The sequence below is a fragment of the Paenibacillus zeirhizosphaerae genome (assembly GCF_030705605.1).
Classification (GTDB): domain Bacteria; phylum Bacillota; class Bacilli; order Paenibacillales; family Paenibacillaceae; genus Paenibacillus; species Paenibacillus zeirhizosphaerae.
In genome coordinates, this window is the sequence record NZ_JAPCKK010000014.1 from 403,701 (window position 1) to 461,371 (window position 57,671).

Here is a 57,671-nt window from a genome sequence, read left to right on the forward strand (position 1 = left end):
AGATGCCGAACATCGGATATTCGCCAAGCAGCTCGGCAATGGTGTTCACCGCATGAGGAACGTCTTTCGGGTCCCCGGGACCGTTGGAAAGCTGGATGCCATCCGGATTCAGCCTGCGGATTTCGTCTGCCGTAATATCATGCGGCACAATCACCACGTCGCAATCCCGTTTGTTCAGTTCACGCAGAATGCCGCTCTTGGCACCGTAGTCGATCAGCACGATCCGCTCTTTATTGCCCGGGCTGCTGTATACATGACGTGTAGACGTCATTGGCACCTGGTTGCGCAGCTCGGCAATTGTCGTATCGTTCATCATTTCCATCAATTCTTCAACCTGCTTGGAGGAAGTTGTCAAAATGCCTTTCATCGTACCATGATGGCGGATAATCCGGGTGAGCATGCGAGTATCGATATCGCTGATGCCGACAATACCGTATTCCTTCAACAGATCATCTACGCTGTACTGCGCACGCCAATTGCTTGGAACAGGCTCGTAGCGTCGCACCGCAAAACCATGCACGTAAGGACGCACGGATTCAAAGTCGTCACGCGTAATTCCATAGTTACCAATCAGCGGGTACGTCATCGTGACAATCTGACCGCAGTACGATGGATCTGTCAGCACCTCTTGGTAGCCTGTAATCCCTGTATTAAATACGACTTCTCCTGTCTTCTCACCTTCAGCGCCGAACGCCGTGCCGGTGAACAGCGTACCGTCTTGAAGCAATAATCTTGCCTGCATCCCGTTCTCACTCCTCAAAATTATGTCTTTATATAGTCGTTTTAATATAGTCGTTTTATTGTACGTTAGCGGTCCATACTAACCGGCCGTCCACCCAGGTCTTTACGGGCCAGCCTTTCAGCTTCCAGCCTGTGAAAGGAGTGTTGCGGCCTTTGGAAGCAAAGGTTTGCGGATCAACCGCCTGCTCGCTTTCCAGATCGATCATCGTCAGATCGGCAGGCGCCCCTTCTTCCAGACGCCCGGTATTCAGACGAAATACTTTGGCAGGGTCTGCGGTCATGCGCTTCACCAGAAAATCCAACGTCCATACTCCAGTTGCCACGAACCGGGTATACAGCAGCGGAAAAGCCGTTTCAAAGCCGACAATGCCGAACGGCGCCAACTGCATGCCTTTCGCCTTTTCTTCCTCGCTGTGTGGAGCATGGTCCGTAACAATGATGTCAATCGTTCCGTCCTGCAGTGCCTCAATGCAAGCCTGCACATCTCGGGGCGAACGCAGGGGAGGATTCATTTTCCAGTTGGCGTCCAGCCCCGGAATATCTTCCTCGGACAGCAGAAGATGATGAGGGCATACCTCCGCGGTTACATTGATTCCGATCTCTTTCGCCTGACGGATCAGTCGAATCGATTGTTCCGTGCTGACGTGGCATACATGGTAATGCACGCCTGTCGCTTCGGCCAGCAGGATGTCCCTGCCGACATGAATCGCTTCCGATTCGTTCGGAATGCCCTTCAAGCCGTGGCGTCTGGCAAATTCCCCTTCCGCCACCGGAGCTCCTTCCACCAAGGTGTTATCCTCACAGTGTGCAATCACCGGCATATCAAGCGCCGCCGCCTTGTACATGGCATCCTTCATCATCTGCGCACTCTGCACGCCAACACCGTCGTCTGTGAACCCGATGGCTCCTGCCTCTTTTAGCGCTTCAAAGTCCGTCAATTCCCGTCCCAGCTCGCCTTTGGTAATGGCAGCATACGGAAGCACCTTGGCCAGTCCCGCCTCCGCAGCTTTATTCAGCACCAGCTTTACGGTTTCCGGATTGTCCGTAACCGGACGTGTATTCGGCATGCAGGCAATCGTAGTGAATCCGCCTTTGACAGCCGATCTACTGCCGGTTTCAATCGTTTCTTTGTATTCAAAGCCCGGCTCCCTAAGGTGAACGTGCATGTCGATCAACCCGGGAATCACCAGCTTGCCTTGAGCGTCAACCTTTTCAATACGTTGTTCTTCAACCGGTGTACTGGAATCGAACAAAAGACTCACTCCAGCGTTTGCATCCACGATTTTTTCGATTTTACCATCTATGATCAGAATGGATTTACTCTCCAGCTTCCCCTGTTCATTTAATACACTTGCATTTGTAATCAACTGGCCCATATCTCTTATCTCCTCCGCTTCAGGTTGTATGCTTCCTCATCCGGCCATCCTGCTTACAGCTTCATCGCCCGTTCCATAACCGCCATGCGGATGGGAACACCATTAGCCATCTGCGGGAAGATACGTGACTGCTCACTCTCCACAACCGCATCGTCGATCTCTACATTCCGGTTCACCGGCGCCGGGTGCATGATGATCGTGCCTGGAGAAAGTCTATCCGCTCTCTCCTCCGTAAGCCCGTATTGCTCCCGGTAATACTCGGCTGATTTCAGCATTCCTTCCGCGTGCCGCTCAAGCTGTACCCGCAGCATCATTACGACGTCCGCCTTCAGAGCTTCTTCCATCGTTACATAAGGAGCATGCTCTGCCAGCTCAGGAGCCTGCATATTTGAGGGTGCACAGAAGCTCACCTGCGCTCCGAACTTTTGTAGGGCCCACAGGTTGGAACGCGCCACCCGGCTGTGAAGCACATCACCGATGATGGAAACGCGCAGCCCTTTCAGCTCTCCGAACGTTTTGCGCATGGTGAACAAATCCAGCAGGGCCTGGGTCGGATGCTCATTGTTGCCGTCACCCGCATTCACCAAAGGCACGTTCACTTTTTCCGCAAGCTGCTCCAGCACCCCTGACGGCTTAAGCCGGATGACCCCGGCATCAATGCCCATCGATTCAAGCGTCCTTACTGTGTCATAGATGGACTCTCCTTTTTCTACGCTGGATGCCGCTGCGGCGAAGTTAAGCACCTGCGCTCCCAGACGCTTCTGCGCCATTTCGAAGGAGAAGCGTGTGCGTGTGCTGTTCTCGAAAAACATGTTGGCTGCGAAACGGGACTGCAGGACAGGTACGAGCTTTTGCGGCTCAGACTCCCAGTAAGCTGCACGATCAAGGATCGATTCGATTTCATTGCGGCTCAAGTCTTTCAGGCCGAGCAGACTGCGGTCCTTTAATTTGCTGGCTATTGCTGTCGTCATACCTGATCCCCCCGGTTCTGAATGATCTTCACTTCATCCTTGCCGTCTGTTTCTTTCAACGCGACAACGATTTCTTCCGATTTCGAAGTGGGGATATTTTTACCTATATAGTCAGGGCGGATCGGCAGCTCCCGGTGTCCACGGTCAGCCAGGACCGCAAGCTGGATCATCTGCGGCCGACCGCAATCCATCAATGCGTCCATAGCCGCACGGATCGTCCGTCCTGTATAAAGAACATCATCGAACAAAATGACCTTTCTGTCATGCACCGATACACCCTGGTTATTCATGATAAGCTGCTTGCTGCAGTCCGTCTCGACGAAGCCGCTCCGGTCATCACGGTACGGGGTTACATCCAGCTCGCCCCAAGGAATTGGAGCTCCTTCGATCTCTTCAATTTTGGCCGCCAGTCGCTTGGCAAGAAACACGCCGCGTGTGCGGATACCTACCAGTACACAGCCCTGGATGCCTTTGTTCTTCTCCAAAATCTCATGTGCAATCCGGGTCAAAGCACGGCGGATTGCCGGCTCATCCATCAATACATTGCTGTTCATGCTTCCAGCCTCCTCGGGTAATGGTCCCTCCAGATCTGGTCCCGTGACGGATACAAAAAAGACTCCTCACCTGAGTCGGCAAGGAGTCCTGATCGACAGCCTTCTGCTGTCGTCCTGATCTCATTCGAACACACTGAGGGCATACCGCCGCAGCGGAAGCACTTCAGTGATCCATTCACGTTACCTTGCCAGCCTCACGGGACTGATTTAAAGGTGCTATTCAGATTTCCTTTATCACAATTTCGTATGATAAATTTCATCGTATCTACACGAATTATGACAGAAAGAAATTTCACTGTCAACACCTTTGCCTACCGGGGACCGGAAGCTTTTAAATAATTATACGATATATCTGTATATTTATCCATATTTATTTTTATTAGATATTGAGAAACGCAAAAAAACCGCCTTTCCAGGCGGTCTGATTCATTTCTTACATCAAAATAACATAAATATAGACTGCATATTACCGGCTGCGTAGTGAAGCCAGCACATCCTCCATATCCTGCGGAAGCGGCGCGTTAAATTCCAGATCATCACCTGTTACTGGATGAACAAAGCCCAAAACTGCAGCATGAAGCGCCTGGCCGTCCATGCGTATACCTTTGCTGCGGCCATACAGCGGATCGCCAACCAGCGGATGTCCGATAAATTTCATGTGGACCCGAATCTGGTGCGTTCGTCCGGTTTCCAGCTTCAGCTCAAGCAACGTATAGTCCCCGAATCGCTCCAGCACAAGAAAATGGGTAACAGCATGCTTGCTGTTCCGGTCGGTGACCGTAAACATTTTACGGTCACCGGCGTCACGACCGATCGGCGCATCCACCGTACCCTGGTCATGGCTCAAATTACCGTGCACAAGCGCAACATATCGGCGGTTAACGCTATGCTCCTTCAACTGTGCAGCCAGCGAAGCGTGAGATTTGTCATTTTTCGCGGCCATCAACAGCCCCGACGTGTCTTTATCAATGCGGTGCACAATTCCCGGACGAAGCTCTCCGTTGATGCCTGACAGGTCGCGGCAGTGATACATCAGCGCATTCACCAGTGTACCGGAAGCATGTCCGGGAGCAGGATGTACGACAAGACCACGCGGTTTATTGACCACGATGACGTCCGAATCCTCATAAACGACATCCAGTGGTATATTTTCAGGGGCAATATCTACGCTCTCCGGCTCTGGCACGCTTAACTCAATACGGTCGTTTTCCAGCACCTTGTAATTGGCCTTCACCGCTGCTCCATTCACCAGCACGCGCCCGTCTCCGATCCATAGCTGAATCTGGGATCTGGATACATCGGTCATTCTGTCCGCTATGTACTTGTCAATACGGTTCTTGGCCGCAGCGGGGTCCACTGTCCATTCCAGCAGTTCCCCACCTTCCTGCTCTTCCGTATCCTCGGAAATGTTACTTTTGTACTCTTCACTCATGCGTGTCCGTTCCTTCCATGCTGCCGTTACGCTTTTGTCGTCTTGTATCCAGCAGAGTATCTAATATGATGATTGCCACCCCGACCACGATTGCAGAGTCAGCTATGTTAAAAATCGGGAAGGTGTAGCTTCCAAAGTTGAAGCGCGCAAAATCAACGACCTCCCCGGCAATAGCCCGATCCAGGAAATTGCCGATAGCTCCGCCCAGCACCAGACTTAAACCAAAAGGAAGCAGCTTCTGCCCGTTGCGGATCGTTTTTCTCAAATACCAGATGATAGCGATCACTACAACCACTGTAATGACAATAAAAAGCTCGCGCTGCCCCTGCAAAATGCCAAATGCGGCGCCCCGGTTTCTGTGCGAAGTAATCTGAAAGAAGCTGCCGATAACCGGAATCGTCTCACCCAACTCCAGCCTTGTTGCAATCAGATACTTGGTCCCCTGATCCAGCAAAAATACAATAAATGCCACTACATAGTAAACCACCATTGTCACTCCGATCCCATGATTCCGTTACTGAACTTCATTTAGACCCATTTATTGTAGCATACGGGCCAGAACATCGTCCACGAGAGGCATTCCGCACCAGCCCTGATATAAATTCCCTCCGCTAAAAAGGAAGCCCGCAGCATACCCTATGAACAGCCGCCACCCATGGTCCAAATTCTGAAAGGAGATACCCCCATGTCCCCACTTACCGAGCAGCAGTTGAATACGCTGCGCAGCGAGCTGTTAAAGCGCAAGCAGGATATTGAACACCGTCTGCATGAAGGCGACGGACATCGTGGCCTGGCAGACAGTCAGCGTGCACAGACTGGTGAGTTGTCACCGATCGACAATCATCCGGGAGATCTCGGCACAGAGACCTTCGAACGTGCCAAGGATTTGGCGCTTGTCGAGCATGATGAATTTATGCTTGAACGCATAGATTCAGCTCTGAAAGCCATGGAAGACGGCACCTATGGCATCTGTGCCGCCAGCGGAAAGCCGATCCCTTATGAACGTCTTCTGGCTGTTCCTTATACTAAATATCTCGCCGAGTACAACCCGGAGCAGCAGGTGAGCAATAATCGACCTGTGGAGGAGGAGTTCCTTCATCCCCCGTTCGGCCGCTCCAGTCTGGATGAGGACGAATACAACGGTTTTGACGGAGAGGATGCATGGCAGATCGTTTCAAGCTGGGGCAATTCCAATACGCCCGCCCTATCTGAAAACCGTGAAGTTCATAATTATAATGAAATGGAAATTGAAGACGGCGACGATAACCAGGGTTTTGTAGAATCCTACGAAAGCTTCATCGCAACAGATATTCATGGTGAGCATGTCACTGTCGTGCGCGGACCGATGTACCGTAAATATATAAGCCAGGGTGAGGGTGAAGCACTGCTAGAGCCGGATGATACCACCGAAAAGTAACTTATCCCGCTAATACGTCGTCAGCTCAAGCTGGCGCTGTACAATCCGCACAATATCGGCAATGTAATCCCCGATAATGGGAAGATTTAATTTGCCAAGTATTTGCAGTACGTAAATAATAGTGGCCGCAAAAAAAGTGAAGCCGATCGCGATTCCAACCCCTCTGGACGTTCCTGCCAGCAAATTAAGCCAAATCAGCCGCCAGGGCCTGTTCAGCAGCATGGCATATTCGGCAACCCGGGACAGCTCCATCTTGTCGGCGAGCCAATGTGGGCTTCCGAAGCGTCTTCCCGCATGCTCCCGCATGAAGGCCGTTCCGGGCCTGCCCTTACCACGGATATGATGTGGCTCTCCTGCACGACTCCTTCCACTGACTCGCCCGCGTTGACGTCTCCCCTCAGCCATCTCCAACACACACCTTCCTAATTTAAAGTAACTGCCGGGAACGCATAAACGAGCCGTGCGGAGAGCGAATATCGTATTCGTCCTCCGAGCACAGGCTCGTTTTGCCAAAGTTCATTCTATTCTATTATGCGCCGCAAGCTGCAGCCTTATTCCGCGATATAGACTCCAATTGTTTTACCGCCAGCTTCAACCCGCTCCATAGATTCGATGCTGCCAAAGGCAAGCTCTGTCACGAGCACGTTGTCACGGAGCACATTCTCAAACCGTTCGATAGCCGCTTTAAGCTCCGAATCTACGTCCAGTGTAAGAGCAACCCGTTTCTCAATGGGGAGATCCAGCTTCTTACGGTAATCCTGAACGACACGCACCACTTCCCGTACCCAGCCTTCCTGCTCCAACTCGGGTGTCACATCAGTGTTGAGGGCAACCGTCAGACCGTATCCGGATGCGGAAGCAAAACCTTCCTTCGCCTTTTTCTCCACCAGCAGCTCTTCAGCTGTCACCTGCAGCTCCTCTCCTTCCGGAGAAACAACGCCGAACACGCCTTTTTCCACCACGGTGCGCGTTTCGTCCGCAGACATGCTTTTGAACAGGTTTTGCAGGAAGCCGACATTTTTACCGTATTTTTTACCTGCTACCTTTAAATTCAGCTTCAACGAGAAGTCTACAAAGCCGCTGTCATCGGTCTCTGTATGAATATGCTTGACATTGATCTCGTCTTTGATAATTTCCTCATAGTCCGACAAATCAAAATCACGGTCCATGGAAACAATCAATTCCGAAAGCGGCTGTCTCGTCTTAATGGCGGTTTCGTTGCGCACGTTACGCGCAAGCTCCACCACCCGGCGTGCAGTTTCCATGTCCTGTTCCAGCTTGGCATCAATCAAGGACTCGTCGGCAACCGGGTAGTCATCGAGATGTACGCTTTCGCCGCCACTCAGATTCAGGTAGATATCCTCAGCCACCATAGGTGTGAACGGAGCCAGCAGCTTGGAGGTGGTCAGCAGAACATGGGTCAGCGTCCGGTATGCGTCCAGCTTGTCTTCAGTCAGCCCGCTGCCCCAGAAACGGTCACGTGAGCGGCGGATATACCAGTTGCTCAGTTCATCCACGAAGGCTTCAATCGCCTTGGACGCGTTCAGGAAGTCGTTCACAGCCAAGCCTTTATCGACAACCTTGATCAGGCTGTTCAGGCGGGACAGAATCCAGCGATCCAGCTTGTGGCTTGAAGGCTTGAAAGAATGCTCCGCCGGATCAAAACCGTCAATCGTCGCATATAGCGTCAGGAACGCATGGGTATTGACCAGAGTGTCCACCAGTTTGGACTTCGCCTCCCCGACAATCCCCTTCGAAAAGCGTTTACTGTTCCACGGTGCACTGTCCGACAACAGCGCCCAACGGAAGGCGTCCGTGCCATATTCGTCAATAACCTCCCATGGGTCGATCACATTGCCCTTGGATTTGGACATTTTCTGCCCCTGCTCATCCAGCACATGGCCTGTGGCCATAACCGCCTTGTATGGCGCATTGCCGGTCAGCAGCGTCGACACGGCGAGCAAACTGTAGAACCAGCCTCGTGTCTGGTCGATACCTTCACAGATCATATCAGCCGGGAACTGCTGGGCAAATGTGTCCTGATTTTCAAACGGGTAATGATACTGCGCAAACGGCATCGATCCGCTGTCAAACCAAACATCGATCACTTCCGGGGTACGGGTCATTTCATACTTGCCACAGGAGCTGCGGACCTTAATTTGATCCACATACGGTTTATGCAGCTCAATGTCTTCAGGAACTTCGCCGATAGCGCGTTCACGAAGCTCTGCGATGCTATGCGGGGCAAATTGTTCTCCGGTTTCAGCACATGTCCAGATGTTCAGCGGTGTGCCCCAATAGCGGTCACGGCTGATGTTCCAATCGACTAGATCCTCCAGGAACTTGCCGAAGCGGCCCTCACGTACATGCCCCGGATACCAGTTCACTTCGTTATTGTTGGCAATCAACTGGTCCTTGATCGCTGTCGTTTTGATAAACCAACTGTCCATTGCATAATAGAGCAGAGGTGTATCACAGCGCCAGCAGAACGGATAGCTATGCTCGTATTTTTCTTTGCTGTAGAGCAAGCCTTTGTCAGACAACAATTTCACAATATCTACGTCGCATTCTTTCACAAAGCGGCCTGCCAAATCCTCGACCTGATCCGTGTAACGCCCCTGCAGATTCACTACATTGATAAAACCGACGCCGTTCTCACGGCACACTCTATAGTCGTCCTCACCATGGGCAGGCGCCATATGCACAATGCCTGTACCGCTGGTATCCGTTACAAAACCCGCACCGAGAATCGTATTGCCTTTCTCAACCTGAACATAGTTAAACGGTGGTGCATAGGTTTTGCCGACCAGCTCCGAACCGAGAAGCGTGCCGATGATTTCGTAATCCCCGTTCATTACTTTCTCCACGAGGTTCTTGGCGACGATATATACTCCGTCCTCCTGCTTGACTCTCGCATACTCCATGTCCGGATTAACCGCCAGCGACGTATGTCCTGGCAGCGTCCATGGTGTGGTGGTCCATGCCAGTACAAAGTCGCCGCTGTCATGCAGCTTGAATTTGGCAGTGGCGCTCAGATCCTTGACGTCCTTATACCCCTGAGCTACCTCATGGGAGCTAAGAGTCGTCTGACAGCTAGGACAGTAAGGACTCACACGGTGGCCACGGTAGAGCAGGCCCTTGTCATGAACCGTCGCAAGAATGTTCCATACGCTCTCGATATAGCTGTTCTCCAGGGTGACGTATGGATGATCAAGATCGGTCCAATAACCGATCGCCTCGGTCAAATCCCTCCACTGCTGCTCATATTCGAATACGCTCGCTTTGCACTTCTTGATAAACTCTTCAACGCCGTACTCTTCGATTTCGTGTTTGTGCGAAATGCCGAGCTGCTTCTGCACACCAAGCTCAACCGGCAGGCCATGCGTATCCCATCCGGCTTTACGGATGACACGGTAGCCCTTCATCGTCTGGTAACGGCCGACGAAATCCTTGATGACACGGCCAAGCACGTGACCAATATGCGGTTTGCCATTTGCTGTAGGAGGTCCCTCGTAAAAAACGTAATTCGGTCTGTCCTCGCGATTCGTCATCGATTTGCGGAACGTGTCATTTTCCTTCCACTTATCCAGGATCCGCAGCTCGCGGGCCCGCGCCTTTTCTTTAACATCCACTCTTTGCATGTAAAATCATCCTTTCGTCTCTATGATCACTTTGTGCTGAAGACCGACAAAAAAAGCCCCGTCCCTGTAGAAGGGACGAGGCTCTGCTCGCGTTACCACCCTGATTCCGTCTCCTGTGAATCCCTTCGCGGGAGCACACAAGGCTAACGGCGCTCATATCCCCGCCCGAATGCTGCGGGGAGCCGATATAACGTTCGGCATACGGTGATCGCTTACGCACGCCGGGGCGCTTCAGCTCACTTCTCCGGGAAGATATTCAGTCATGTTCTGCACATTGGCTTGCACCTGAATGCCAACTCTCTGGGGAACAAATTCATGACTTACTGGGTCCCATCACGGAATTTTTCATGTAAACGTGACAATACGTCCTGCTATAGTGAAAAAATATAGCTTACTTATTGTCAAAAGTCAATGGCCGCAAGACGATACCATCAGTAAATTTCTTTCATTTCCCGCTCACGTTCCAAAACCTCACGTTCACGGTTCTCCAGCGCTTCCCATCCGTCCTGGCTAAGGAGATCCAACTGAGCTTCAACCAGCGTGCGGAAACGGGCACGGTAGATGGAGGCCTGCTTCTTAAGCTCTTCCACTTCCAACGCAATCTTGCGGGATTTCGACAGAGCCTCGTTCACGATGCGGTCAGCGTTCTTCTCCGCTTCCTTCACGATTAGCTGCGCCTCTTTCTTGGCGTTATTCTTCACCTCATCAGCAGCTTCCTGGGCTACAATGATGGTTTTGCTCAGCGTCTCTTCAATGTTGGAGAAGTGATCAAGCTTCTCCTGAATCGTCATCAGCTCGTTGCCGAGCTCCTTGTTCTCGCGGATTACAGCCTCATAATCCTTGATCACCTGGTCTAGGAATTCGTTCACCTGGTCTTCGTCATAACCGCGAAGCCGGCGTGCAAACTCCTTATTATGTATATCCAATGGGGATAATGGCATGATGTGCACCTCCTAAAAGATTGGTCTTCTCCGCAGTTCTTCATATTCTGTCATCGGCCAAAAAACGAGGGGTTGTTGTTAGCATAACCAATTCGACAAAAAGAAATAGATTCCTGCCTTATCTTTATACAAATTTGCCGATCATTACACGTTGTCTTCCTTTTTTCGTCAAACCACCGGTTTCCAATATCTTAAATCGCCCAAAACCCTGAAAAGAAATAACGTCCCCTTCTTGAAGAGAAGTCGCAGGGTTTTCTTCCGCCTTCCAGTTCACACGACAGCGGCCCGCCCTGATCGGAGCAAGCACCTTGCTGCGGCTGAGCCTGTACACGTCACTGACGATCGCATCCAGCCGGAGGGACGCTACTGTGAATTCCATTGTTTCCAACGATCCCGCTTTCGCCTGTAGCTGATCCGGCGGCAGCAGGTCACTGTGCACATGCACCCGATGGACCTGCTGAAGATGCATCGTTAAAAAAGGACCGATATCCGCTGCCGTAACGATATGGCATCCATCATCAAGGACATGAATATCTCCTATTTTGCCCCGTTTGATCCCAAGAGCCAGAACTGCTCCCATATAATCGCCGTGCTCCAGCTCCCCAATTTTCTTGTCATCAGAGGATATGGCCAATACCTGCATGTCCATCTCCTCATCCTCCAGGTAACTGTAATCCGGCGCCACAAGGGCACGCTTGCGTTCCGCCGCTTCATATCCGCCGTCGAAGCGAATCTGTACGTCATTGCGGCGGGCAGCCAGCGTGCCCAATATGTAAGCCTGACGAGGGTCCAGAAAATCGGTCAGCTTATGTTCGTGAAATTGCCCCGCTCGCTCTACCCACTCCCAAGCCCGGTCGACAAATTCCTTCTCGTCCGGGTGGAAATGGGCATAAATTTCGGTTCGCATGTAAACCTCCTAGACGATATAGCCGATCAGCGATACCAGACCATAAGAAGCCATATTCAATACAATCAAGGCTACGATCGGCGAGATGTCGATCATCCCGAAGATTGGCGGTATAAACCGGCGAAACGGCGCCAAATAGGGTTCCACCAGCTTGCCCAGTATTTCCCCTATAAAGCTTTCCCGCGCGTTGGGAAGCCAGGAGAGAAGGACGTACACGATAATCATGTACTGATAAATTCGCGCCAGTAAGTATATAATTTGCTCAACAGGCAAAATAGGTTCACCTCATTCTATCAAGTTCTGTTTCTGTCTCAGCCAATATTTCCGTTATGGAACCCTGAATCTCCACCGTATCCGGTGTGCAGAGAAAAATATTATGGCCGACTTTTGAAATGCCCCCATTTACGGCATACACCGTACCACTCAGAAAATCAATAATGCGGAGAGCCTGATCCTTGCGAATACGCTGCAGGTTCACAACAACCGAACGATGGGAACGGACATGGTCGGCAATCTCCTGTGCCTCGTCGTATGAGCGAGGTTCATACAGGACGACCTTCACATTTTTCTGGGAATGGATGCTGACCACATTGTTAACCACATTGCTGCCCCTAGGGTTTTTACGTTTGTCAAAGCTGGGGGTTTCAATTTCTTCATCCTCTTCGGGCAATCTTTCCCGCTCTACGACTTCTTCCTCCTCCTGCAGACCGAGGAAGTTCATAAATTTATTCATTACGCCCATACTTCATCCTCCTCTTTTCCCACCAGAATGGAACCGAGCCGCAACCAGGTTGCGCCTTCCTCCACAGCCACTTCAAAATCATTAGACATGCCCATGGACAATTCCTTAAGCGGTTCTGGAGTAAGGGCTTGTCCGTTCAGCTCATCCCGCAGCTCACGCAGACCCCTAAATACCGGGCGCGTCAGCTCAGGATCGTCAACATGGGGAGCCATCGTCATCAGTCCGACCACCTGCACATGCTTCAGACCGGATATGTCCTTCAAAAATGCCGCGGCTTGGCCTGGCTGCAGGCCGTGCTTACTCTCTTCCCCCGAAATGTTGATCTGCAGAAAGGTCTTAACCGTCAAATTCATATCTGCCGCCTTCTTCTCCAGTTCCTTGGCAAGAGAGAGGCGGTCAAGCGAATGTATATATTGAAATTTGCCGATAATGTCCTTGACTTTATTCGTCTGCAGGTTTCCGATGAAGTGCCATATTCCACGGTCTCCAAGCTGCTTCCACTTCTCTTCAGCCTGCTGCCAGCGATTCTCCCCGACATGCAGGAGGCCGCTGTCCAACACAGAAGACATCGCTCTCCCGGATACATATTTGGTAACAGCGATTATATTTACTTCTTTACGAGCCCTTCCACTGCGCAGACAGGCAGCTTCCACACGCTCATTCACCTTCTGAATCCGATCTCCCAGCGACACGGGAAGATTCACCTCTTTTCCAGTCCGATCCAACTTGCCATTCTTCCCGTCAAGCCCTTTTCCTTACGGTGCGAAAAAAACAAATCGTTATTGCAGCTTGTGCATAACGTTGTACATTCGATATGGGTCGGCAATATTCCTGCTTTCATCATAATCTGTCGGTTGCATTGTTTCAAGTCAAGCATCCATTTTCCCTCGCCAAGCTCGGTATATACATTACCTTCCCACACTTCATTACCCGGAATATCAGCCTCCAAAGCCATGATTCTGTCCATCACGACTTCATCTACCTCGTAGCAACAGAGCCCGATTGAAGGGCCGATAGCTGCCCGTAAATCCTCTCTCTTTGAGCCGTATTCTTCCACCATCGTCTCCACCATATGCACAGCTATTTCCGAGACTGTCCCCTTCCAGCCCGCGTGAGCGAGTCCAACCACACGCCGGACCGGATCGATGAAAAAAAGAGGGACACAATCCGCATAAAAGGAGGTCAGCAGGATTCCCGGTACGTCCGTCACCAACCCATCTGCATCCTGAAAGGCCGATTCCCGGTTCAGAAACCCTCTGCCGCGGTCTTCTTCCTTCACGGCAACGACCCTGTTGCCATGCACCTGTTCTCCGCATGTCCATGCTTCCGGTTCGAAGCCCAGCCTCCTTGCAATCAGCTCACGGTTGGTGATTACCGTATCCGGATGTTCCCCCACATGCAAAGCGCAGTTCAGACTGCTGTAGGGCTCCTTGCCAACGCCGCCGCGACGGCTCGTAAAACCGGCCGTCAATCCCAGAAATTGCTCCCGCCATACATCTATAAACAGCAGCTCAGGCACGTACCCTTCTCCGCCTTGCGGACCCCCCGCAGCCATCGCTTCCAAGACAAATGGTTCTATCATGTTCTCACCTCTACAAGCCAGTGTACCAAAATCAGCGCACCGTGTCTCTATCTGCCCAGATTCCCCTGACTCCCCCGCCTGTTTTGTACACATGCTCCTCCACCTGCCATTCTTCTATGTACTCATGCCTTACCAAAATGACATCCGGCCCGATCTTGACGATATTATGCCAGGGGATGACCAGTTCTTTTCGCGCCCGGAACAATCCAAAGAATCCGCCTGGAACGGGCATGACAATCGCTTCTATTCGGCCTAGTCTTGGATCAATCTCCAAATCGCAGATCTGTCCCAACCTGCGACCATCCATAATATTAATGACATCCTTGCTTTGGAAATCCGATATTTTTATGCTGTACAGCCCCTCATCCGGCACATTCATATGATCACATCCTTTACTTACAGCATATGATTCATAAAGCCGAACTTTCCCCCTACGCCTCGTGCAGTACAAAATAAAAACGACCCTGAGCGGGTCGTTATACAAAGGGATCAGTCCTGCGCCTGCGGTGCTAAGACTTTACATGCTTCTGCATTTGCTGAATAGCCGATTTTTCCAGCCTGGACACTTGTGCCTGTGAAATACCAATTTCATCGGCGACTTCCATCTGGGTTTTTCCTTCGAAAAACCGCATGGACAAAATCATTTTCTCACGTTGCCCAAGCCGCTGCATCGCTTCACGCAATGCAATTTCCTCGATCCAGGATACGTCCTTGTTTTTGTCATCACTGATCTGGTCCATGACGTAGATCGGGTCACCGCCGTCATGATAAATGGGTTCAAAGAGAGAGACCGGATCCTGAATGGCGTCAAGCGCAAATACCACATCCTCTTTGGGTACATTGAGCGCTTCGGAAATTTCAAAAATCGTAGGCTCCCGCGAATTGACGGTGGTCAGATTATCTCTGACCTGAAGGGCCTTATACGCGATATCCCGCAAGGAGCGCGACACCCGTATCGGATTGTTATCCCGCAAATACCTGCGGATTTCACCGATGATCATCGGAACCGCATAAGTGGAAAATTTAACATTTTGGGACAAGTCGAAATTGTCTATGGCTTTCATCAATCCGATGCAGCCGACTTGAAACAGATCGTCAACATATTCCCCCCGATTATTGAAACGTTGGATCACGCTCAGTACCAGCCGCAGGTTGCCGTTCACCAGTTTTTCTCTGGCTGAACGTTCATTGTTTTGCTGCAGAGATGTGAATAATTCACGCATCTCCACGTTGGTCAAAACCGGCAGTTTGGCGGTATCCACACCGCAAATTTCGACTTTGTTACGGGTCATCGTGTCATAACCTCCCAAGGAGCAACATTAATGTTCATTATCTCCTGGGCCGGACATTTTATTCCTTTTCCCGATCCTCAAAGGCAGAAGTAAATCCGGCTGTCAGACCATCTTATTGAATTCCTTCCGCAGACGTTTAATAATTCTTTTTTCAAGACGTGATATGTAGGATTGGGAGATTCCAAGCAGATCAGCCACATCTTTCTGCGTTTTTTCCTCACCATCCTGCAGCCCGAAGCGCAGCTCCATAATAAGGCGTTCGCGGTCCGTCAGTTTATCCAGAGCCTTGTGAAGCAGCTTACGGTCCACCTGCTCTTCTATATTGCGGTAGATCGTATCGTTCTCTGTTCCAAGCACATCAGAAAGCAGCAGTTCATTCCCGTCCCAATCGATGTTTAGTGGTTCATCGAAGGATACCTCTGTTCTTGTTTTGTTATTACGCCGCAAATACATGAGAATTTCATTTTCGATACAGCGGGACGCATACGTAGCCAGCTTGATTTTTTTCTCGGGATCGAAGGTATTTACCGCTTTGATCAGACCAATCGCTCCAATGGAGACCAAATCTTCGATGTTGATGCCGGTATTCTCGAACTTTCTGGCGATGTAAACAACCAGCCGCAGGTTGCGTTCGATCAACATAGCCCGGATAGCGGCATCTCCGGAAGACAGCTTCTGCAGCAGATATTCCTCTTCTTCCCTTGTCAGAGGGGGCGGCAGGGCTTCACTACCTCCTATATAATAAATTTCTTCAGCTTTAAGGCCCAGCAAAAAAAGAAGTCGGTAATACTGTAGCTGCAAAGCAAATTTCCATTTTATGCGCATGGTAGTCCTCCTATAAAATATCGTTGTCAGGCAGTCTCGTCAGGCCGACACGTCGGTCGTCTCTGATGCCGTCAGCTCTGGATGAATTACGGCCTGATAACGCCCTTCAGAGGATAATTTTCCTCCGTCCAGGCCGATCAGCACACGATGGTGCGTGAACGTCTGATCCTTCATCGTAACCTTGACCTCATCCGGCTTGACCGCCAGCATAAAGGCCATGCTCCTGTTGATCCCCCTGTAAGGAACCAGACGTAAACGATCCCGCCATACGTACGTTTCTTCTAGATTCATGACCAGGTTGTCTGCTTCGCCGTTCGTCAAAAATCTGGACCAGTCCTGGGGTAAGTAGTCACTCCACAGAGAAGCCTCCATCACCATGACAGGCAAACGTGTCATCGGGTCATTTAACTGATTGCCCGTATCCAGCAGGCCTGTACACTTAACGCACACCCCATCAATACAGACCTCAACTTCACCTATAAAAGTTGAAATTTGTTCAGTCCGCCGCCTGGTTGCCTGCACGGAATAAAAAATAAGCATCACAACGCCAAATACACAGAAGATGAACCAAAAGGCCATTCTCGTTTCAAATGACATCACGCCTGTAGCCGTAAACCATATGCCATTGAATAGCTCCCCCCGGCTTTGCAGCAGGTAGTGAACTCCTAATATACCGCCAGCCGCTACAAAATTGACCACATAAAAGGCACCGGTCGTGCGCAGAAAGTTCTGCAAGCCGCCAAATCCGAAGGCGGTCAGCAGCATACATACGGACAATCCGAATTTGATCAAAAAAGTAAACATAAAGGACAGCTGCGGTATGAACATCATGACAACGTACATTGCGCCAAGGGCCGCGGACAGCAGCAATTTCCACCATGCAGGGCGCAGTTTCCTCATCCAGGCTGTAACGAGCAGCAGTACCGCATCAATAAGCAGGTTCGTCAGGAAAATCAAATCGATATAGACAACCATCTCTCTTCACCCCGCCTAAGCTCCTGGAGGATATGACCAGTATAAAAGCGGAATGGAACAAAGTCTGTCTAACGCTGGAAGGCGCAGCCGGACTTTTTTTGTCGATTACTTGTGGAAGAATGGCTTATGCTCTGTAATGAATAACAAAAAAACCGTATTCTCCATCATGGAAAATACGGTTTATCGTGTAGAAGACAATTAATCGTTATTATTGCGGGAACGATTGCGTAAAAATGTCGGGATATCGAGCTGGTCACCGCTTGTCTGATTACTGAAAGGGCGCAGGTTCGGTGAACGATTATCAGAAGGTTCCGAATTGTTGACAACCGGTTTGCGGACCGGTGCAGGCGCTGCCGCTTTGCCTTCAAAGCCGGTGGCAATAACGGTTACTTTGATCTCTTCCTTCATCTCCTCATCGATAATGGCACCAAAAATCATGTTGACTTCCGGATCAGAGGCTGAGGTTACGATTTCGGCCGCTTCGTTGACTTCATAGAGGGAAAGATTCGAACCGCCGGTAATGTTCATAATTACACCGCGGGCTCCTTCGATGGATGTCTCAAGCAGCGGGCTCATAATAGCCTTGCGTGCCGCTTCTGCCGCACGATTCTCACCTGTTGCGTAACCAATACCCATCAGGGCAGAGCCGCGTTCGGTCATGATCGTCTTCACATCCGCAAAGTCAAGGTTAATCAACCCTGGTACGGCGATCAAGTCGGAAATACCCTGGACGGCCTGACGCAGAACGTTGTCTGCTTCACGGAACGCCTCAAGCATCGGTGTTTTCTTATCCACGATTTCAAGCAGGCGGTCGTTCGGGATGACGATAAGCGTGTCCACTTTCTCTTTCAGTCCCTCAATCCCCTGCTCCGCGTGGCTCGAGCGCTTACGCCCTTCGAATGTAAATGGACGCGTAACCACACCTACTGTGAGGGCACCGCATTCCTTGGCAATTTCGGCGATTACGGGAGCGGCCCCTGTACCTGTACCCCCACCCATGCCGGCGGTTACAAACACCATGTCCGCCCCTTTAAGGGTGTTCATAATCAAATCACGAGATTCCTCGGCAGCTTTCTTCCCCACGTCAGGGTTTGCGCCCGCGCCAAGGCCCCTTGTCAATTTGTCGCCAATTTGGAGCTTATGCTCCGATTTGGCAAGATGCAGAGCTTGGGCGTCCGTGTTCACCGTAATAAATTCGACACCTTGAACGCCATTTTCAATCATTCGGTTAACAGCGTTGCTTCCGCCTCCACCTACTCCAATTACTTTTATTTGAGCCAAGCTCTCCATTTCAAAATCAAATTCCAACATACTATTCCAACTCCCCCTCAATGTGCATGGATGGCCCGTCCATGATAGGCATTAATTAGCTTTCAACCGTTATATAAACTCGCTGAACATGTTTTTCAAGCGTTCGATCAATCCCGGTTTCTGCTCACTTTCCGGAGCGGGGCTGCTGCTTTTTGCGCGATTGGCAGGCTTTTTAACATTACTGCTGCTTCCGCCGGCGGTACGTAACCGATAATTACGGATCGCGTTATGCAAAATGCCAACACCGCTGGTATAGCCTGGATCCCTTACGCCAATAAAATCCGGCACGGCAATCCGGACCGATGCAGCAAGCTCGTGCTGAGCCACCTCAAGAACTCCAGGCATTGCCACGGTACCTCCGGTAAGTATATAACCCCCGGGTAGACCTGTGTAACCAAGACGCTTAACCTCAGCCTGAACGAGTTGGAAAATTTCCTGCACTCTCGGCTCGATAATGGCAGCCAAATCCTGCTGGTTAAATTCCTTGTCCACATTGCTGCCGATGCGGGTTACCTTAAACACAACATCAGGTGCCGCATCATTATACCATGCGCATCCATATTTAAGCTTGACTTTTTCCGCTTGATCTGTCAACGTTCTCAAGCCGTAAGCAATGTCGTTGGTTACATATTCTCCACCGATTGGCAGTGTCGAAGTAGCGGCAATGCTGCCTTCCTCAAAGACCGCTATCGTCGTTGAACCCGCACCGATATCCACAAGCACCGAGCCCATCGTTTTCTCATCCTTGGATAAAGAAAGCTGTCCGGCACCGAGGGGAAGAAGCACCAGGTCCTTAATCCGCAGACCGCTTTTTTCTACACACCGGAGCAGGTTATGTATTGGCGTTTTGGCTCCGGTAATAATGGTTGCTTCCACCTCAAGCCGGACTCCGATCATTCCGCGCGGATCCTGAATTCCTTCCAATCCATCGACCACATATTGCTTGGCCACCACATCAATAATTTCCCTTTCAGGAGGTACAGCGATGACCTCGGCTGCCTTCAGCACCCGTTCGATATCCTCCTCACCAATCTCACGATCCTCATTCGATACGGCCACAACCCCATGGCTCGTCTGCAGGCCGATATGATTACCGGCAATCCCAACGTATACTTCGGATATTTGAATACCAACCATACGCTCAGCATGATCCACGGCGTTCCGGATCGATTGGACGGTCTGATCGATATCGACAATTGCACCTTTTCGAATTCCCTCCGAGTCGGCAGTTCCAACTCCAATAATATTAAAGGTTCCATTGTTCATTTCCCCAATAATGGCACGAACTTTGGACGTACCGATGTCCAAACTAACTATGATGTCATTGCCGCTCAATTCTGTGGCACCTCCTAACTTCATCATAATTTCTTCGTTCATAGACACGCACTTCCTAACTTAATTCAACATATTAACGTTTATCCCTCTTTTTTCTACAAATTTTTTAAGTTCCAACTTCTGGATAACCAATAAAAATTTGAAGAAAAAAGAAGGAGCAAGCTGCAGAGTACATAAAATTTATTCTAGCATTTTTCATGATCACTGAGTAGTGTCATTTTCCACTGCTCCGCCCTCTTCTTCCGGTTGGAAAGGAACATAGGTGTCCGCTTCAAACATACTGACCAGGCCTGGCTCCTCTGTCTCCAGCACCTGATTCAGGTAGCTGATTTTTTCCGCCAGCAGCGAGACCGAAGTGAGCACTTCGAATTGAGATCGAGTGTACATCTTGATCCGGTCCGGGAAGGAAGGAGATGGATCAGGAATGATCTCGGAAATGTCGGCTGTCCACTCACCCGGGATATCCGACAAAATCTTACAAAGTTCCGCTTTGTATGGATCATCTGCCTTCCAGCTTGTTAATACAGGCTTCTCTACGGCAATTCCGCTATTGGAAACGCCCACGCTTGTCCCATTGGACAAAATGGCAAGAAGGCTGCCATCTGTACCCACTTCGTAGGCAACTGTATCATATTCTTTAATATTAATGCTAATAATACCTGGAAACTGCTTGTCCACATGAACTGATTGAATTGTCTTGATTTCCTTTAACCGCTCCTCCACTTCTCCTGTGCTGGTTCCGAAAAATTGCCCTCCAACGTGAAGAGCGCTTTGCTTCAGAAGCTCCGCCTCCGAAGTAAACAGGCTCCCCTTGAAGTCGATTTCCGTGATCCTGCTTAGGGAAGAACGGAAAAATAATACGGCAAACAACACAATGAACAAGAGGATCAAAATCAATACGATTTTACGGCTGGTCTTCATTTTGGGTTTATGCTCACGCAGAACAGGAATTTTGGCTTGTGGCATCATTTCTCTCCATAAATGCCCTCTGTCCCCTCGAATCAGGAGGGGACGCTGCAGGCGTTTAATTTGCAAAATCAAGCTGCTCCGCTACCGGGGACTGCCGATGCATTCGTGCGCCGAGATGCTGAAAAAGGGATTCGATCCGGTCGTAGCCTCTATCGATATGATGGACCTGCTCGACCGTGGTCCGTCCTTTGGCTGCCAGTCCGGCTATCACCAGCGCAGCACCCGCCCGCAGATCTGTAGCTTCAACCGTTGCTCCGTATAGTCGGGGAACACCTCGGATAAACGCCGCATTCATGTCTACGGAAATATCGGCCCCCATGACGTTTAGCTCATCAACATGCTTGAACCTGCTTTCAAAAACGGTTTCTTTCATGACGCTGAACCCATCCGCCAACGACAGCAGCACCATAACCTGGGACTGCAAATCCGTTGGAAAGAACGGATATGGCGATGTAACAATCCTATCCACCGCCTTGGGGCGAACCATACAACTCACGTTCATTATATCATTGGAAACGCTAATTTGAACACCGGCACGGCGGAGCACATGAATTAGCGACGATAAATGGGACGGACAGCAGCGGGAAAGTGTGACGCTGCCACGTGTAGCAGCGGCGGCAATCATAATGGTGCCGGCAACGATCCGGTCAGGGATAATTTCATAGCTGCAAGGATACAGACGGTCCACTCCGGTGATGGTAATGGTGTCCGTGCCCGCTCCTATAATAGAAGCCCCCATGGCATTGAGAAAGTTCTGCAAATCTTGAATTTCCGGCTCGCGGGCGGCGTTGATGATTGTTGTTCTGCCTTCAGCCAGCACCGCGGCCATCATAATGTTTTCGGTGGCCCCCACGCTCGGAAAATCCAGATGGATATCCGTTCCGATCAGCTTGCGGGCCTGGCACGTCATTTTCTCATAGCTCTCCTCGATATCAGCCCCTAGCGCTTTCAAGCCCTCCAGATGGAGATCGAACTTCCGTTCTCCGATCGCACAACCTCCCGGCTGATAGAACGATACTTCTCCGCAGCGTACGAGGAGCGGTCCCATCAGAAAAATAGATGACCGCATCTGTTTCATCAGATCTTCCGGAATATCTGTTGATAGCAAATTAGACGAATCGACAAACACGGTATCCTGCTCATGACATGTACTACAGCCCAGCCTCTCCAGAATCCCGAGCATCACCTTAATGTCAAGCAGGTGAGGCACGTTGTGAATCTGAACTTCCCCATTCGCGAGCAGGCTTGCCGCCAGTATAGGCAAAGCTGCGTTTTTCGCTCCATGGATCGGTATGGTGCCAGACAGGGGATTCCCGCCTTCTATCACCAATTTGTCCAATGTATCACCTCCGAGTTTACCGCTCACCCACCACGAAAACCTCCGGCACGAGCTGAACACCGGATTGAGATGATATGGTGCTCTGAATATGCTGCATCAGGGTAAGCACGTCCTCTGCTGTTGCCTGCCCAGTATTGACAATGAAATTGGCATGCTGCGTCGATACTTCGGCTCCGCCTGTTTTCATCCCTTTCAGCCCGGCGGACTCTATGAGACGCGCCGCGTAATCGCCGGGAGGATTGCGAAACACGCTGCCTGCACAAGCCATCTGCAAAGGCTGGGTGCGCCTGCGGCGGTCCTTGTATGCGGATAAAACCTCGGCAATTTCCTTGCGATCGCCGTGCTTCAGCCCGAATTTCGCCTCCAGCACAATTCCTCTGCGCTCATGCAGTACAGAATGACGGTAGCCGAATTGCATACCTTCGGCGTCATAAGTCACCAATTCACCTGTCTCCAGTACAACCTCAGCAGACTGGAAAATTTCCGACACATCAGACCCGTGTGCACCGGCGTTCATGTAGACGGCCCCACCCACCGTCCCTGGAATGCCGCCCGCGAATTCCAGACCGGACAGACTCTGCTTGCCCGCCAGAACACTTAGTTTGACAAAGGATAACCCGGCTCCCCCGATCACAGTTTCGTCCTCAAACCGGACATAGTCAAACCCTTCGCCCAGCTTCACAACGATTCCGCGGATACCCTTGTCTGAAACCAACATATTGGATCCTCTGCCAAGCTGCATCCAAGGCACTCCATGCTCACGGACAAAGCTCATCAGCCGCATCAATTGTTCTTTGGTTTCCGGAATGACCAGCGCGTCAGCCGGCCCACCGATCTTCCAGGTTGTATATTTCGACAGCGGCTCATGCTCCAGCACCATACCGACGTCTAGAGCGGCCAATAACTGCATCCACTGCTGCATTGTAATGTTCCTCCTTTGCTTGCAATCCGCCATGCGGATAACGAAAAACATCGGATTTCTCCGATACGCGGTTGTTATTGTCGAACAACCGGCTCCCGGGTGATGGTCTAAAGATAAGGTATCTTATGTCAAGATGACCCGGAAGGTGACAATCGCCTATAGACTGCCTTTTTATCTGCTGCCGGCCAATCTCCTGATTTCCTGAAGAAATGCCTCTGCCGAATCAGGCTTACCGAGCCCCGTAGAAGCAGCCGACATGTTTTCCCTTACTCCGATATCGTTCATGATATGCGCAATTGACCCAAAGAGGTTCTGTCCGCTCAGGTTCTTCTCCAGAATCATGACAGCCGCCCCCGCCTGCTCCAGCGTTCTGGCATTGGCCTCCTGATGATTGTTCGTCACATTCGGAGAAGGGATCAATATGGAAGGAATGCCAAGAGAAGTGATCTCCGCCAGAAAGGAGGCCCCTGCCCTGTTCACAATCAAGGAAGTGCAGGCAAGCACTTCAGGCATATTGTGCACGTAAGGAAGCACATGGAGCCGGTCCGGCAGCGGACCGACCCTTGACCGTATCTCATCGACAGTACTATCGAAGTAGCTCTCCCCGGTAACATATACAAAATGGACGCCCGGCAGGGATGAAAGTTGCGGTGCCATTTCAATCATCGCCTGATTAATTGCTTTGGCCCCCCTACTCCCCCCTACCACCAGGACAATCGAACTATCCTCCGGAAGTCCTAGGCTTGCAAACCCGCGGCTGCGGTCAGCCCTTCGTACCGTGGTCGCCCGCGGATTGCCTGTATACACAACATTGCGCGCCTTAGGGAAAGCGGACTCCGATCCCTCAAAGCTAACGGCAACCGTATCCGCATACCGACTCAAAAAGGAATTGGTCAATCCTGGAATGGCATTTTGCTCATGAATAATGGTCGGGATTCCGAGTCTGGAAGCGGCATATACCACAGGACCGCACACATATCCGCCTGTTCCGACCACTACATCGGGTTTGAACTTTTTCAGCAGCGCTTTGGAGGTACGTACTCCCTGCAGAAAACGCATTATTGTCTTTACATTTTCAAAAGAGAGGCTCCGCCGAAAGCCGGTAATGTCAATCGATTCGAAGGGAAGCTTCTCCTGCGGGACCAGCTTGCTTTCAAGTCCCCTCTTACCTCCGATATATAAAAATGCAGCGTCTGGGTCTTCCGACTCACACTGCCGAGCGACGGCAACAGCCGGATAAATGTGTCCACCTGTTCCGCCCCCGCTTAATACGACGCGCATAGGGTTCACCTCGCAAAACGTGATATATTCAATAAAATACCGAGAGCTGTCAGCATCAGGGTGAGTGAAGAACCCCCGTAGCTGATCAAAGGCAGCGTGATACCCGTTACAGGCATAAGACCAATCACTACACCGATATTAATGACAACCTGAACAGCTACCATGCCTACAATCCCGACGGCAAGCAGACTGCCAAAGGTGTCAGGAATGGTCAGAGCCGTTCGCATGCCACGCCAGACGAGAATGAAAAACAGCAGGATCACGGTAAGACCGCCAATAAAACCAAGTTCCTCAGCCAAGATCGAAAAGATAAAATCGGTTTGCGGCTCAGGCACATAGCTGTATTTCTGACGGCTCATACCGAGCCCAAGGCCGGCCAGGCCACCGGGACCGATGGCATATAAAGACTGAATAATCTGATAGCCCGCTCCAAGCGGATCAGACCAAGGATCCAGGAAAGCAGTGATGCGCTTCAGCCGGTAAGGAGCCGCCACCACCAGCGCTGCAAAGCCTGCGGCTCCGCATAGGCCCAAAAGTCCTAGATGTTTCATGCTGGCACCAGCAGTAAAAATAATAATCATGGAGGCGCCCATCATCACGGTGCCTGTCCCCAGATCCGGCTGCATCATTATGATGCCGAAGGCCAGTCCGGCCAGCCCTAGCGGGGGCAGCAGCCCGTGCAGAAACGATTTAATCGGATACCCCGGACGACTAAGCCAACTGGCAAGAAACAGGATTATACCAAGCTTCATAAACTCCGAGGGCTGTATGCCGAACGAGCCGATGCCTAGCCAGCTCCGGGCACCACCGCGGACAACCCCAATGCCGGGAATCAGCACTGCGACCAGCAGTACAAAACAGATCAGCAGCAGAGGCTTGGCGTATTTCCGCCACACGCGGTAGTCCGTCGAAGCTGTGAACCACATGGCCGCAAGGCCGAGACCTGCGAACAGCAATTGTCTTTTCACGAAATAATAAGAATCCCCGTATTCACGGAAAGCGAGCACAGCCCCAGCGCTGTATACCATTACGATGCCGATGGCCAGCAAGCCTATAATACAGGCAAAAAGCCACAAATCCGGAGACGGAGGACGGGACTGTTTCATGGAGGAGGCCACCCCTTGCAGCGAAGTAGGGGCTTATCCACCCCCCTACTTCAATTTATGCACCGCCTCTTTAAAAATGCGTCCACGCTCTTCATAGGATTTGAACATATCCCAGCTCGCACAGGCCGGAGACAGAAGCACGATATCTCCCGGCCCGGCAAGGCTAGCGGACTTGTTCACAGCCTCGATTAGCGCGGTGGCGGCATCCTCACCATTATCGACGAGCTCGATATGTTCTATGCCTGCTTTCTTGGAAGCCTCTGCCAACTTTTCCTTGGTTTGTCCAAGCAGAACAACAGCTTTTACACGGCCCTGCAGCACTGGGACAAGCTCAAGATAGTCCGCCCCTCTATCAAGCCCACCGGCGATCAGCACGATAGGCTGCTTAAAGGAGGACAAGGACATCTGGGTTGCCTTGGCATTGGTTGCTTTTGAATTGTTATAATAGGATACTCCATCATGCTTGGCCACAAATTCCAGCCGGTGCTCTACCCCTCTAAAATGAGAGAGTGGCTCGCCCAGCGCGGAAAGCGGAGCCCCAGCCGCAAGCGCAATGGCGCAAGCGGCGAGCGCATTGTCCACATTAAACCGCCCCGGGATTCCGAGTTCCGCAACAGACAGAATCGGGTGGATTACCCCGCTGCCATCCCGATACACGATATCACGCCTGATGTCATCCTCCACGTCGGGCACATAAGAGGGATCGGCGTACACACCCTCCTGCAGATGCTCGGTCAAGGAAAAAGGCAGCACTTTGCCCTTCATATAAGGAACCAGTCCGCGGCATACCGGATCGTCCCAATTCAGCACCGCAATATCCTCCGGACCCTGATTCTCGAACAGCTTTGCCTTGGAAGCTATGTAGTCATCCATGCCGCCATGGTAATCCAGATGGGTCTCTGCGATATTCAGCAGACAGGCCACTGTCGGACGGAAATCCTGTGTACCTTTCAATTGAAAGCTGCTCAGCTCTACGACCATCCAGTTACCCTTCTCCGCATCTGCGGCGGCCTCACTGAGCGGTGTGCCGATATTCCCGGCCACAATCGGCTTCAGGCCTGCAGCGTCCAGCAGCTTACCAACCCATGTGGTGGTGGTGGTTTTTCCATTTGAACCGGTAATGCCAATGATAGGTGCTTCACAGATGTGATAGGCAACCTCAACCTCTGTCACAACACGAATACCCAGCTCCAGCGCTTTTTGCACCGGCGGAACCGTATACGGAATGCCCGGATTTTTGACCAGCAGCTTCACACCAGGGTGAATCAGATCGTCCGGATGCCCTCCGTATAAAACGGAAATTCCCAAAGCCTCCAATTCGGAAGCTTCGGGACACTGTTCCCTTTCCTTTTGATCATTTGCCGTAACGACAGCGCCCAATCTGTGCAGCACCTTCGCCACCTGGACTCCGCTTTTCGCCAGCCCCAGAACGACAACTTCGAGGCCTTTATAAGTATCTGGATGCTTCATTTTCTACAACCCCTTGCTCAGATAAAGTCCAAGTCCTGCCAGCAGTAGCCCTACCGTCCAAAATGTAATGACTACCCGCCATTCAGACCATCCCGACAGCTCAAAATGATGATGAATCGGACTCATTTTGAACACACGCTTGCCGCGTGTCTTGAAGGAAACAACCTGAATGACGACCGAAAGCATCTCAATTACAAAAACGCCGCCGATAATGAGGAACAAGAGCTCACTCTTCGTAACGATGGCGATTGCTCCAATGGCCCCGCCGATGCCGAGCGAACCTGTATCGCCCATAAACACTTTGGCGGGATGTGCGTTATACACGAGAAAGCCAAGCACTGCACCGATCATGGCAGCGGCGCAGACCGCCGCCGGCAGTGAGGCTTGGATGGCAATAATGGCATAGGCACCGAAAGCAATTGCACTTGTACCTGACAGCAGCCCGTCCAGTCCATCCGTGAAGTTCACCGCATTGCTTATGGCCAGCATCATGATAACGATAAAAGGATAATAAAACCAGCCGGTCCAATCGAAGGACCAGGATGTTCCCGGAATGCCGATGACTGTACTGTGATCATTCTGTATGAGCAGCCAGCACATCAAGCCCGCAAAGAAAAGCTGGCCAAACAGCTTTTGGCGCGGCGTAAGCCCAAGCGATCGCTTGAACACAATTTTAATGTAGTCGTCCAGGAACCCGATCAGACCAAAACCAAGCGTAGCCACCAGCAATACATAAAAGTCTGTGTTTTTGATGGCTGAAAACTTTAAATACGTCAGCGTAAACGCCAGCAGGATGACGACCCCGCCCATTGTAGGCGTACCCGTCTTCTTCAGATGGCTCTGGGGTCCGTCGTCTCTGACCTGCTGGCCGAATTTCATCCGGCGCAGCAGCGGAATCAGCAGGGGAGCAGCGATCACCGCCAGTATGAATGATACCCCGATCGTTAGCAGCAGCAGTTGAATATCCATGGTAATCCCCCTTTCCTCCTTATCCGTTCTGCAGCGGATTAGCTTCTTTTAACGCATCCACAACAGTTTCCAGTTTCATGCCCCTTGAAGCTTTGAGAAGCACAACATCTCCTGAACAAAGCTCTTCACGCAGCGCCGTCACAAGCTCGTCTTTGTCGGAAAAAGCGTGCACACTGCCCTGCGCCATCTGCTCCCGCGCTCCCTCCGCAATGTGGGAACCAAGCGGTCCGTAGGTGAATAGCAGGTCCACTCCGGCAGCGGCGGCGTACCTGCCGATCTCCCGGTGATATTGCTCCTCTCCCGCTCCCAGCTCCAGCATGTCTCCAAGCACGGCAATTTTACGATTTTTAGGGCTATAACCGCCAAGCGTATCAATTGCAGCCTTCATTGAAAGCGGACTAGCATTATAAGTATCGTTAAGCAGCGTAAGCCCGTTGTCGCAGAGGATCATCTCAATACGCATGCCTGTGAGCTTCAGTCCAGCCAGCCCCTGGCGCATCTGTTCCATGCCAACTCCGAGCTGCCGCGCCACCGCCATGGCTGCGAGGCAGTTCACCACGTTGTGGCGGCCGAGCAACGGCAGATCAAATGCTTCCGCCCCGCTCTTTTTCGTGGTAAAAATGATGCCCTTGTCGTGCGTCGTCATCTCTGTCGGGTAATCATCATTATCCTGCAGCAGCCCAAAGGTAAATATCTTCATCTCCTCCGGCCGCTCCGTCTCAGGCTCCGCCAGCACGGAAGGCAGCAACGGTTCATCCCCATTGCAGATGAGCAGCCCGCCCGGTTTGAGTCCGCTGATAATCTCGAGCTTCGCACGAGCGATCTCCTCTCTGGAGCCCAGTTGCAGCAGATGGGCCTCGCCAATGTTGGTGATCACAGCGACGTCCGGCTGTGCAATCCGGGACAGGAGGCGAATTTCCTCTCTTCCGCTCATGCCCATTTCCAGAATGGCAATCTGCGTCTCTTCCGGCATGGACAGAACCGTCAATGGCAGCCCGATATGATTATTATAATTGCCCTGCGTTTTGTGCACTCTGAAGGTCGTGGACAAGAGCGCAGCCACGATATCCTTTGTAGTGGTTTTCCCATTACTACCCGTGATTCCGACAACATAAGCCCGGGTTTCTTTCAAATAAGCTGCGGCTAACTGCTGCAGCGCTTTAAGGGTATCCCTCACCAAAATGGCAGGCCCCGCAGGAGGTGCTCCATGATCCTCCTGCCAGAAAAATGCGCCTGCCCCCTCAGCTATACAGTTGTCCGCAAAAGCATGGCCGTCAAAACGCTCTCCGGCGATGGGAACGAACAGCCCGCCCTTCAAAGGGTTCCTGGAATCCGTATAGATCCCGGTTATTTTGGTATCGGCCCCGTCAGATTCGGCAAGCGTTCCGCCGCTCATCGAGGCTATTTGCGCCAACGTTCTATTAATCACTTGTATATGCCCCTTATCGCTTCTTTGGCAACGATGCGGTCATCAAATTCAAGCACCGTTTTTCCGATCAATTGGTAGGTCTCATGACCTTTGCCCGCAATCAATACTACATCGTCCGGGCTTGCCATTTCAATAGCTTTGCCGATCGCGGCGCGCCGATCTGTGATCAGCTCATATTTCTCATGTCCCACCGCATCCTCAATCAGCCCTTTTTCGATATCGCGCAGGATCTGTTCAGGATCCTCTGTGCGGGGATTGTCTGAAGTTACCAGAATCCGGTCACTGTACTTGGCGGCGATTTTGCCCATCAGCGGGCGTTTGGTTTTATCCCTGTCCCCTCCGCAGCCGAATACGCAAATTACTCTGCCTGCCGCAAACTCTTTCACGGTGCGAAGCACGTTCTCCAGCCCGTCAGGTGTATGCGCATAATCCACAATGACCGCAAAAGGCTGTCCGGCATCTACAGGCTCAACTCGCCCGTCCACTCCTGTCACGGATTCAAGGCAACGCTTGACCTCTTCCAGCGGCAGACCCTCCAGCAATGTGGCCGTAATCGCCGCCAGGGCATTGTAAACGTTAAATTTCCCTACCATGCGCAGCCTGATGTCCGCCGATCCCCGGAATGTATCCACATGGAAGGAGGTCCCCCCCGCGCTTATGGAAATTTCCGTTGCGCGCACATCCGCATCTTCTCCTAGGCCGTATGTAACCACTTCCGCCGCGGTCAATGCTTTAAAATAGTCGGATGCCGGATCGTCCGCATTCAAAACCGCATACTTATGATCTTCTCCGCCTGCCCCGAAGCTATTGCCCAGCCGGGAAAAAAGCAAGCCCTTGGCCGCCCGGTATTCTTCCATCGTATCATGATAATCAAGATGATCTTGTGTCAGGTTGGTGAACACAGCGGTACGAAAATCAGTTCCCTTCACTCTGCCCTGCTGTAAGGCATGTGACGAAACCTCCATCACGCAGCATAACACGCCGCGTCCGGTCATATCGCCGAGAGCTCTTTGCAGCTCAACCGCTTCCGGAGTCGTGCCGGATGTCGGAAAGGTTGTTCCGTCATAGCGCATCTGAATGGTTCCGATCAGTCCTGTTTTGGTTCCTGACTCATTCAGTATATGCTCGATCAGATGAGTGGTCGTCGTCTTTCCGTTCGTGCCCGTTACACCTATCATATGAAGCTGACGGCTGGGTGTTCCAAAAAAAGCATCTGACAGCACCGCCATCGCAAAACGGGCATCCTTGACAATAAGCTGTGGAACCGGCAAATCCAGCTCCCTTTCCACAACAAGCGCCGAAGCACCCGCGGCAACTGCCCGCTCCGCATAATCATGTCCGTCTACAGTAAAACCGGGCAGGCACAGAAACAAATCTCCGGCCTGCACCTTCCGGGAATCGGCCTGAATGCCCCCGCATTCGACCCCGCCATCCCCGATTATTCGTGAAGTAGTAAGCAGTGCTGCAAGTTGTTGAAGCTGCATAAAAAAATCTCCTTTTCAAACATGTCTGCTGTTAACATTATGAACCTTCAGCCCGGTTCCGAAACCGTATTCAGGAGCCCGATTCCGGTGCTTCTTCCTTGGGAACATTACCCATATAGATTCTGATGGCCGACCCGCGTTCCAGCCGTGCTCCAGGTTTGGGGGCCTGACTGATCACAGTGCTGCCCGAGCCCGATTTGATCAGCGTGAAATTCATATTCAACTCTTCATATAAATCCTGCACGGAAGCGCCGACCAAATTGGGGACGGTCTCTATCGGCGTTTCTCCGTATTTGTATTCCTTCGGCACCTGATTCTCGCGTGGCGGCACCTTCATGGCGATCAGGGCATCCCGCAAAATATTCTGCACTATAGGCGCGGCTACCACGCCGCCGAATTGGATGCCCTTCGGATTGTCGACAGCCGTATAGACGACGATCTGCGGATCATCTGCAGGCGCGAACCCTATAAATGAAACAATGTGCTCCGTTGAAGAATAACGGCCGTTGACGACCTTTTGCGCCGTTCCTGTCTTGCCCCCGACACGGTACCCTTCAATAAAAGCGGGACGCCCAGTTCCTTTGGCAACGACGCTTTCCAACGCCTCGCGGACCTGCCGTGACGTTTCGTCCGAAATGACCCTGCGCACAAGCTGCGGCTCTTCCGTCTCGAGCACCTTCCCCGTTTCCGGCTGAACCCAGGCCTTGGCCACATAAGGCTTGTATAAATATCCACCATTGATCGCCGCGGAGACCGCCGCAACCTGCTGAATGGGAGTCACGGATACCCCTTGCCCGAAGGCGGTGGTCGCCAACTCGACCGGACCTACCTGAGAGGGCTTGAAGAGAATGCCGTTTTCCTCTCCGCTTAAATCAATTCCCGTCTTGCTTCCGAATCCGAAATTGCGGATATAATCAAACAGCTTTTCTTTGCCAAGGCGCTGACCAAGCGCCACGAATCCGGGGTTGCAGGAGTTTTCCACGACTTCAAGGAATGTCTGGCTTCCGTGCCCGCCTTTCTTCCAGCAGCGCAGCCTCGCTCCTCCCACCTCAACATGTCCGGGATCGAAAAAGCGCTCGTTCTTCAGATCCACCTTCTTTTCTTCCAGAGCGGCCGCCAGTGTAATGATTTTAAACGTGGAGCCCGGCTCATAGGTCATCCAGATTGGCAGATTGCGGTTATATATTTCGGACGCATACTGCTGATACAACGCCGGTTCGTAGGCAGGCCTGCTCGCCATAGCCAGAATTTCGCCGGTTTTTGGGTTCATGGCAATAGCGAGGGCAGAATGGGCCTGAAATTTTGCCATCGCCTGATCCAGCTCCCTCTCCATGATGGATTGCACCGATTTATCGATGGTTAGCTGCAGATTGAGCCCGTCCTTCGGCTGAATGTACTTCTCTGCTGATCCTGGCATCAGCCTTCCTCCGGCATCCGACAAGTAAGCGATGCTGCCGTTCATCCCTCTTAATCGATCGTTATGTCTCTGTTCTACACCTGTCAGCCCCTGATTGTCTATCCCTGTAAAGCCCAGAATATGGGCGGCCAGGTCGCCGAAGGGATAATAGCGGCGGTTATCTTCAGTAACAACGATACCCGGAAGCTCCAAATCACGAATTTGCTGCGCTTTCTCCATCGTAATTTTTCGGCCGCCGGGCTTGATTATTTGACTTGATGTTCTTTTGGTGATCAGCTTATAGATGCTCTCTTCGCTCATTCCCAATACGGAGGCCAGCTTTTGCGCCGTTTTCTCAGGATCTTTAATCTGGACAGGGATTGCCAGTACGGTCGGTGTCGTCACATTGTAGGTCAGAGCGACTCCCTGCCTGTCAAGAATTTCACCTCTTTTGGCAGCAAACGTAATGTTACGCCGCCAGGATTCCTCCGCCTTGGCGGAAAGCTCCGCTCCTAGTCCAAGCTGCACATAAGCCAGCCTGACCATAAGTGCGGCGAAAAGCACGAACAGCCCGGCAATGGTCCACAGCAGTCTTTTGCGAAGCGTTACGTTGGTAAGCTTCAACTTGCTCCCTCCCTGCGTATCCGATGTAAGTCATGCATGTCTTTCATTCATGACTATTCAGATATGCCAGAGGTTAGAACAAGCTGTCAGTTGGTCGGAGCTTCTTCGGGAGGGGCCGGTTCCCTGACCTTTTCCCCGTTCTGGGACGATCCTTCCTCCGTTGTTTCCTCCTGCTCCGAGCCGCCTTTCTGATCACCTGATGAGGCAGCATCTTCTGCAGCCTCATCATCGGACTCAGGGACAACGCCCGTAACCGTCTCTTTCGCAGGCTGGAGCTGCAGATACGCGACGCGTTTGTCACCCTGCTTCTGTATCTTCTGACTGTAGACGTATCCTTCGCCTTCGATCTGTATGCCAACCTTCAGCAGGGTAAGCAGTTCCATACTGTCACGCAGCGACAACCCTCTTAAGTCCGGGATGTTCATCGTCGCGGAGTCCTCAGTGATCAGGTACATGCGCTGACCAGACATCATGGGTGAATTAGCCGCTGGATACGTGCTCACAATCTTGGAGCCTTTTCCAAGGGTAACATAAGCTGTTCCGCGTTCAAGCAGTGCATTTTGCGCATCCTTCTTGCTTTTGCCGATTAAATTCGGGGCGGTGGTCATTTTGGACGCAAAGGCGTTTTTTTTGCTGTTGTCCGCCGCATCTCCCGACTTGGGCACTCCCATGTACCGCAGAGATTGAGAAACGATGTCCTTGAACACGGGTCCCGCTACAGAACCACCGCCGGCATTAGCTACTCTCGGTTCATCAATAACAACCAGCAAGGCAATTTTCGGGTCATTAACCGGAGCATAACCGATAAAGGATACGATGTCTTTGTCATTCGCATATTCTCCGTTGATAACCTTTCTAGCAGTACCTGTCTTCCCCGCTACCCGGTAACCATCGATGTATGCATAACGTCCTGTTCCGATTTCCTGGTCAGCAACAACCTGCTCCAAGTAACCTCCAACCTCCTGGGCGGATTTGGCGGAAATCACCTGGCGGACTTCTTTAGGACTGATGACCTGTGTTTCCCCTGTATCCGTATCGATGATTTCTTTTACCAAATGAGGCTCCATTAGCTTGCCTCCGTTGGCTATTGCAGATATGGCGGCAATCTGCTGAATGGGTGTAACCTGAACCAGACCATGACCGTAGGCGGCTGTAGCAATTTCCGAAGCGTATGTCAGCTCTCTGATCGGCGAAGGGACCTCTGCCGGCAGATCGATCCCTGTCTTAGTCCCGAACCCGAACTTATCGATATAATAGCGAAGCTTCTCGCCGCCAAGCATACGATAGCCCAGGTTGACAAAGGCTATGTTACTCGACCGCTTCACACCTTCCAGATATGAAATCGTACCATAGGCATGTCCGTTGTCCTTGATCGTAAATCCGCCGATACGTACAGGCTCTGAGTCAAATTCTGCGTTTGGATTAAAAAGCCCCTCTTCAACGGCACCCGCCAACGTTACGATCTTGAACGTAGAACCGGGTTCATAAATCGATTGGATGGCATTGTTGATAAAGCTTTTTTTATCGGTTTCTTCATTGTACGTATTCGGGTTAAAATTCGGCATGCTTGCCATGCCGAGGATGTCCATCGTCTTCGGGTCGGCGGCAATAACGGTCATACTGACCGGGTTATACTGCAGGTAAGCCTTTTTCATAGCCTCTTCGATATAATACTGGATGGTATCATCAATCGTCAGCTTGATATTTTTACCATTTTTAGCAGGCTTATAACTTTGCTCGCCGTTCGGCAGGCTCACACCCTTACGGTCCCGTTGATACAACAACTGCCCGTCCTCACCCTTCAGTTGGCTGTCGTAATAAGCTTCAAGCCCCTGCACGGCTTTCCCTTCCTTGCTCACATAACCAAGCACATGGGCTGCCATTGTGTTCTCCGGGTAAAAACGTTTGGTTTCCTTAATCGTAAATACGGCGTCGGTCACCTGGTATTTTTCCTTCAGCTCTTCGTCAAAGGCCTCGATTTTATCAGCAAGCTCAGGCTCAATCTTCCAGCCTTCGGGACGAATCTCACGGTATGCCCGATATTTCCCAGCGTTTTCTCCCGAATCCTGTTTGCTTTGCGTATCTAGCCGCAGATCCGCCTCTGATTTGCCAAGCAGCTCATGGAGACGGCTTACAACCACATCCTCCAGCTTGTACTCCTGGATAATCTTGGGGTTCACAACAACTGTATAAGCCGGGGCATCTTCGGCAAGCACGTTGCCATTTCGGTCCAATATGGTCCCCCGCGCGGCAGGAAGCACCTGACTCTTCTGTATTAAACCGGTGACTTGTTCTTGCAATTCGGCACCTCTTACAACCTGAATCCAGAAAACCTTGAACAGCAAAATAAGAAAAAAGAGGGTTATACATCCCCCTATGAGCAGAGTGCGCAATTTAATTTTTTTGACCATAGTTCAAACCTCTCCCAACCACAAGGCTCGGTATTACATATTACGGCGATCAGTTTCCTGTTCCGTCAGCAGCCGTTCCGGTAAAGATACGAATCGGTTCCTTGGTTGGTTCTATGTAGCCCTGTTCTTTGGCTGTAGATACAATCTGATTTTCCAACCGTTCCTTCTGCACCTTCAGTTCCCCGATGGATGTCTTCAGTTCGGAAATCGCAATTTCCTTATTGTGAATGGAGGCATTTAGCTGATAAATCTGGGCATAACGGCCAGCGAGCAACACCATAACTGCAATAACGCCAATAACCGTCATCAAATAGAGGAGCTTTTCCCGGATAGGGAGCTCTTTACGGCGTGTTACAACCTTGGTGGTTTCACGATAGCGCCTCTGCGGGGATCTCTGCTGGGCCTTTTCCTGTACTGCCAGATTACCGCGTGTATAAGCCATATCATCTCTCCTTCTCAATTCAAGTTTTATAATTTCTCTGCAGCACGCAGCTTGGCTGAACGAGAGCGCGGATTAAGAGCCAGTTCCTCTTCCCCTGCTGTTACCGGCTTGCGGTTTACCAGTTTAAGCACGCCCTTCCCTCCGCACACACACATCGGAAAATCCGGCGGACATGTGCATTTCTCCAGATAGGACGCAAAAATTTGCTTACAGATCCGGTCCTCCAGCGAATGAAAGGTAATCACCGATACCCGGCCACCTGGTGCGAGACAACGTACTGCTTGATGCAATGCGCTTTCCAGTGCCTTAAGCTCGTCGTTGACCGCGATGCGCAGGGCTTGGAAGCTTCGTTTGGCGGGATGACCGCCTGTTCTGCGAGCTGCTGCCGGGATACCCTCCTTGATGATTTCAACCAGCTCGCCCGTCGTTTGAATGGGTTTAACCTTCCGGCGTTCTATCATGGTTCTGGCTATCCTGCGGGAAAACTTCTCCTCGCCGTATTGATACAGGATGCGCGCAATCTCCTCTTCGGGCCATTCATTAACAATATCTTTGGCCGTCAAAGGACCTTCCTGGTCCATACGCATATCGAGCGGGGCATCGTGGTTATAGCTGAACCCCCTTTCCCCTTCATCGAATTGGGGAGAAGATACGCCGAGGTCAAACAAGATGCCGTCAACCTGCGGCACACCATTGTTCATGGGTATGTCCAGTTCTGACAGCCTTGCCTCCAGGTTGCGGAAGTTGGATCTCACCAATGTAACTTTGCCGCCATGTTCAGACAGCTTGTCCTTCGCGTTATTCAGCGCCCAATCGTCCTGATCAAAGGCGATAAGCCTTCCCTTCGATCCCAGCCGCGATGCGATGACAGAGCTGTGACCAGCGCCGCCAAGCGTGCAGTCCACATACACCCCGTCCTGCCTGATGTTAAGTGCGTCTGTAGCTTCTTCTTTGAGTACGGTGATATGGTGAAACAAGCTCAGCCCTCCAGACCTTACAAATCAAAATTAAAATCAACCAGTTTTTCGGCAATGTCATTAAATGCTTCTTCGGATTGGTTAAAGTATTGTTCCCAAGTGTCCTTGCACCAAATCTCCACTCTGCTGGAGACTCCAAGCACCACGCAGTCTTTATCCAACTTGGCGTAATCACGCAGATTAGCCGGCAAATTTACCCTGCCCTGTTTATCCAATTCGCATTCGGTCGCCCCCGAGAAAAAAAACCGGGAAAAGGCACGGGCGTCCGCTTTCATCATGGGCAATGCCTTCAGCTTCTGCTCCATCAAGGCCCACTCTTCCATCGGATAAACAAAGAGACACTGGTCGAGTCCGCGGGTAACAACGAATGAGGCACCCAGAGATTCGCGGAATTTGGAAGGGATCGTAAGCCTTCCTTTATCGTCCATGCTATGCTGAAACTCACCCATGAACATGTTCCGCCCTCAACTCCTTGCCCCAATCTCCCACTTTGACCCACTTTCCACCACCTAAGCATAATAGATTCGCCTAAAAAAATCAAAGCCCTCTTTTTGAATGCGTTTCAATAATTAAAATTTTAGATATACACAACAAAAAGGCCCCCAAAGCCATTTGGCCGGGGACCTCCGCTTGACTGACCGTTATATTAAGCCGTCAGAATTATTCATTCCAGCTGTCCAAATACTTAGCTTGCTCTTCAGTCAAAGCATCGATTGTAATGCCCAAGCTTTCCAGCTTGAAGCGAGCTACCTGCTCGTCGATTTCATACGGAACATTCACCACAGATTTAGCAAGCTCATTATAACGTTCGTTCACATACCGCAATCCCATCGCCTGCAATGCAAAAGTCATATCCATAATTTCAGCAGGATGTCCGTCGGCGGCAGCAAGATTCACCAGACGGCCTTCAGCGAGCAGGTATATTTTGCGACCGTCCTTGAAGCGGTATTCCTCGATATTGCGGCGGACCGTCCGAACCGAATCGGAACGTTCTGCCAGCGCCGGTTTGCTGATCTCCACTTCGAAGTGCCCCGCATTGCAGACCACGGCTCCGTCCTTCATGACATCGAAGTGCTCTCCGTTGATAACTTCTTTGTTGCCTGTAACAGTAACGAAGAAGTCACCCAGTTTCGCCGCTTCAACCATCGACATAACGTGGAATCCGTCCATATGAGCCTCCACCGCTTTGATGGCGTCCACCTCGGTGACGACCACATTGGCGCCAAGTCCTTTGGCTCGCATCGCTACCCCTTTGCCACACCAGCCGTATCCCACGACAACAACCGTCTTGCCGGCAATGACAAGATTCGTTGTACGAAGAATACCGTCGAAAACCGATTGACCCGTGCCATAACGATTGTCGAACAAGTATTTGCAGTAGGCATCGTTCACTGCAACCATCGGAAATTTCAGCTTTCCTTCTTTTTCAAGCGCCTTAAGCCGGATAATGCCTGTTGTCGTCTCTTCCGCGCCACCGCGGACCGAAGTACCCAGATCCGGACGCTCCGAGTGCAGCAGAGTAATCAAATCGCCACCGTCATCGATAATCAGATCCGGCTTCGCTTCAAGTGACTTGATTTGCATCGCCTTGAATTCTTCCGCATCAGGATTATATCTGGCAAACACGGTTATTCCGTCTTCAACAAGAGCCGCACAGACATCATCCTGTGTTGACAACGGGTTGCTGCCAGCAATCGTTACCTCCGCGCCCCCTGCCTGCACAACTTTGGCCAGATAAGCCGTTTTCGCTTCCAGATGCAGACAGATAGTTACTTTAAGTCCAGCAAATGGGCGTTCTTCTTCAAATTGTGCACGAATCCGGTTCAACACCGGCATATGTGCTTCAACCCAATCGATTTTCAAGTGGCCTTCCTTAGCAAGACTAATATCCTTGATTATACTTCTTTGCAACACTTCAGAGTTCATCCTTGTATCCTCCCATTCTTCGTATCCCTGCTCTTCATTATATTATTGGCTTACCACTTATGCCAATGTTCCTGGCTTACAGATTTCCAGATTCCGCTTTATAGGTATATAGTCCGATGTATATGTTCCCAATCCAACGAAAGATTCATAATTCCATGCACAAGTCCTTCTCCATAACGGGATGTGTATTGATAAATGCTGTACACTCTTTCCTGCGGACGTCCTAAAGGAAGCAAAGAAATACCCATCAGATCCCACTGGCGCAGTGCGGTTTCATGTTTGCGTACCAACGCAGCACGAACTCTTGCCTCCATGAAATCAAGCTGCTCTGCAATCTTGTCGCGGTTCTTTTCCCCAAGCGGGATCAGCCCTTTTTCAATCCGACCGGCACGCTCAATTACAGGTTCATACAGTTGGAAAAGCTCTTGCCTCAGTGCGGCAAATTCCTCTTCCATATGGAGTGAATCCTGTGCGCTCAACCATTTGTCTTTTAGCGGCTCCAGTCCATCCAGTATATGCTGAAAGGTGAGGCCGTAACCCTCCATATGCTTATGCACATTCGGCTCTATCAGCGTAAATGACATTCTCGGCTGAAGAATAGGCATCTCAAGTCCCAAAACTTCAAAAGCCTTGCGGGTAATGGCCCAATATGAGATTTCACCATGCCCTAATACGGTGGCCAATACGGGCAGCAAGGAATCCTGCATCAGCGGACGGGTGAGGACGTTGTTGCTGAACCGCTCAGGATGCCGCTCCAGCTCCTCCAGCAGTTCTTCCTTGGTAAAGCGGACTTGCCCCCGGCGATCCCCGTATACTCCGTTCTGTTTAAAGAGTAGCAGACGCTCGCCTTTGTTTATGTAGAAAAGATTAGCGCCCCCTTCAGCCACCTCGGCTTGAATCCCATATCCCGCGTCCTCAATTTGCCGCGCCGCCATCTGATAGGCGGCTTCAAGCTCATCATTACTCTCAATCATCCGGCGGAATACAGGCAATTCCAGCTTACGCAGCTCCGGATCTGCAGAGTCCAGCAAGACGAGGCCGTATCTGCCGAAAAACTGGCCGAGCATTTTGGCAAACGCATCACTTAAATACTGTGAATCCATAAATGCCGTTCGTACCTGCTGCAAAACGTCAGCTTTATATTCTGCATCAGGCAGAAGCCGTTCAAGCTCCAGCAGAGCCTCTTCTTTATGAGCAGGGCTCAAGGGTATATAGCTGACAGAATTACGGCGCTCAGGCTGAACCCGGAGTTTGATCTTCACAGCTTCCGGTTCACCATTCATGATATAGGTATGATTCACCTCATCCCAGTCATGATCCTCGCCTGCAACCCAAAATACCGGCACAACCGGCCGTCCCAGTCGCTGTTCCGCTTCATGCGCGGCCTTGATGATGGTTGCCGCTTTATAGATAACAAGCAACTGACCGGTAAACAACCCGCTCTGCTGCCCACCTACGATAACCAGCGCATCCGACCGGGACAGACGGTCAAGAGATTCCATCACCTCCGCATGCCCGTTATGCTGTTGATTGTATATACGAAGACAGTGAACGACCGCCTGGCGGTCAATCCGCTGTGCCTCCATTTCATCAAGACGCTCCACACGGGTTTTATAATCTTCGGTTTGCCGGAAATGGTATCCATACAGTTCAAGCACCCTGTCGGTACCCTGTACATAATCTTCCGCCAAAGCCGACCCGGCGCGAAGGGTCTCAGGAATAATATTCATGAGCAAGCCTCCTATCTGTGCTTAAAACCTTCTATGATTGTACCCAATCCGCCCTCACTTCGTCAAAGAAATCAGTGCAAAACACCCTAAAAACGAAAAAGATACCGTCGAACCTATCCGACGGTATCATAGCTGCTCATTATTTTGCTTTAAGCATAAGGCATCGCGACAAAATGGCCTTTGGAAACCTCAACCAGCTCTGCGTTTTCCAAATTAAAGGCGCTCTTCTTATTGCCATCTCCGTTATTGGATTGAATCGGTCCTGCCTGTTCATTCGGCATAATGATCCGTTTCTTGTTCGCCTCAATTTCCGGGTCAGGAATTGGAATAGCGGACAACAGCATTTGTGTATAAGGGTGGATCGGATTAGCGTAGAGCTCCTCACTCTCTGCCAGTTCAACCATTCTCCCCATGTACATTACCGCTACGCGATCACTGATATGCTTAACCATGGAGAGGTCATGCGCGATGAACAAGTATGTCAGCCCGAGACGCTCCTGCAACTCTTTCAGGAGGTTAACCACCTGGGCTTGGATGGATACGTCAAGTGCTGAAATCGGCTCATCACAGATGATGAATTTAGGATTCACAGCCAGAGCACGTGCGATTCCGATCCGCTGGCGCTGTCCTCCGGAAAATTCATGCGGATAACGTGTTGCATGGTCCGGATTCAAGCCTACCAGATCCAGCAGCTCTTCAATCCGCTTTTTGCGTTCGGCACGACTGCCGGCCATTCCATGGATATCCAGCGCTTCGCCAATGATGTCCGAGACCGTAAAGCGCGGGTTCAGAGATGCATAAGGATCCTGGAAAATCATCTGCATATCACGCCGCATCGCTTTCATCTTGCCGGGAGACAGCTTGTAAATATCCGTTCCGTTAAATTTCACGCTGCCGGCTGTAGGTTCGTAAAGACGCAAAATAGTACGGCCAGCTGTAGATTTACCACATCCGGATTCACCTACCATGCCGAGTGTCTCGCCTTCACGAATGCTAAAGTTCAGGTTATCCACCGCTTTGAGAACACGGTTATTGCCTACATTAAAATATTTTTTTAGTCCTTCTACTTCTATTAAGTTGCTCACGATGAAATCACCTCCTATTTCTTCAGCTTCGGATCAAGCGCATCACGCAGACCGTCGCCAAACAGGTTGAACGCTAGCATGATCAGAGCAATCAGGCCTGCCGGGAACAGCATGCGCCAAGGATACAGGTTCCAACCAGTCAGAGCGGATTCAATCATGGAACCCAAGGATGCCTGCGGAGCCTGCACTCCAAGACCGAGGAAGCTCAGAAACGCCTCGGCAAAGATGGCATTCGGCACAGAGAGCGTCAGAGTAACGATAATAGGGCCGACCGCATTTGGCAGCAGGTGGCGGAAAATCAAACGTCCTGAGCTTGCACCCATGGAACGGGAAGCAAGCACGAATTCACGATTCTTCAACTGCATCATTTCCCCACGCACAATCCATGCCATGTTAATCCAGCCAGTCACACAGAGCGCAACTATAATGGTAACGATGCTTGGTTCCATGACAACGAGCAACAGAATAGTAACCAACAGATAAGGAATGGAATACAGTATTTCGGAGAACTTATTCATAACCTCATCAACACGGCCGCCGAAATACCCCATAATTCCGCCATAAATCATACCGATCAGAAGGTCGATCAACGCCGCAGCAAGACCGATAGTGAGGGAAATACGCGCCCCCATCCAGGTACGTACCCATACATCACGACCAAGATCATCCGTACCAAACCAATGTTCTGCTGAAGGCGGCTTATTCGTGTTCAACAGGTTATTGGTATAGTAATCGTACGGCAGCAAATGAGGGCCGATGATGGAAGTAAGAACGATCAGAATCAGTATGAACAGGCTTGTCATAGCCAGCTTGTTCTGACGAAGCCGCTCCCAGGAATCACGCCAGGCTGATAAACTTTCACGCTGAATAGTCTCGGATTGTTTCTGGTCCAAACCAACTTTCCGGAAATCTTCAGGCTTAAGCTGAAGATTCAGTTCGCTTTCTTTTACTGACAACGATTAGCCCTCCTTTCTGCCGGTCAGTTTAATACGGGGATCGATAAATACGTAAGCGACATCCGTAATAAAACGAGCCAACATCAGTAATATGCCATAAAAAATAGTAACACCCATAATCATCGTGTAGTCACGCGTAGTGATGCTTTCAACCAGTACTTTACCGATACCCCCGATACCAAAAATACGTTCGATTACGATAGAGCCTGTAACGATGTTCGCTGTCATAGGCCCAACATAAGTAACGACAGGAAGAATTGCATTGCGGATAACGTGTCTGAACATGATGGCAAAAGAGTTAAGGCCTTTGGCCTTCGCTGTTTTGATATAGTCAGCATGGAGCACTTCAAGCATGCTTGAGCGTGTCAGTCTGGCGATAAAAGCAATCGGTTGAGCTGAAAGCGCCGCAACAGGCAGAACATAATCCATCGGCCCGTTAAAGCCCATAACGTTAAACCAACCCAGCTTCAGTCCGAAGAAATACTGGATCAGCGAGGCTAGCACAAAGCTCGGCACGGCTATACCCAGGACGGCAAGGATCATTGCTACATTGTCGATCATCTTCCTATGGTAAACCGCCGCGATCATCCCCAGCAAAATTCCCACAATAATCGACACAACAATGGCTACAAGCCCAAGCTTCAAAGACACCATAAACGTTTGACCGATAATATCGCTAACGCTTTGGTTCAGCTTTTTCATGGAGATACCCAAATCACCTGTCACAACATCTCCCAGATAAATGGTGTACTGTGTAAAAAGAGGTTTATCCAATCCATACTGTGCCATCAAACGGGCTTGAATCTCTGGCGATGTCGCTTTTTCACTCAGGAAGGGGTTACCAGGAATTGCTTTCATGAGGAAAAAGGTCGCAGAGATCAAAATGAATAATGAAATAAGCATAAATACAAACTTATTGATCAAATAACGCGCCATTACCCGTCTACACCCCCCATAATTTTTTCGACATATACTTACATTTTATCGGAATTAGAATCGGCTTGTCCATTCCAGTTATTTTCATAGTCAGAAGAAACTGTAACCATCCGAAGCACACAAAAAAATCGGGATATATATGGAATGTCCACATATATATCCCGAGGCAACTATAAAACTTCGGTACAAAAACTGTGATTATTCGGTCTTGTACGCTCTTGTAAAGTCAATCGCACCACTGAAATCAAGTGCAATGCCTTTTACGTTTTGTTTCGTCAAGGAAACGTTCGAGTAGTAGTAGATTGGTGCGATTACCATATCATCCTGAACGAGAAGTTTCTCCGCTTTAGCAAATGCTTCATTGCGCACTTTAGGATCGGCAGATGTTCTCGCCTGTTTGATCAGAGCATCGTATTCAGGGTTAGCATAACCGGCATCGTTATTGCCATTGCCTGTTGTCCACATATCCATAAATGTCATTGGATCATTGTAGTCGGCAGACCAGCCAGCACGAGCCACTTGGTAGTTCAACTGATTACGGTTTTCAAGGAATACGCCCCACTCCTGGCTTTGCGTTTGCACGTCAACACCAAGATTTTGTTTCCACATATCCGCTACAGCAAGAGCGATCTTCTGATGCGCTTCACTGGAGTTGTACAGCAATGTGATTGGCGGAAGTGTGGTATATCCTTCTTCAGCCATACCTTCTTGAAGCAGCTTCTTAGCTTCGGTCAAATCTTCTGTAAAGAATTTATCTTCATGTTCGTTACGGAACTCTTCATTTTCACCTTTGATGCCTGGCGGTACGAATCCAAAAGCAGGAAGCTGTCCGCCAAGTGTTACGTTGTCAACAATCAACTGACGGTTGATCGCCATTGCAAACGCCTTACGAATCTTGACGTTGTCGAACGGTTTCTCCGTTACGTTGAACATGTAGTAATACGTGCTTGCGATACCTTTAACCTTAAATTCATCTGGCAGTTGTTGTTTTACAGCCGGGATTTGGTCTGTTGGGATCTCGCCGTTTGGCAGACCTGCATAATCCAACTGTCCGCTTTGGTAAGAAGCAAGCTCAGTTGCGCCGCTGTTCACGAGCGACATATGGATTTTGCTCAGCTTGATGTTGTCTTTATCCCAGTAATTTTCGTTTTTGCTTACTTCAATCTGTTGTCCTTTGGTCCAGTCCGTCAAAGTGTACGGTCCATTTACGATCATAGAATCTTTGTTAACAGCCCACTTATCGTTGCCTTTAACAGAGCTGTGAACAGGGTAATATGTGTAGAACGAAGTCAGACCCAGGAAGTAAGGAGTTGCATTTTCAAGCGTCACTTCCAGTGTGTGGTCATCAACCGCTTTAACGCCTACATCTGCAAAATCAGTAACTTTAGCACCTTTGTAGCCTTCAGTACCAGTCAGGTTGTAAGCTTCGGCATTCTTAATGTAGTACAATTGGTAAGCATATGGAGGAGCAGGTGCTGTGGAAGGGTCAAGCACGCGCTGCCATGCAAACACAAAGTCATTTGCAGTTACAGGGTCGCCATTGCTCCATTTCGCTGTATCGCGAAGGTGGAATGTATACGTTTTTCCATCTTCACTAACATCCCATGATTCTGCTACGCCTGGCTGTTCTTTGCCATCTTCGCCCATTCTTACGAGACCTTCATACAAAGTCTTCAGCACAGTGTTAGTCTGGCTGTCTTGCGCTTGCGCCGGATCAAATGTCGGTGGCTCTGCAGCCAAGTTGATGTTCAACACCTGATCTACGGCTGCAGCCGGTTCATTCGTAGTAGTTCCTCCTGGGCTCTGTGCATTGTTGTTATTCGAGCAGGCTGCGAGCAGCGAGCCGAGCGCCAGCACAAGAGTCAAAAGGATCAAGGAGCTCTTCCTTTTCATCTAGTCTTTCCCCCTAAATTTGATGTGGTATATATGTTTATAGATTATACAACCAGCGGTCAAAAAAATCTACATAACATTCTTTTAATTCGAGCATTTTTTTAAAAAAAATCATCGTTTTCATGCTTTTTTCATGTTTTTGTGTTAGTTTTCATGACATGTAATTGATTATGTAACCAAAAATACCTATAAAAGTAAACAATAAATAAGCGAATCCGGTTCCAATAAATGTAATTCTCCACACAGCCCGGATCAATCTTCTCCAGTTAACTCCGCCTTTCAGCCTATTCTGTGCTCCGCCAATCAACCCCAATGTAATCAGTAGCAGCAAAGAAATAAGATAAATACCAAATTGGGTGCCAAAAACAATATTAAATAGCGCCGCCACCGCAACAATAAGAAAGAGGGTCGTAACATCAATGGCTGCCAGCAGCGATCTTTTTTTGTTCTTGGTAATCCATAAGCCCACTCCATAGACAATCAGGAATGGGAAAAAAGGCAGTACGCTTAAAAAAACAAGAGTATTATGAACCGCGCTCATCCGTTTCCCCCCTGTATTATTGCATTCCGGTGATGATGTTTCGAATCATCCTGTGAAGCGGTGCCTCCATTCCTGCTCCCTCAGCAAGCCTGATGAACTGTCCGTTAATAGCTTCGATCTCGGTCCTTCTTCCCGCGAGCACATCAGCAAGCATAGAAGAACGGTTGGCCGCCGTACTCCTGCATATCTGCAATAGCTCTTCCCACCATTCAGCTTCCCAGGCTATGCCACAGGCATCAAAGATCCGGATGCTTTCATCATACACCTGTCTCAGCATATCCATACGCTCCCGGCTGGAGAGAAGCTCTCCGTTCGGAATACGCCATATCGCGGTCAGCGGATTGATGACGGCATTAACCAAGAGCTTGCGGTAGATGCTTCTGTCGATATCTCTGGAGATCCGGGTCTCCAGTCCGGCCTCTGTCAGCTTGTCCGCAAGCCGCTTCTCCCTGCCGTCCGGCGCAAATGGTTGTGCCGAGCCATAGTGGTATGCACTTCCCAGCTCGGTAACTCCCTTTCCCGCATGCATGACAACCGACTCGCCGCTTTGACGCCTGGCCCCTTCAGTGGTTACGGCAGGATAAACCCAGGCATCGGGGAGAAGCTGGCCGACAGCTTCGATGTGTCCAATCCCATTCTGCATGCACACAATATGTAAGTTTTTCACCAATCCTTTTGCCATGCATTCCGCCGCTTCTCGGATTCCGTCCTGTTTGGTCATCAGAAGTACCCAGTCACCCGTCTCCCCGGGCAAGGCTAGCGGCCAGCTCTCCATCAGATGAACTTCAAAATCCGGATATTTAATATTCAGGATTTCACCGCCCTGCTCTGCTACAGCAATGCCCTCCCGCCTGAGCATGTCCGCAGTCTCGGGCTTTCGTACCCACATACGGATTTCCGCACCCGCGGCAGCCAGTTTACCGGCATAGAGCAGTCCGAGCGCACCCGCCCCGATGATATCAATCCGCATGGATATCCCCCATTATCTTTTCCACTACTATATAACATATTCAAAAGACCAAAAACCGTCAATCTGCTGCAGCAGCAGTCTGACGGCTTTTTGAAAAAAAAGCTCTCGTGTCTACTTGCTCCATAGGTGTTTATTCAATGCGTTCCAGATTTCCGTTGGCGTCCATTTTAAATCTGGATTTCAGTTCTTCGTCCTCTTCATTCAAGAAAGCCAAGCGTCGTGCCCGATCCATAATCTGAATCAGCGCCTTGTAATCATCGTTGACGACCCGGTAATCTGTCTGCACTTCATTCACTTGCTTAGACAACCGCTCATTTTCAATCCGGAGTTCATTCAGCTCTTCTTCTTTCTCACGCAGCTCTTTTTCGAGCATTTTCATCTGACGGCGTGTCTCCTGCATCGTGCCTTTCCACTGGCGCAGAAAACGTATCACCGCATCGATGGATAAGGAGTCTTCGCTCACCGAATCTTCCTGATACACGCTTTCCTCTTCATCAATTCCCGCAAATGCCGTAATCTGCGACATGCTTGCAGGATTTTGCTTTCGGATATAACTCCGTTTTTGCCGTTGGGCTTTTGCGATACTAATCGCTTCTTCATATCTTTTACGGACACAGCTATTCCACCGGAAACCGCATGCCGCAGCGGTCCTTGAAATTTTTTGTCCTACTTCTTCAAAAGCTGCAAGCTGTGTCCCCCCTTCACGGATGTGGCGGAGCGTGACTTCCGCCAAGATGAGGTCATCCTCCGCGCTCCATGCATCCTGTCTTACTGCTGTCATGCCAAAGCCCTCCTAACAACATCCTGAATTACCGTCTTCATGAACCGGAAAGCCGGTAGTGAATAAGGTATAAAAGCTGCTCATTTCATTCCTATGCCTCTCGTAGAGTTCATAGAATCTATTGATACTAAAATGTATTCCCTAAATTCCGGGGGCTCATACCTCATTTCCAGAGTTTTAAGTTTTAAGTCTTCCGCTCCTGTTTTACAATGGAGGAAGGCTAGAAACATAGACGGTCGCATATACATAATCAACGCGCAGTTCAGCTTGTACAGGGAATAACGAAGATGCAAAAGGAGTTTTTCATATTGAGAAGACAGCATATAAGCATACAATTGGCCGTGACCCTGCTGTGCCTTTTCTCATGGATCAGCCTTCCTGCAAAAGCAGCAACCATCGATGAACAAACTAGGAGAATACTGGAGGACAGTCTTTCTATCGTTGAAATTGACCAGGAGATTGAACGGATTGGCTTGCAGCAGGAAGAGGCACAGCATAAGCAACAGGAGCTGCGTAAACAGCTCAGCATGCAGCAGGAGCAAATTCATTTGCACCAGGAGCGGGCGGGAGCCATCGTGCGTTCTTATTACATGGGCGAAAGAGACCAACTGCTCAGCCTATTGCTGGGAGCTAGGAACCTCAGGCAAGCCCTAAGTCTTATGGATTATTATCAGATCATTATAAGTAGAGACAAGGAAGTTTTAAGCGCTTATCAGGAACGGTACGCCTCCATACAAAAACTTGAACTGAAGACCGCTGCGACAGCCCTGGAGCTGCAGGATACGAAAAACAGACTGCTCGCTCAGCGATCGCGCGTTACGGCGCTTCAAGAACAGGTGGACAAGCAGGTCAACGGAAGCAGCGATCCCGAGGCGATCAAACGGCTGATTGAGGAAATGACATCGTATTGGGAAAATATCGGCTTGTACGAGGTCAAACGTCACTTCAAAGCACTTGCCAGAGCTATGGAAGGACTGCCTCAATTCATTCAAGGACAGCAAGGAGCTATTATCACCAATGGAAAAACGTATACCGTTACGATTCAAGAAGAGGAATTTAACCGTTTCCTGCAATCCAGAGATGAGTTGTTCGAGCAGTTCGGATTCACCTTTGGGCAGGGCGGCATTACCGTGCAGGGGAAAAGCGGAACGATGGATTTATTGATTAAGGGGCATTATACATTGGAGAATCATCCTAAAAATGCAATTATTTTTCACGTGGACAGGCTTGTATTTAATGGGCTGGAGCTGCCCGATACGACCCGTAGAAATCTGGAGGAACAGTTTGATCTTGGTTTTTACCCGCAAATGCTGCTGCCGTACGTGAAGGCTACATCCGTTGAAACACTGCCGCAGCAGCTCAAAGTGGAGCTGGAACTGAACCTGTAGCCCTCATTATACCGAGAAAAAGGGAATTCCATTAGGTCTATTGACCTGGAATTCCCCTTTTTTATCCGGGACATTTTCCCCTTTCCCTATCATTTCTCGGGAAATGATACATAATGTATCTGGTTGTGCTATAGTAAATCCGCCGCTTGCTGTGCCAGCATCGAACGCTCTCCTTTTTCGAGTGTGATATGGCCGCTGATGCCCTCCTGCTTGAACCTCTCAACCACATAACTTAGCCCGTTGCTTGCAGCGTCCAGATATGGATGATCGATCTGCTCCGGATCGCCCATCAATATAATTTTGCTGCCTTCTCCCACCCGTGAGACGATGGTCTTCACTTCATGGCGGGACAGGTTTTGCGCCTCATCGATAATGATAAACTGGCCGGGAATAGACCGTCCGCGGATGTAAGTCAGCGCCTCAACCTGTATGCTTCCGAGCCCCATTAAAATCTTCTCAATATCTCCGGCTTTTTTCACATCGAATAGATACTCAAGGTTGTCGTAAATCGGCTGCATCCACGGCCGCAGCTTCTCTTCCTTCTCACCTGGAAGATAGCCGATATCCTTGCCCATGGGCACCACGGGCCGCGCAATCAGCAGTTTTTTGTATTTCCGTTCATCTTCAACCTTCATTAATCCTGCAGCCAGCGCCAAAAGGGTTTTCCCCGTCCCGGCTTTGCCGGTAATCGTTACGAGTGGTATATCATCATTCAGCAGCAGTTCAAGCGCCATTCTTTGCTGGGCGTTGCGTGCACTAATCCCCCATACAGCATCGTTGCTCATATAGAGCGGCTCCATTCTGCTGCCTTCTTTATTTACCTTCAGAAGTGCTGATTTGCCGGTCCCCATCTCATCCTTCAGGATTACAAACTCGTTCGGGTACAGCTCGTAGGGTAGATGAAGAGGCTTCACAGCTAAATAGCGGAAGGAATAAAACTCATCGATCACAGACGGATGCACCTTCACCGTGGAACAGCCATGATACAATTCATCCGGCTCCGCCGTACGATCAGATAAGAAATCCTCTGTCAGCAGGCCAAGGACATCCGCCTTGACCCGTACAAGGACATCCTTGCTGACCAGGACGACAGCCGCCGGATGCTCTTTTTCCTGTTCTTCCAAATGATAATTTAATGCCACCGCCAAAATCCGGTTATCGTTCGTGATCTCCCCGAACATCTCCTGCAGCTTGAGAAAACTCCGATGGTTCAGCTCAACTTTAAGCCTCCCCCCTTGAGGAAGGGGAACACCGCTGTGCAAATGTCCGTATTCACGCAGACCGTCCAGCAAGCGCGACACATTGCGGGCATTGCGGCCAATCTCGTCTGCATTTCTTTTTTTCGAATCGATTTCTTCCAACACTACGGCCGGGATTACGACCTCATGCTCCTGGAAGGCAAATATCGATTTCGGATCATGCAGCAGCACATTGGTATCCAGAACAAATATCTTTTTCATTCCAATCCCCTCCAAAACGGCGTCATCGATCTGCGATCTCTCTTCGTCTCCGTGGCCAGAAACGGGAAGCGGTCTTTACTTCGTTTTGCTGGATTTCTTTAAATCCCCACATAATACAAACTATGCAGGACACAATAAAGTTAAGGCACCTGCAAAGGTTTTTTTGCAATATTTACGCAGGCATACTCTCCAGAAAGGATGATTCAGATGAACAAATGGATTGCTGTAACAGCCATTGCCATGCTCCTGCTCACAGGATGCGGTGTATCCGGTGACCGTAACGGAAGGAACACTACAACCGGCCAACCAACCGCACAGCAGACCGCTGATAAAACCGTCCGGAAGCTGAGCGGAGAGCAAAAAGCGGCTGCTCCGCAGACCAATGCGGTTGTACAGGCGGATCATCTGGCTAACTTGGCCCAACGCGTACAGGGCGTCAAGAACGCCAATTGTGTCGTTCTCGGAAACACAGCGATCGTTGGCATCAACGTCGACGGAAAGCTGGACCGATCGCGAGTCGGCACCATTAAATATTCAGTAGCTGAAGCTTTGGATAAAGATCCCCATGGCCTGAAGACCTTCGTAACAGCCGATGCTGATATTAACAATCGGCTTGCTGAGATGACTCACGATATCCGTAACGGACATCCCGTTCAAGGATTCGGCAATGAGTTAGCAGACATCATGGGCCGCATTATTCCGCAAATGTCAACAGGTAAACAAGCTCCCCAGGCACCAGCTCCCTCCCGACACAATCACAACCAAAATGGAGAAACAAAACAAAAAGCCCAGTGATTATTCACTAGGCTTTTTTCATGGCAGCAAAAATTCGGCTGTCCAGTTGCTCTACAGCACACTGATCCAATATTCCAGCGCTTTGCGGAATGGAAACCAACCCCATTCGTGAGAACTGATACGACAGCGACTCGATTACATGTCTGACGGATTGGGACATACATCTGCCTCCTTGAACACCCTAGAGTCTTGATTAGTCTACTGAATTATATCATATGCAGACAGTACCTACCAAGATTACGGATTTTCGTCCAACTCCGCTGATGCCGTACCGGAAGGAGTCGAGGTTCCTGCCTCCTCATCCTTAAGGGCTTGTCTAGCCTCCTCCAGCTCGTCTTCATTAATATAGACATAAGGGCTCTGCCAGGTTCCTCCTACCGGACGATATTTCACGTTATCCTTCGAGATGTTCCAGTAAGTGGTCAGCATATTTTTCATTTGCTGAGATTCAATGTCTGTTGTCAAATTGTTATCCACCGCTTTGATTACATTACCAAGCTTGGCGATGCCGCCAAACGATTGCATTTGGTCAATCAAAGCGTGCAGCACCTGATTTTGTCTTTTGTTGCGGTCAAAATCATCGGATGCCGCTGTTTTGGGACTGCAGTTGGATTTGCGGTAGCGCACAAAATCCAGTGCCTCATCCCCGTTCAGATGCTTATCACCTGCTGTCAGGTTAATATCGGTACCGTCCGCGCTATCCCTGTAGCACATATTTTTATCGACGGTAACGTTCACCCCTCCCAGCTCGTCCACAATATCGCGGAATCCCTGGAAGTTAATTGCCGAAACATAATCGATATTTATATTCATATATTTACTGATCATCGTCTTCATCTCAGCCTCAGCCGAAATGCCGCTTGTTTTCTCTTTGGATTTGAAAATCGGATAGTACTCGTTCAGCTTGCGGGAACGGTAGCCATCCAGCTCAACCTTCGTATCCCTCGGTAAAGAAACCATCGTAGCCGATTTGGTATTCGGATTCAATGTAACGACCATTACAACGTCCGATAAATAGGTCTGGTGCTCTGGACGATAATCTGTCCCCAGCAGCAGCATAGTTAACGGCTTAGCTTCGGCAAGCTCCGTTTTCGGAACTTCCTTGTCAATCCCTGTATCGAGTACAGCTTCAACCTGGTTGCTGATGTAATAAGCGTATAATCCTCCGGCAACGGCACCGACAATCAACAAAAACAATATAAACATCATGAACGATTTCAAGAAGCTTTTTTTCTTTTTCGGTTTTTGCGTTTTAGCGGCCTTCTTCCCGGAAGATTTCCGCGGAGGCAAGCCGTTTTCGGGATTGCTCATTGTTCCACACCTTTTTCGCTTGATATTTAATTGACGTTCTGGATGTCATGAGACGCGGCGGGTCAACAACAAATCAGTACAAGCCTTGCATTCTCCGTCACAAAAATCAGCAGGGCGGCGCAGCCCCCGGAAGGACCCGCCGCCCTAAACTTCAGGCCATTAAGATAACCGTTAACTGCCAGATGGTCTGGCGTTCGACGATTACGAGTTAGCCTGAGCCATTTTGCGCTGCTTCTCCGCACGTTCACGTTCGCTCTTGTTCAAAATTTTCTTGCGCAGGCGAATCGATTTCGGCGTAATTTCACAGTATTCATCATCATTCAAATATTCCAGTGCCTGTTCCAGTGAGAAGATAACAGGTGTCTTCAGCTTAACCGTATCGTCCTTTGTAGCGGAGCGAACGTTGGTCAACTGCTTTTCTTTACAAATATTAACAACAATATCGTTGTCACGGGTATGTTCCCCAACGATCATGCCTTCATAGATTTCAGTTCCCGGCTCAAGGAACAGGGTACCGCGGTCTTCCACACCCAGCATGCCGTAGAAGGTGGAGCTTCCGGTTTCGGTGGATACCAAGACGCCCTGATGGCGACCGCCAACCTGACCGCCAACCACAGGTCCGTAGCTGTCAAATGCGTGGTTCATCACCCCGTAGCCGCGTGTCAAGGTCAGGAAGTTCGTGCTGTAGCCGATCAAGCCGCGCGCAGGAATCAGGAACTCCAGGCGGACCTGGCCTGTTCCGTTATTGATCATGTTGACCATTTCCGCTTTACGGCTGCCCAGGCTTTCCATGACAGATCCCATGCTCTCTTCAGGAACGTCTATCAGCAGGCGTTCGATCGGTTCCATGCGCTGACCGTCAATTTCCTTCACGATAACCTCAGGCTTGGAAACTTGAAGCTCATACCCTTCACGGCGCATGTTTTCGATGAGAATTCCGAGATGGAGCTCCCCACGTCCCGACACGATAAAGGCATCAGGGCTGTCCGTATCCTCCACTCGAAGGCTGACATCCGTTTCGAGCTCTTTAAGCAGACGTTCACGCAGCTTGCGGGAAGTTACCCACTTGCCTTCACGTCCGGCAAACGGACTGTTGTTTACCAGGAATGTCATTTGCAGCGTAGGCTCATCAATTTTGAGAACCGGCAAAGCTTCCGGCTGATTCGGGTCAGCAATCGTTTCGCCGATGTTGATATCTTTAATACCAGCAATCGCAACAATGTCGCCTGCGCCAGCTTCCTCCGTCTCAATCCGCTTCAATCCCTGAAAACCGAAGAGCTTCTCAATGCGAGCAGCTTTAGTTCCGCCGTCACGTGTCATGACCGTGACCGACTGACCTTGACGGATAATTCCACGGTTTACACGTCCTACCGCAATTCTGCCCAAATATTCGTTATAATCCATCAGAGTCACCAAGAACTGCAGTGGCTTACTGACATCCTCGGTTGGGGCAGGAATATGCTCAACAATCGTATTGTACAATGCTTCCATGTTGCTGTCCTGCTGAGTAGGGTCCATGCTGGATGTACCGTTCAGAGCGGAGGCATAAACAACCGGGAATTCCAGTTGGTCGTCATTCGCGCCGAGCTCGATGAACAGATCCAGCACTTCATCAATAACCTCAGCCGGGCGGGCCGCAGGACGATCAATTTTGTTGACCACAACGATTGGAGTGAGATTCTGTTCCAAGGCTTTGCGCAGCACGAATTTGGTCTGCGGCATACAGCCTTCATATGCGTCAACGACGAGCAGCACCCCGTCAACCATTTTCATAATCCGTTCCACTTCACCGCCGAAATCGGCGTGGCCCGGTGTGTCCACAATATTAATCAGAAAATCCTTGTACGTAATGGCCGTATTTTTGGCCAAAATGGTAATTCCGCGCTCGCGTTCCAGATCATTGGAATCCATCGCGCGCTCTTGGACTGCTTCATTCTCGCGGAATGTGCCGGATTGCTGAAGCAGTTTGTCAACCAAAGTCGTTTTGCCGTGGTCAACGTGGGCAATAATCGCAATATTGCGAATGTTTTCTCTTGCATGCATGGTTTGCTCTTATCCTTTCCGTATGTCAAATAGTGTTCTCTCTAGTCTGCCCGCATTCCGCAATGATCTGCACCAGCTAAGGAATCATATCATATGCACAAAATGCCGTTTTTCCCAAACAAGTGTCATAAAATAAGCGCCGGGAAACACTCCGACGCTGTACCATATCCCTTATATTATAGTTCATATATCGTATAAATCAAGAGTGTAGATGTTAAATATATGTTCACCACTCCCGTCCTGAACGAAGGCGGCTCATATGCCACACACCTGCGGTTATTACCCCTCCACACAGAGCAACAGGCAGCAGCGGGTGTGTTTTGTAGGAAAAGCCCCCAAGAATCGCCTGCAGAAGCGGGTCGTTCATCATCATCTCACCTGCCGTAAAAGCCAGTATGGCGGAGCCAGCCACCACAAGAACGGGAAAACGCTGCAGCAGATCAGAGATCAACGTGCTGCCCCACACGACGATGGGGATGCTGATTGCGATGCCGATCACGATGATGGCCAGGTCTCCATCCGCCAGGGCAGCTATGGCCAACACATTATCAAGGCTCATGATTAAGTCTGCAGTAAGTATAATTTGTACCGCCTTGCCTACCGTAGCTGCTTCCTTGACACCGCCCTCCCCTCCGTTATCAAAGAGCAGCTTAAAGGCGATCCATAGCAGCAGCAGCCCTCCGGCCCCTTGTATAAAAGGGACTCCCAGGAGCAGCACAGCGCCAAACGTTAACACACAGCGCAGCAGGACGGCCCCGAATGCCCCCCACCATATGGCCTGACGCCGCTGCTGCAAGGGCAGATTTTTGCTGGCCAGGGCTATTACGACCGCATTATCTCCGCTCAGTACGAGATTGACCATCAGAATTTGCATCAACAGCCAAATATGCTCCATGTGTACAAACACCTCCATCCTACCTGTATGCTTGAACAAGACTGGCTATGCTTGACTGTCCGATTTCTGGGCACTATAATGAACTGATTTGTTCCTATGTCTTGGTTTACAGTAAAAGGAGTGACAAACATCGTGGATTATTTAAGTCTTGAGTTCTTGCTGCTGTTGCTGAACGTTATATTTATTGACCTGATGCTGGCGGGAGATAACGCTATTGTCATCGGATTGGCCGCACGGAGACTGCCTCCGCAAACGCAAAAGAAAGCCATACTGTACGGGACTGCAGGGGCCGTGTTGATCCGGATTGTGGCGACCATTATTGTGCTGTGGCTGCTGCAAATTCCTTGGCTGATGCTGGCGGGCGGACTGATGCTGATCTGGATCGCCTACAAGTTGCTGGTTGATCAAGAGGAGGAGCATACAGAGGTCTCTGCTGGTGCCACGCTCGGACAGGCTGTGCGGACGATTGTCATTGCCGATGCCGCAATGGGACTGGATAATGTCATTGCCGTGGCAGGCGCTGCCCAGCAGCACTTTGTTCTCGTAGTCATCGGACTGCTAATTAGCGTGCCGATCGTGGTGTGGGGAAGCACTATTTTTATCAAGCTGATCAACCGCTTCCCGTGGATCGTGTATGTCGGGTCCGCTGTTCTGGGATACACCGCCTCCCATATGATTACGGAGGAAGCCCGGATCGAGCCTTATTTTACAGCACATCCTGCGCTGCGAATCCTGTTTATCGTGGCGGTTATCGTCGGGATTCTGATCGCCGGTTATCTGGCCAACCGCAGAGCCGCGCAAAAAAAAGGCAGTCAGAAACGCTCTTATTCTTAAGATGCCATGCACGTACAGAGCAAAAAGAACAAAAAGAGCAAAAAAAAGCTTTCGGTCATATACGCCGAAAGCTTTTTTTGAATATGACTTTATACTGTTCCAAATGGCGCAGGACATCCGTTAGCGTGTTTCAATGGATAAATGACAATGACACGGGTTTCTTTTTTTGCATGTTAGTGTACGCACACAGCAGCGGAGAGAACGAAGCAATTCCGGAAAAGCGCAGCGTTCGCCTTTGGCCCGAAGGGTCAACAGCGATTGCAGGAATGCTTCGTTCTCGGAGCGTCTCACAACAAACAAAAAAGAGGCGTCCGGTTCATTAAAAATATTCCTCACGCACAACGGAATCTTCCCGGCGACGTCCCCATACCTTACCGTTAGCCTCCAAAACAAGCGTTTCCGTCGCCTCAACCGCTTGATCAATCATGGCCGGCAGCTCGCGCAGAGAAGCCTCTATCCTCTCCACAACCAACAAATTCGGATTGGTGCTTGGTGATTTGGGAACAAACAGAGTACAGCAGTCCTCATAAGGCAAGATGGACAGCTCGTAGGTCCCGATTTTTTGAGCAATATCAATAATATCGTTCTTATCCATCATAACCAGCGGTCGCAGCATCGGCAGCTCCGTTGCGCGCCCGATCACATTCATGCTCGACAGGGTCTGGCTTGCCACCTGGCCAAGGCTGTCCCCGGTAACCAGCGCAAGCGCTCCTTCACGCTCAGCGAGCTTCGTCGCGATTCTCAGCATGGACCTCCGCATGAGCGTGATGATCAGATTATCCTGGCCTGTCCGGGTGAACGAGGTCTGAATATCCGTAAACGGCACCAGATGCAGCTTAATCCGCCCTGCATACCCGGCAAGTACTTTAGCCAAATCAATGACCTTTTCCTTAGCCAGCTCGCTGGTATAGGGGTAGCTATAGAAATGGACACATTCCACCTCAAGGCCTCTGCGCATGGAGGACCATGCCGCAACCGGGCTGTCGATGCCTCCCGATAGCAGCAGCATTGCTTTGCCATTCGTACCGAGCGGAAATCCGCCGGTTGCCGGAATCACTTCACTGAACACATACGCCCCCTGCTGACGCACCTCCACCCGCAGCTCCAACTGTGGATGCCTCACGTCAACCTTGAGGGCCGGAAAAGCGCGCAGCACTGGTGAACCGATCAAATGGTTCATTTCCTGAGAGGAATGAGGAAACTCCTTCCACACACGGCGCGCATGCACTTTGAAGGTTGTACCTGCAGCCGGTGCAATCTCTCCGA

Annotated in this window: 53 protein-coding genes and 1 other annotated feature (2 of these 54 cut by a window edge); of the genes, 4 read left to right on the forward strand and 49 right to left on the reverse strand. The window is 50.4% G+C overall.

What is annotated here, in order from left to right; all coding sequences use genetic code 11:
- The 6 genes from carA to lspA all read right to left on the reverse strand — a co-directional run.
- Window positions 1–742, reverse strand: the 5' portion of a protein-coding gene (carA, locus tag OIN60_RS09010) for a glutamine-hydrolyzing carbamoyl-phosphate synthase small subunit (RefSeq protein ID WP_305754520.1). The gene continues 395 nt to the left of window position 1, outside the view; the window shows 742 of its 1,137 coding nt (coding positions 1–742); it begins with the start codon at window positions 740–742; its stop codon lies beyond the left edge, outside the window.
- 55 nt (window positions 743–797) lie between these two features.
- Complete coding sequence (gene pyrC, locus OIN60_RS09015) at window positions 798–2,117, reverse strand: dihydroorotase (RefSeq protein WP_305754521.1); 1,320 nt, start codon at window positions 2,115–2,117, stop codon at window positions 798–800.
- Between the two features lie 53 nt (window positions 2,118–2,170).
- On the reverse strand, window positions 2,171–3,088 hold the full coding sequence (locus tag OIN60_RS09020) for an aspartate carbamoyltransferase catalytic subunit (protein ID WP_305754522.1): 918 nt from the start codon (window positions 3,086–3,088) through the stop codon (window positions 2,171–2,173).
- Window positions 3,085–3,642 carry a bifunctional pyr operon transcriptional regulator/uracil phosphoribosyltransferase PyrR gene (pyrR, locus tag OIN60_RS09025; RefSeq protein ID WP_305754523.1) on the reverse strand — a complete coding sequence of 186 codons (558 nt, stop codon included), beginning with the start codon at window positions 3,640–3,642 and terminating at the stop codon, window positions 3,085–3,087. Before pyrR ends, OIN60_RS09020 begins: the two co-directional genes overlap by 4 nt.
- A gap of 466 nt (window positions 3,643–4,108) precedes the next feature.
- The gene (locus OIN60_RS09030; RefSeq protein ID WP_305754524.1) at window positions 4,109–5,074 is read right to left on the reverse strand and encodes an RluA family pseudouridine synthase; all 966 of its coding nucleotides are present in this window, start codon (window positions 5,072–5,074) and stop codon (window positions 4,109–4,111) included.
- Window positions 5,067–5,564, reverse strand: coding sequence for a signal peptidase II (gene lspA, locus OIN60_RS09035; RefSeq protein ID WP_370872443.1), 498 nt, complete (start codon window positions 5,562–5,564; stop codon window positions 5,067–5,069). The genes OIN60_RS09030 and lspA overlap by 8 nt, the downstream gene beginning before the upstream one ends.
- A 195-nt stretch (window positions 5,565–5,759) precedes the next feature.
- On the opposite strand from lspA, the gene OIN60_RS09040 reads away from it, so the two are divergent.
- Window positions 5,760–6,491, forward strand: coding sequence for a TraR/DksA C4-type zinc finger protein (locus OIN60_RS09040; RefSeq protein ID WP_305754525.1), 732 nt, complete (start codon window positions 5,760–5,762; stop codon window positions 6,489–6,491).
- Between the two features lie 9 nt (window positions 6,492–6,500).
- On the opposite strand, the gene OIN60_RS09045 is transcribed toward OIN60_RS09040, so the two are convergent.
- From OIN60_RS09045 to OIN60_RS09225, 37 genes are all read right to left on the reverse strand, one after another.
- Window positions 6,501–6,797 carry a DUF5665 domain-containing protein gene (locus OIN60_RS09045; protein WP_305754650.1) on the reverse strand — a complete coding sequence of 99 codons (297 nt, stop codon included), beginning with the start codon at window positions 6,795–6,797 and terminating at the stop codon, window positions 6,501–6,503.
- A 245-nt stretch (window positions 6,798–7,042) separates the two neighbouring features.
- Entirely contained in the window at window positions 7,043–10,132 is a 3,090-nt protein-coding gene (gene ileS / locus OIN60_RS09050; protein ID WP_305754526.1) for an isoleucine--tRNA ligase, read from the reverse strand.
- Window positions 10,133–10,200: 68 nt separating this feature from the next.
- Window positions 10,201–10,478: a binding site (T-box leader), on the reverse strand.
- A gap of 85 nt (window positions 10,479–10,563) precedes the next feature.
- Window positions 10,564–11,073, reverse strand: coding sequence for a DivIVA domain-containing protein (locus OIN60_RS09055; RefSeq protein WP_305754527.1), 510 nt, complete (start codon window positions 11,071–11,073; stop codon window positions 10,564–10,566).
- Window positions 11,074–11,197: 124 nt separating this feature from the next.
- A complete protein-coding gene (locus OIN60_RS09060; RefSeq protein WP_305754528.1) occupies window positions 11,198–11,980 on the reverse strand; it encodes a YlmH family RNA-binding protein in 783 nt (260 codons plus the stop codon).
- A 9-nt stretch (window positions 11,981–11,989) separates the two neighbouring features.
- Window positions 11,990–12,253 carry a YggT family protein gene (locus tag OIN60_RS09065; RefSeq protein WP_305754529.1) on the reverse strand — a complete coding sequence of 88 codons (264 nt, stop codon included), beginning with the start codon at window positions 12,251–12,253 and terminating at the stop codon, window positions 11,990–11,992.
- A 7-nt stretch (window positions 12,254–12,260) separates the two neighbouring features.
- On the reverse strand, window positions 12,261–12,722 hold the full coding sequence (locus OIN60_RS09070) for a cell division protein SepF (RefSeq protein WP_305754530.1): 462 nt from the start codon (window positions 12,720–12,722) through the stop codon (window positions 12,261–12,263).
- Window positions 12,713–13,414: a YggS family pyridoxal phosphate-dependent enzyme gene (locus tag OIN60_RS09075; RefSeq protein ID WP_305754651.1), complete on the reverse strand. Its 702-nt coding sequence runs from the start codon at window positions 13,412–13,414 to the stop codon at window positions 12,713–12,715. Before OIN60_RS09075 ends, OIN60_RS09070 begins: the two co-directional genes overlap by 10 nt.
- Window positions 13,415–13,422: 8 nt before the next feature.
- Window positions 13,423–14,301: a peptidoglycan editing factor PgeF gene (pgeF, locus tag OIN60_RS09080; protein ID WP_370872453.1), complete on the reverse strand. Its 879-nt coding sequence runs from the start codon at window positions 14,299–14,301 to the stop codon at window positions 13,423–13,425.
- A 34-nt stretch (window positions 14,302–14,335) separates the two neighbouring features.
- A complete protein-coding gene (locus OIN60_RS09085) occupies window positions 14,336–14,683 on the reverse strand; it encodes a YlmC/YmxH family sporulation protein (protein ID WP_305754531.1) in 348 nt (115 codons plus the stop codon).
- A gap of 130 nt (window positions 14,684–14,813) precedes the next feature.
- Window positions 14,814–15,596 (reverse strand): RNA polymerase sporulation sigma factor SigG, encoded by a 783-nt coding sequence (sigG, locus tag OIN60_RS09090; RefSeq protein WP_305754532.1) that lies wholly within the window; start codon window positions 15,594–15,596, stop codon window positions 14,814–14,816.
- 102 nt (window positions 15,597–15,698) lie between these two features.
- The gene (gene sigE / locus OIN60_RS09095) at window positions 15,699–16,421 is read right to left on the reverse strand and encodes an RNA polymerase sporulation sigma factor SigE (RefSeq protein ID WP_305754533.1); all 723 of its coding nucleotides are present in this window, start codon (window positions 16,419–16,421) and stop codon (window positions 15,699–15,701) included.
- A 39-nt stretch (window positions 16,422–16,460) separates the two neighbouring features.
- On the reverse strand, window positions 16,461–17,396 hold the full coding sequence (gene spoIIGA / locus OIN60_RS09100; RefSeq protein WP_305754534.1) for a sigma-E processing peptidase SpoIIGA: 936 nt from the start codon (window positions 17,394–17,396) through the stop codon (window positions 16,461–16,463).
- Between the two features lie 198 nt (window positions 17,397–17,594).
- Window positions 17,595–18,707 (reverse strand): cell division protein FtsZ, encoded by a 1,113-nt coding sequence (ftsZ, locus tag OIN60_RS09105; protein WP_305754535.1) that lies wholly within the window; start codon window positions 18,705–18,707, stop codon window positions 17,595–17,597.
- 69 nt (window positions 18,708–18,776) lie between these two features.
- Window positions 18,777–20,042 carry a cell division protein FtsA gene (ftsA, locus tag OIN60_RS09110; RefSeq protein ID WP_305754653.1) on the reverse strand — a complete coding sequence of 422 codons (1,266 nt, stop codon included), beginning with the start codon at window positions 20,040–20,042 and terminating at the stop codon, window positions 18,777–18,779.
- 201 nt (window positions 20,043–20,243) lie between these two features.
- Entirely contained in the window at window positions 20,244–21,008 is a 765-nt protein-coding gene (locus OIN60_RS09115) for a cell division protein FtsQ/DivIB (protein ID WP_305754654.1), read from the reverse strand.
- Window positions 21,009–21,066: 58 nt separating this feature from the next.
- Complete coding sequence (murA, locus tag OIN60_RS09120) at window positions 21,067–22,350, reverse strand: UDP-N-acetylglucosamine 1-carboxyvinyltransferase (RefSeq protein ID WP_503122963.1); 1,284 nt, start codon at window positions 22,348–22,350, stop codon at window positions 21,067–21,069.
- A 16-nt stretch (window positions 22,351–22,366) separates the two neighbouring features.
- Window positions 22,367–23,272, reverse strand: a complete 906-nt coding sequence (gene murB, locus OIN60_RS09125) for a UDP-N-acetylmuramate dehydrogenase (RefSeq protein WP_305754537.1) — start codon at window positions 23,270–23,272, stop codon at window positions 22,367–22,369.
- A 171-nt stretch (window positions 23,273–23,443) separates the two neighbouring features.
- Window positions 23,444–24,553, reverse strand: coding sequence for an undecaprenyldiphospho-muramoylpentapeptide beta-N-acetylglucosaminyltransferase (murG, locus tag OIN60_RS09130; protein ID WP_305754538.1), 1,110 nt, complete (start codon window positions 24,551–24,553; stop codon window positions 23,444–23,446).
- A gap of 5 nt (window positions 24,554–24,558) precedes the next feature.
- Entirely contained in the window at window positions 24,559–25,659 is a 1,101-nt protein-coding gene (spoVE, locus tag OIN60_RS09135) for a stage V sporulation protein E (RefSeq protein ID WP_305754539.1), read from the reverse strand.
- A 45-nt stretch (window positions 25,660–25,704) separates the two neighbouring features.
- Complete coding sequence (gene murD / locus OIN60_RS09140) at window positions 25,705–27,129, reverse strand: UDP-N-acetylmuramoyl-L-alanine--D-glutamate ligase (protein WP_305754540.1); 1,425 nt, start codon at window positions 27,127–27,129, stop codon at window positions 25,705–25,707.
- Window positions 27,130–27,132: 3 nt separating this feature from the next.
- The gene (gene mraY / locus OIN60_RS09145; RefSeq protein WP_305754541.1) at window positions 27,133–28,098 is read right to left on the reverse strand and encodes a phospho-N-acetylmuramoyl-pentapeptide-transferase; all 966 of its coding nucleotides are present in this window, start codon (window positions 28,096–28,098) and stop codon (window positions 27,133–27,135) included.
- A gap of 19 nt (window positions 28,099–28,117) precedes the next feature.
- The gene (locus tag OIN60_RS09150; protein ID WP_305754655.1) at window positions 28,118–29,524 is read right to left on the reverse strand and encodes a UDP-N-acetylmuramoyl-tripeptide--D-alanyl-D-alanine ligase; all 1,407 of its coding nucleotides are present in this window, start codon (window positions 29,522–29,524) and stop codon (window positions 28,118–28,120) included.
- Window positions 29,524–31,011 carry a UDP-N-acetylmuramoyl-L-alanyl-D-glutamate--2,6-diaminopimelate ligase gene (locus OIN60_RS09155; RefSeq protein WP_305754542.1) on the reverse strand — a complete coding sequence of 496 codons (1,488 nt, stop codon included), beginning with the start codon at window positions 31,009–31,011 and terminating at the stop codon, window positions 29,524–29,526. Before OIN60_RS09155 ends, OIN60_RS09150 begins: the two co-directional genes overlap by 1 nt.
- A 70-nt stretch (window positions 31,012–31,081) precedes the next feature.
- Window positions 31,082–33,031, reverse strand: coding sequence for a stage V sporulation protein D (locus tag OIN60_RS09160; RefSeq protein ID WP_305754543.1), 1,950 nt, complete (start codon window positions 33,029–33,031; stop codon window positions 31,082–31,084).
- A gap of 86 nt (window positions 33,032–33,117) precedes the next feature.
- On the reverse strand, window positions 33,118–35,442 hold the full coding sequence (locus OIN60_RS09165; protein ID WP_305754544.1) for a penicillin-binding transpeptidase domain-containing protein: 2,325 nt from the start codon (window positions 35,440–35,442) through the stop codon (window positions 33,118–33,120).
- A gap of 49 nt (window positions 35,443–35,491) precedes the next feature.
- Window positions 35,492–35,884 carry a hypothetical protein gene (locus tag OIN60_RS09170; RefSeq protein ID WP_305754545.1) on the reverse strand — a complete coding sequence of 131 codons (393 nt, stop codon included), beginning with the start codon at window positions 35,882–35,884 and terminating at the stop codon, window positions 35,492–35,494.
- A 26-nt stretch (window positions 35,885–35,910) separates the two neighbouring features.
- On the reverse strand, window positions 35,911–36,861 hold the full coding sequence (gene rsmH / locus OIN60_RS09175) for a 16S rRNA (cytosine(1402)-N(4))-methyltransferase RsmH (protein WP_305754546.1): 951 nt from the start codon (window positions 36,859–36,861) through the stop codon (window positions 35,911–35,913).
- A 17-nt stretch (window positions 36,862–36,878) separates the two neighbouring features.
- Window positions 36,879–37,316 carry a division/cell wall cluster transcriptional repressor MraZ gene (mraZ, locus tag OIN60_RS09180; protein ID WP_305754547.1) on the reverse strand — a complete coding sequence of 146 codons (438 nt, stop codon included), beginning with the start codon at window positions 37,314–37,316 and terminating at the stop codon, window positions 36,879–36,881.
- A 205-nt stretch (window positions 37,317–37,521) separates the two neighbouring features.
- A complete protein-coding gene (locus tag OIN60_RS09185) occupies window positions 37,522–38,787 on the reverse strand; it encodes an adenosylhomocysteinase (RefSeq protein WP_305754548.1) in 1,266 nt (421 codons plus the stop codon).
- Window positions 38,788–38,885: 98 nt separating this feature from the next.
- Window positions 38,886–40,517, reverse strand: coding sequence for a bacillithiol biosynthesis cysteine-adding enzyme BshC (gene bshC / locus OIN60_RS09190; RefSeq protein WP_305754549.1), 1,632 nt, complete (start codon window positions 40,515–40,517; stop codon window positions 38,886–38,888).
- Window positions 40,518–40,666: 149 nt separating this feature from the next.
- Window positions 40,667–41,605: an ABC transporter ATP-binding protein gene (locus OIN60_RS09195; RefSeq protein WP_305754656.1), complete on the reverse strand. Its 939-nt coding sequence runs from the start codon at window positions 41,603–41,605 to the stop codon at window positions 40,667–40,669.
- An 11-nt stretch (window positions 41,606–41,616) separates the two neighbouring features.
- Window positions 41,617–42,558, reverse strand: a complete 942-nt coding sequence (locus OIN60_RS09200) for an ABC transporter permease (protein ID WP_305754550.1) — start codon at window positions 42,556–42,558, stop codon at window positions 41,617–41,619.
- Window positions 42,559–42,561: 3 nt separating this feature from the next.
- Window positions 42,562–43,494: an ABC transporter permease gene (locus OIN60_RS09205; protein WP_305754551.1), complete on the reverse strand. Its 933-nt coding sequence runs from the start codon at window positions 43,492–43,494 to the stop codon at window positions 42,562–42,564.
- A gap of 198 nt (window positions 43,495–43,692) precedes the next feature.
- Window positions 43,693–45,387 (reverse strand): peptide ABC transporter substrate-binding protein, encoded by a 1,695-nt coding sequence (locus OIN60_RS09210; RefSeq protein WP_305754552.1) that lies wholly within the window; start codon window positions 45,385–45,387, stop codon window positions 43,693–43,695.
- Between the two features lie 151 nt (window positions 45,388–45,538).
- Window positions 45,539–45,928 carry a DUF3397 domain-containing protein gene (locus OIN60_RS09215; protein WP_305754553.1) on the reverse strand — a complete coding sequence of 130 codons (390 nt, stop codon included), beginning with the start codon at window positions 45,926–45,928 and terminating at the stop codon, window positions 45,539–45,541.
- A gap of 16 nt (window positions 45,929–45,944) precedes the next feature.
- Window positions 45,945–46,898 carry a ketopantoate reductase family protein gene (locus OIN60_RS09220; RefSeq protein ID WP_305754554.1) on the reverse strand — a complete coding sequence of 318 codons (954 nt, stop codon included), beginning with the start codon at window positions 46,896–46,898 and terminating at the stop codon, window positions 45,945–45,947.
- 130 nt (window positions 46,899–47,028) lie between these two features.
- A complete protein-coding gene (locus tag OIN60_RS09225) occupies window positions 47,029–47,679 on the reverse strand; it encodes an RsfA family transcriptional regulator (RefSeq protein ID WP_305754555.1) in 651 nt (216 codons plus the stop codon).
- Window positions 47,680–47,984: 305 nt separating this feature from the next.
- Between OIN60_RS09225 and OIN60_RS09230 the strand changes: the two genes are divergently transcribed.
- Entirely contained in the window at window positions 47,985–49,067 is a 1,083-nt protein-coding gene (locus OIN60_RS09230) for a coiled-coil domain-containing protein (RefSeq protein WP_370872454.1), read from the forward strand.
- Window positions 49,068–49,195: 128 nt separating this feature from the next.
- On the opposite strand, the gene OIN60_RS09235 is transcribed toward OIN60_RS09230, so the two are convergent.
- A complete protein-coding gene (locus OIN60_RS09235) occupies window positions 49,196–50,527 on the reverse strand; it encodes a PhoH family protein (RefSeq protein WP_305754557.1) in 1,332 nt (443 codons plus the stop codon).
- A gap of 207 nt (window positions 50,528–50,734) precedes the next feature.
- Between OIN60_RS09235 and OIN60_RS09240 the strand changes: the two genes are divergently transcribed.
- Window positions 50,735–51,322, forward strand: a complete 588-nt coding sequence (locus tag OIN60_RS09240) for a YhcN/YlaJ family sporulation lipoprotein (protein ID WP_305754558.1) — start codon at window positions 50,735–50,737, stop codon at window positions 51,320–51,322.
- A gap of 7 nt (window positions 51,323–51,329) precedes the next feature.
- Here the strand turns inward: OIN60_RS09240 and OIN60_RS09245 are convergent, their stop codons facing one another.
- The 4 genes from OIN60_RS09245 to OIN60_RS09260 form a co-directional block, all read right to left on the reverse strand.
- Complete coding sequence (locus OIN60_RS09245; RefSeq protein ID WP_305754559.1) at window positions 51,330–51,482, reverse strand: hypothetical protein; 153 nt, start codon at window positions 51,480–51,482, stop codon at window positions 51,330–51,332.
- A 77-nt stretch (window positions 51,483–51,559) separates the two neighbouring features.
- Window positions 51,560–52,633 carry an LCP family protein gene (locus OIN60_RS09250; RefSeq protein WP_305754560.1) on the reverse strand — a complete coding sequence of 358 codons (1,074 nt, stop codon included), beginning with the start codon at window positions 52,631–52,633 and terminating at the stop codon, window positions 51,560–51,562.
- A 201-nt stretch (window positions 52,634–52,834) separates the two neighbouring features.
- Entirely contained in the window at window positions 52,835–54,676 is a 1,842-nt protein-coding gene (gene typA, locus OIN60_RS09255) for a translational GTPase TypA (protein WP_305754561.1), read from the reverse strand.
- Between the two features lie 226 nt (window positions 54,677–54,902).
- Window positions 54,903–55,571, reverse strand: coding sequence for a TerC family protein (locus tag OIN60_RS09260; RefSeq protein ID WP_305754562.1), 669 nt, complete (start codon window positions 55,569–55,571; stop codon window positions 54,903–54,905).
- 96 nt (window positions 55,572–55,667) lie between these two features.
- On the opposite strand from OIN60_RS09260, the gene OIN60_RS09265 reads away from it, so the two are divergent.
- Window positions 55,668–56,405, forward strand: coding sequence for a TerC family protein (locus OIN60_RS09265; protein WP_370872444.1), 738 nt, complete (start codon window positions 55,668–55,670; stop codon window positions 56,403–56,405).
- 319 nt (window positions 56,406–56,724) lie between these two features.
- Here OIN60_RS09265 and thiI read toward each other — a convergent pair whose 3' ends face one another.
- Window positions 56,725–57,671: the 3' portion of a tRNA uracil 4-sulfurtransferase ThiI gene (gene thiI, locus OIN60_RS09270; protein WP_305754564.1), read on the reverse strand. It continues 286 nt past the right edge of the window; 947 of the gene's 1,233 nt are visible here — the last part of the coding sequence; its start codon lies beyond the right edge, outside the window — the gene reads right to left on this strand; it ends in the stop codon at window positions 56,725–56,727.

Coding starts and splice junctions, on each gene's coding strand:
- pyrC (WP_305754521.1), bottom strand. CDS start 2,117: ATGGGCCAGTTGATTACAAATGCAAGTGTATTAAATGAACAGGGGAAG.
- OIN60_RS09020 (WP_305754522.1), bottom strand. CDS start 3,088: ATGACGACAGCAATAGCCAGCAAATTAAAGGACCGCAGTCTGCTCGGC.
- pyrR (WP_305754523.1), bottom strand. CDS start 3,642: ATGAACAGCAATGTATTGATGGATGAGCCGGCAATCCGCCGTGCTTTG.
- OIN60_RS09030 (WP_305754524.1), bottom strand. CDS start 5,074: ATGAGTGAAGAGTACAAAAGTAACATTTCCGAGGATACGGAAGAGCAG.
- lspA (WP_370872443.1), bottom strand. CDS start 5,564: ATGGTGGTTTACTATGTAGTGGCATTTATTGTATTTTTGCTGGATCAG.
- OIN60_RS09040 (WP_305754525.1), top strand. CDS start 5,760: ATGTCCCCACTTACCGAGCAGCAGTTGAATACGCTGCGCAGCGAGCTG.
- OIN60_RS09045 (WP_305754650.1), bottom strand. CDS start 6,797: ATGCGGGAGCATGCGGGAAGACGCTTCGGAAGCCCACATTGGCTCGCC.
- ileS (WP_305754526.1), bottom strand. CDS start 10,132: ATGCAAAGAGTGGATGTTAAAGAAAAGGCGCGGGCCCGCGAGCTGCGG.
- OIN60_RS09055 (WP_305754527.1), bottom strand. CDS start 11,073: ATGCCATTATCCCCATTGGATATACATAATAAGGAGTTTGCACGCCGG.
- OIN60_RS09060 (WP_305754528.1), bottom strand. CDS start 11,980: ATGCGAACCGAAATTTATGCCCATTTCCACCCGGACGAGAAGGAATTT.
- OIN60_RS09070 (WP_305754530.1), bottom strand. CDS start 12,722: ATGGGCGTAATGAATAAATTTATGAACTTCCTCGGTCTGCAGGAGGAG.
- OIN60_RS09085 (WP_305754531.1), bottom strand. CDS start 14,683: ATGAATGTGCCGGATGAGGGGCTGTACAGCATAAAAATATCGGATTTC.
- sigG (WP_305754532.1), bottom strand. CDS start 15,596: ATGACCCGTAACAAAGTCGAAATTTGCGGTGTGGATACCGCCAAACTG.
- sigE (WP_305754533.1), bottom strand. CDS start 16,421: ATGCGCATAAAATGGAAATTTGCTTTGCAGCTACAGTATTACCGACTT.
- spoIIGA (WP_305754534.1), bottom strand. CDS start 17,396: ATGGTTGTCTATATCGATTTGATTTTCCTGACGAACCTGCTTATTGAT.
- ftsZ (WP_305754535.1), bottom strand. CDS start 18,707: ATGTTGGAATTTGATTTTGAAATGGAGAGCTTGGCTCAAATAAAAGTA.
- OIN60_RS09115 (WP_305754654.1), bottom strand. CDS start 21,008: ATGCCACAAGCCAAAATTCCTGTTCTGCGTGAGCATAAACCCAAAATG.
- murB (WP_305754537.1), bottom strand. CDS start 23,272: ATGCAGCAGTGGATGCAGTTATTGGCCGCTCTAGACGTCGGTATGGTG.
- murG (WP_305754538.1), bottom strand. CDS start 24,553: ATGCGCGTCGTATTAAGCGGGGGCGGAACAGGTGGACACATTTATCCG.
- spoVE (WP_305754539.1), bottom strand. CDS start 25,659: ATGAAACAGTCCCGTCCTCCGTCTCCGGATTTGTGGCTTTTTGCCTGT.
- murD (WP_305754540.1), bottom strand. CDS start 27,129: ATGAAGCATCCAGATACTTATAAAGGCCTCGAAGTTGTCGTTCTGGGG.
- mraY (WP_305754541.1), bottom strand. CDS start 28,098: ATGGATATTCAACTGCTGCTGCTAACGATCGGGGTATCATTCATACTG.
- OIN60_RS09155 (WP_305754542.1), bottom strand. CDS start 31,011: ATGCAGCTTCAACAACTTGCAGCACTGCTTACTACTTCACGAATAATC.
- OIN60_RS09165 (WP_305754544.1), bottom strand. CDS start 35,442: ATGGTCAAAAAAATTAAATTGCGCACTCTGCTCATAGGGGGATGTATA.
- OIN60_RS09170 (WP_305754545.1), bottom strand. CDS start 35,884: ATGGCTTATACACGCGGTAATCTGGCAGTACAGGAAAAGGCCCAGCAG.
- mraZ (WP_305754547.1), bottom strand. CDS start 37,316: ATGTTCATGGGTGAGTTTCAGCATAGCATGGACGATAAAGGAAGGCTT.
- OIN60_RS09185 (WP_305754548.1), bottom strand. CDS start 38,787: ATGAACTCTGAAGTGTTGCAAAGAAGTATAATCAAGGATATTAGTCTT.
- bshC (WP_305754549.1), bottom strand. CDS start 40,517: ATGAATATTATTCCTGAGACCCTTCGCGCCGGGTCGGCTTTGGCGGAA.
- OIN60_RS09205 (WP_305754551.1), bottom strand. CDS start 43,494: ATGGCGCGTTATTTGATCAATAAGTTTGTATTTATGCTTATTTCATTA.
- OIN60_RS09210 (WP_305754552.1), bottom strand. CDS start 45,387: ATGAAAAGGAAGAGCTCCTTGATCCTTTTGACTCTTGTGCTGGCGCTC.
- OIN60_RS09215 (WP_305754553.1), bottom strand. CDS start 45,928: ATGAGCGCGGTTCATAATACTCTTGTTTTTTTAAGCGTACTGCCTTTT.
- OIN60_RS09220 (WP_305754554.1), bottom strand. CDS start 46,898: ATGCGGATTGATATCATCGGGGCGGGTGCGCTCGGACTGCTCTATGCC.
- OIN60_RS09225 (WP_305754555.1), bottom strand. CDS start 47,679: ATGACAGCAGTAAGACAGGATGCATGGAGCGCGGAGGATGACCTCATC.
- OIN60_RS09235 (WP_305754557.1), bottom strand. CDS start 50,527: ATGAAAAAGATATTTGTTCTGGATACCAATGTGCTGCTGCATGATCCG.
- OIN60_RS09240 (WP_305754558.1), top strand. CDS start 50,735: ATGAACAAATGGATTGCTGTAACAGCCATTGCCATGCTCCTGCTCACA.
- OIN60_RS09245 (WP_305754559.1), bottom strand. CDS start 51,482: ATGTCCCAATCCGTCAGACATGTAATCGAGTCGCTGTCGTATCAGTTC.
- OIN60_RS09250 (WP_305754560.1), bottom strand. CDS start 52,633: ATGAGCAATCCCGAAAACGGCTTGCCTCCGCGGAAATCTTCCGGGAAG.
- typA (WP_305754561.1), bottom strand. CDS start 54,676: ATGCATGCAAGAGAAAACATTCGCAATATTGCGATTATTGCCCACGTT.
- OIN60_RS09260 (WP_305754562.1), bottom strand. CDS start 55,571: ATGGAGCATATTTGGCTGTTGATGCAAATTCTGATGGTCAATCTCGTA.
- OIN60_RS09265 (WP_370872444.1), top strand. CDS start 55,668: ATGTCTTGGTTTACAGTAAAAGGAGTGACAAACATCGTGGATTATTTA.